This window comes from Arthrobacter halodurans (assembly GCF_041877255.1).
Taxonomy (GTDB): domain Bacteria; phylum Actinomycetota; class Actinomycetes; order Actinomycetales; family Micrococcaceae; genus Arthrobacter_N; species Arthrobacter_N halodurans.
The window spans coordinates 115,344-172,313 of sequence record NZ_JBHDLJ010000001.1 but is presented as its reverse complement, the minus strand read 5'-3'; the positions used below and the strand labels follow the sequence as shown (position 1 = coordinate 172,313).

Sequence of the window (56,970 nt, the reverse complement as noted above, 5' to 3'; positions counted from 1 at the left end):
CAGGCCGGCCTCGACGTGGACCACGGGGATGCCCCGGTAGAAGGCGGCGATCGCCCCGGCGGTCGAGGTGGTGGTGTCCCCCTGCACGATCACGGCCGCCGGCTTGGTCTCCTCGAACAGCTTGTCCAGGCCCTCGATGGTGCGGGTCAGGACGCCGTTGAGGGTCTGGTGGGGCTGCATGATGTTCAGGTCGACGTCGGGGACGATGCCGAAGAGCTCGTTCACCTGGTCGAGCATCTCCCGGTGCTGCCCGGTGACGACCGTGGTGCAGTCGAAGAGCTCGGACTCGATGATCTCGCGGACGATGGGGGCCATCTTGATGGCCTCCGGCCGCGTACCGAAGATGGGCACGACGAGTGGCCGATTGCTCACGGTGGGGTTCTCCCTTCAGAAAACAAAAACGAGCCTATCAAAGGGGTAGGCGCAACCCGGCCGGGCCGCGCCCGCGGCAGCCGCCGGGTTGCGCCTATAGTGGTCTGGAGTTTGTCACGGCGGATGGAAGGACTGCATGATGGCCGAGGTTGCCGACCCGCTTTTCCGGTTTCTGGTGGTCACCACGGGGTACCCCTCGCCGGACGACCTCTACGACCGGGGCTTCATCCACACGCGGGTGAAGTACTACCGGGCGCAGGGCCACGACGTGCGGGTCTTCGTGTCCGCGTGGCAGTCCGAGGACGTCGCCACCTACGAGTACGAGGGCGTCCCGGTCACCGTCGGCAACGACGACGCGCTGCGCGCGCAGGTGCGCGACGCCGGCGTCGTCCGCCTCCTCGTGCATAACCTGACACCGCGCATCCTCGACGTCCTGCGCGACGTCGCCGACCAGGCCTCCGCCGTCGTCTGGTTCCACGGCCACGGCGCCGAGGGGTGGCACCGCCGCTGGTACAACTACATCGGCGACGCCAAGACCCTGGAGAACTGGGTGTCCGGGCGCCACGACTACACCACCCGCGTGCGCGGCATGCTCCGTGAGGCGTTCGACGACGCGTCGCTGGATCTGGAGGCCGTGTTCGTGTCCCGGTGGTTCCGGGACCACGTCTTCGGTCCCGACATGGGCTTCCTGCCGTCCCGCTCCCGCGTCATCCACAACATGGTGGACACCGGGCACTTCGCGTACCGGCCCAAAAGCGCCGAGGATCGCCTCCGGATCCTGTTGCTGCGGCCGTTCACGTCGCCGAAGTACGCCAACGACCTGGCGGTCGAGGCGATCCTGCGCCTGCGCAACAGGCCGTGGTTCGGGGACCTCTCATTCACGATCGCCGGCGACGGCCCGCTGTGGGAGGAGCTCACCGCCGGGCTCGCCGACCTCCCCAACGTCACCCTGCGGCGCGGCTTCGTCCCGCAGTCCGAGATCCCGGCGCTGCACGCCGAGCACGGCGTTTTCCTGGTCCCCAGCCGCAACGACACCCAAGGCGTGTCGCGGGACGAGGCCATGGCCTCCGGCCTGGTCGCCGTCACCCACCGGGTGGACGCGATTCCCGAGTTCGTGACCGACGGGGTCGACGGGCTGCTGGCCCCAGTCGACAGCGCGGCGGGCATCGCCGACGCCATCGAGCGCCTGTACGAGTCGCCCGAGGAGTTCCTGGCCCTCAGCGAGGCCGGTGCGCGGCGGGTGCGCGCACAGAGCGCGCAGTCCGTCGTCGGCCCGGCCGAGCTCGAGCTCCTCCGGGGGCCGGGCGCCGTCTCCGTCGCCGCGGCCGCCGGGACCGACCACCACACCGCGGGGGAGTAGGAACACCATGGACATCGAAACACCGCAGGGCGACGCGGCACGCGCCGGCGCCGAGGCGACCGAGGTGGCCTGGGAACAGGCCTACCGCGAGCTCGAGGAACAGACCGCACGGATGCTGCGCGGCATCGGGGCGGTGATGGCGCGGCTGGAACGCCGCGCCGACGCCGGGGCCGACGACGCGGAGGGGTCCGCGGACACGCGGGACCTCGCGGCGGAGGCGGAGCGCCTCCGCCGCGACTCGGCCGAACGCGAGAAGAAGGTGGCGTGGCTCCGGTCGCGCCTGGGCCGGGCGATGGACCGCCAGGAGCGCCTCAAGAGCGAGAACCGGCGGCTCAAGAGCGCGCTGTCCCGCGAGCGGGAGCTGGTCGAGGAGCTCAGCGAGCAGCTGCTGATGGTCCAGAAGCTGCAAGGGTCCCGGCGCGCCGGTTCCTGACGCGCCGGATCCCGGCGCGCGGGCCCCGGCGCGCGGGCCCCGGCGCGCGGGCAAGGGCCCCGCGCCCCGGGACCTCCTGGCCGGGCCGCCTAGACCCGGGCCGCCGACTCCCGCGGGGCCCGGTCGTCCATCTCGCGCCAGAAGGCGCGGACGTCCGGATCCTGCCAGTCGTAATCGCCGTACATCCGGCCCAGGCGGGCGACGACGGCGGCCGCCTCGTCGTAGTCCTCGGCGGGGACGAATGCCAGCTTGCGCAGGTACCACTTCTTGAAGAAGAACTCGAGCCGCAGGCGACGGTAGTCCTCGATCAGGCCGACCTCCTCCATCCACGCCGCGCGGGCCTCCTCCAGGGGGAGGTACTTGCGGAAGTACCGGGGCGAGACGACGTTGACCACGGAGCCGCTCACGGCCGCGTAGTAGGCATACACGGGCTTGTTCACCGTGGCCACCTTGCGCGCGTAGAACAGCATCTGCTGGAAGAAGAACGTGTCCTGGCCGACGGCGCCGACCGGCTGCTCCAGGCCGAGCCCCTGGAGCCATTCCGTGCGGGCGGCGACGGCCTCGATGCTGATCGGGTTGAACTGCAGCCGCGCCAGCGTCCCGGCATCGGGGATCAGGAGGCCCTGTTTGCGGGGCATGACCTCCTTCAACCGACGGACGTTGCGCACCACGCCGCGCGTGTCGTCCCAGCGGACCATGTCCCCGACCACGAAGTCGGCGTCCGTGGACCGGAGCTTCTCGAGCATGACGGCATAGCCGTCCTCGACCATCTCGTCGTCGGGGTCCAGGTACGTGACGAACTCGGTGTCGGTGAGCTCCAGCCCCTTGTTGCGCGGGCGCGAGGCGCTGCCCGAGCCGCCCGGCGGGAAACGGAAGGAGGAGACGTTCGGGTAGCGCGCCTCGAGCTCGGCGATGGTCTCCGGGGTGGAGCCGTCCGTGGAGCCGTCGTCGACGAGGATCACGTGCATCTGCCCGAAGACCGAGCAGCGCAGCAGGCTGGCGAACGCCTTGTGGCGGAGGTGGTCGCCGTTGTTGTAGATCGGCACGATCACCGACAGGGTGAGCCCGGCGGGGCGGGGCGCGGCCTCGATGGAGGCCGCGGCGGGCACCGCCTCCGGGACCGTCTCGGGCGGGGCCATGGCGGCGGGGCCGACGCCGAAGGCGTCCAGTCCGTAGGTGGTCAGGCCGGCGCGGCCGACGGCGGCGAGGTCCAGCGTGGCGGGACCGCTGAGCGCCTCGACGAGCGCGGACCGCGCGCCGCCGGCCCCGCCTGCGGTCCACCATGCGGTGGCGTGCAGCGCCTGCCGGCCGTCTTCGAGGAAGCGGTGCGACACGGCGTCGGCCCCGGCCAGGGGAAGCATCGACTTCGCGACGACGTCGGCGTCCGCATAGGCGAAGGCCGCGGCCATGTCCTTGGCGTAGTGCACGCCGTACCGCAGGTCAGCGGAGAGCGGCAGGACGATGTCCGCCTCGAGGCGCGCGAGTCCGTCGGGGTCGACCACCTCCACGGGGCCCACCGACTGGGCGGCCATCGCGGAGCGCAGGGCGTCGTCGGCGTCGGGGGCCACCGCCACGATCCTGGGAGCCTCCGCGGTGACGTCGAACCCGGCGGCGCGCAGGATGTCGTTCATGCGCAGCTGGGCGTGGTCGTCGCTGAAGACCTTGCGGATGCCGTCGGCCTGTGCCCGGCGGAGGTCCTCGAAGGAGAGCGCATCGAGTGCGCCCGCGACGTCCATCGGGGAATTGGCGATGTGCACCTGCGGGTAGTCGCTGTTGATGCCCTTGCTGTAGGTGCTGAGGACGAGGGTGCCCGAGGCCTGCAGCTCCAGCGCGCGGTTAGCGAACATCGTCTGGCTCTCGGACACCGAGTTCAGGTTCACGGCGATGTCGCTGATGCGCTGCAGCTTCATGAGCTCGGCGTGCCCGCGGGCGCGGCCCGTGAAGGCGCGCAGCTCCGGGGGGTAGGCGTAGCGCGGATCGTTCCCGCCGAGGTCGGCGTGCCGGTCGACGATGCCGAGCCGGCGGCCGGCGGCCAGGATGCCGTCGAAGAGCGCGAGCCCCTCGGCCGTCCTCCGGGGATACTTCTGCGGCAGCCAGGACCCGGCGAAGTAGACGAGGTCGGAGCGGCCCGGCCGCGAACCGATCGGCGAGTGGTGCAGCGGGTTGACGCCGAACTTCAGGGGGGTCACGCGGGTGGCCCGCGGGCAATCGCGCACGTAGTCCTCGACCTTCTCCGCGGCGGAGGTGAGGATGACGTCGCACTCGCGGGCGATCGGCAGGAAGCGCTCGTAGTTGGGCGGGTCCTCCTTGGAGTAGAACACCACCGGCACGCCCCGGCGGCGGTAGGCGGGGATCAGGTCCTCCACGAGGCCGCGGCGGCGCCGCGTGCCGGCCGTCGCGACGCCGGACCACGAGGAGTCGTCGAGGCCGCGCCACGTCGACACGACCAGCAGAACGTCGATGTCGCCCAGGTGTTCGGCGTAGTTCTCCAGGGTGAGGGGAACGAGGTCGGCCAGCCCGTCGAAGCTCTGGTAGATGAACCGGTCGGCGACGATGCCGACGCGGCGGCCCGACGGCGTCCAGACGCGGCCGGAGCTCGTGGGCGGGAGCGCGTCGAGCTCGGGCGCCAGCGCGTCGAGGTACTCGTCGACGTTGCCCCCGGACAGGAGCCACTGGTTCGCGCTCGGCCGGGCGTAGGCCGCGAAGGACCCGGGGGAGCCGGCGCCCGCGGGCCCGCCGCGTGCCAGCAGCCCGTCCGCCCGCCGCGTCATCTCCCGGAGCTCGCGCTGCCGGCGCTCAATGAGCGGGAGCAGGGACTCGGCCGGCGAAGCGTTGGATGGCACTGGCGACATCACCTCTCGGGGCTACTTGGTTCCGCGCAGGAGCGGCAGGGTGCGGGCGATGCCGTTGCGCGACTTGCGCAGCAGCACGGTGGTGGCGTGGCGGGGCTGGCGGACCGCCCGCTTGGCCTTGCGCGCCGCGCGGCGCAGGGAGGAGGAGCCGCCGGCCGCGGGTCGCGCCGCGCGCCGCGCGTTGATTTCGGTCAACAGCACGCGTTCCCTCTCGTAGGAAGACTGGAGCTCCGTGATGAGGGAGCGCTGCGTCTCCAGGAGCTTCCAAATGATGTCTGATTGGTCATTCATCGTGATTCCTTCCCGCGGGGCATACGGCGGCGGCCGGGGCGGATGGCGCCGTCAAGTCCGACACAACTTTACCAGTGAAGGCGCGGCGGACCGGCGCCGGGGGCGCGCCCCGTCCCGGGGCACCGCGCGCCTGCGCGTAAGATGGATCAAGCCGACGGCGCGCTGGCCGAGGGCCGCGCCACCATCCGTCGCTCCACGGCAGCACCAGACACGCAGGACGGGGAACCACACGACCATGACCGAGCAGACTCCGTCGGGCGCCCCCGCCCGCGAGACGATCCGCGTGGCCGTCGACATCGATTCCCTCGTCCGCGTGGGCACCAGACCCGGACTCGGCGCGTACATCAAGTCGCTGTGGTCCTACCGGAACTTCATCTCCTACGACGCGTTCTCGCGCCTGCGCAGTTCGATCAGTTCCGACCGACTCGGACCGGTCTGGCTGGTTCTCACGCCGGTGCTGAACGGACTGACGTACTTCCTGATCTTCGGACTGCTGCTGCAGACGAGCCGGGGCATCGAGAACTTCGTCGGGTACCTGATCATCGGCGTGTTCGCCTTCCAGTACACCTCCAAGTCCGTCATGGGCGGCGCGAGGTCCATCGCGAACAACCGGAAGGTCGTCGAGGCGTTCACCTTCCCGCGGGCCAGCCTGCCGCTGGCCGCGGTCATCCGCGAGAGCTTTTCCTTCGCCCCGGCGCTGGCCGCCATGATCGTGCTGATCCTGGCCTTCCCCCCGGCGGAGCGGATCACCTGGCTCTGGCTGCTGGCGGCGCCGATCCTCTTCCTGCAGATGCTGCTCAATCTGGGGCTCGGGCTGCTCCTGGCCCGCCTGGTGGCCGGGACGCGGGACGTGCTCAATGTCCTGACCTTCGCGCTGCGCATCTGGATGTACGCCTCGGGCGTCTTCTACTCGTTCGACCGCTTCGTTAGCCACCCCACCGCGCTGGCAGTGCTCGAGGCCAACCCGCTCCATCAGGTCCTGACGATGCTCCGGCAGGTGCTGCTCTACGGGGAAGCGCCGGCCCTCGGCCAGTGGGGCGTCCTGGGCGGATGGGCCGTGGGCGCGCTCGTGGTCGGTTTCGTCGTGTTCTGGTCCGCCGAGGAGACCTACAGTAGGGAGTCGAAGTGACCGTCGTGTCCCGCGCGGCCGATGCCGCCGTTGCCGTCAAGGACCCCGCCGTCGTCCTCCGCGACGTCAGCATGGTCTACCGCGTGCGCGCGTCGAAGGGTCGCGGGGAAAAGGCCGCCGGCAAGGTGGTCGAGGTGCGCGCCCTCAATCCCCTGAGCCTGGTCGTCAGCCACGGCGAGTCCGTGGGCATCGTCGGCCGCAACGGGTCGGGGAAGAGCACGCTGACGAAGCTGATCGCCGGCAGCATCCTGCCCACCTCGGGCGAGGTGCGCGCCTCCAGCACCCCCGTTCTGCTCGGCGTCAACGCCGCGCTCGTCCCCGAGTTGTCCGGCCGCCAGAACGTGGTCCTGGGGTGCCTGGCGATGGGACTCGACGAGGCCCGGATCAACGAGAAGTTCGACTCGATCGTGAACCTGGCCGGCCTCGCGGATTCGATCAACCTGCCGATGCGGACCTACTCCTCCGGCATGTCGGCCCGCCTGCGCTTCGCGATCGCGGCCGCGGTCGACCCGGAGATCCTCATGATCGACGAGGCGCTGAACACCGGCGACGCCCAGTTCCGCGACAGGACCCGGCGGCGCATGGACGAGCTGCGCAGGAACGCCGGCTGCGTCTTCCTCATCAGCCATTCCCTGGGGACCATCCGGCAGATGACCAACCGTGCGCTGTGGATCGACGACGGCGACCTGCTGATGGACGGGGATCCCAACGAGGTCACGGCGGCGTACAAGCGCTTCACGTGGCTCCTCAGCAAGAACCGCCAGAAGGACGCCGCCGCGCACCGCCAGTCGTTCCTGGACCGGCTGCAGACCGTCGAGATCGTGGACACCTCCCGCCGCGGCTAGCCTCGGCGGCCCGTGCCGCTGCGGCGGCACCTCCCGCCCCGGCGGCACCCCCCGCCGCGGCGGGCGGGAGCGGGCGGGAACCGCGTCCCGCCGGCCGCGGGACTACGGCGTGCCGGCGTTTTCGTTCTCCGCCCGCGCCAGTCGCTCCCAGAACTCGTGGACCTCGGGCTCGGTCCATTCGTATTCCCCGTAGAAGCGCCCGATCTCGGCGACGACCGTGGCGGCCTCCAGCCACTGGTCGTCGGGGACCCGCTTGAGCTTCTTGAGGTACCAGTTCTTGAAGAAGGACTCGAGGCGCACGCGGCGGTAGGCCTCGAGGAGCCCGACCTCGCGCACCCAGCGGGCGCGGTCCTCCTCCAGGGGCAGGTACTTGCGGAAGTACTTCGGCGAAACGGCGTTCACGGTCGAATTGCTCACGGCGCTGTAGTAGGTGTGCACGTCGTGGTCCACGGCCAGGACGCGACGCGCATAGAAGATCATCTGCTGGAAGAAGTACGTGTCCTGTCCGACCGCCCCGACCGGCTGCTGGATGCCCAGCGAGCGCAGCCAATCGGTCCGGGCGACCAGCGCCTGGATACTCATGTGGCTGAAGCCGAACCGCTCCAGGGTGTCCGGCTGGGGCACGAGGTACCCGTCCTCCTCCGGCAGGAGGGCGGTGAGCGACTTGCCGCTGCTCACCCGCGAGAAGCCGGTGTTCCACCGGGTCATGTTGCCGATGGCGAAGTCCGCCGCGGTCTTGTCCTTCATCAGGTCCAGAAGCACCGCGTAGCCGTCGCTGACGCCTTCGTTGTCCGGATCGAGATACGTGACGAACTCCGTGGCGGCAAGCTCCAGGCCCTTGTTGCGCGGCCGGGACGCGCTGCCGGAGCCCCCGGCTGGGAAACGGTAGGCGCTCACGTTGCCGTAGGCGGCCTCGAGTTCGTCGAGGGTTTCCGCGGTCTTCGGGTCGGTGGAGCCGTCGTCGACCAGCAGGACATGCATCCGGTCGAAGACGCTGCTGCGCAGCAGCGACGCGAAGCACTTGTGCCGCAGGTGCTCGCCGTTGTTGTAGACGGGCACCACCACGGTGAGCTCGGCGGCGGGCGCCGGTGCGGGCGGTGTGGACTTCGCGCGCGCGTCCGCGATCGAGACGGAATCCCGGACGGCGGGCGCCACCGCGAACCCGTCCAGGCCGTAGATGCGACGCCCGGCGTGGCGGGTGAAGTCCAACGGCTCGGTCTCGCCCCGCACCCACCAGGCGCTGGCCTCGATCGGGCCGGGCCGGTCCAGGTAGCGGTGGGAGACCTCGTCGCCCGCGCGCAGGTCCCGCGTGTGCTTGGACACGATGCGCGCGTCCGCGTAGGTGAAGGCGGCCTGGTGGTCGCCCGCGTAGTCCGTCCCGTAGTGGTGGCCGTTGCCGACCGGAAGGACAATGTCCGCCGTCGGACGCTCGGTTCGGTACTCCTCGGTGCTGTACACGCGGACCGGTCCGGCGTTTTGCCGGGCCATGTCGGCGCGGAGCCGGTCGCCCGGCTCGTCGGCCACGGCGATTGTGGTCAGGCCGCGGTCCGGGGTCCCGATGCCGGCCGCGCGGAGGATGGTGTCCAGACGGTGCACGGCGTGGTCGTCGGTGAAGACCTTGCGGATCCCGTCGGCCTGCGCGCCACGCATCTGCTCGAACGTGAGGTGCTCCAGGGTGGCTCGCGTGTCCAGCGCCGAGTTGGCCAGGGTCACGTGCGGGTAGTGGCTGTTCAGGCCCATGCTGTAGGTGGACAGGACCATCGTGCCCGACGCCTGCAGTTCGAGCGCGCGGTTGGCGAACATGGTCTGGGACCCGGAGACGGAGTTCAGGTTGATGGCGACATCGGTGATCCGCTGCAGGCGCATCAGTTCGCCGTGGTCGCGCGCCGGCGCGGTGAAGGGCAGGTACTTGCGCGGCCAGGCGAAGCGCGGGTCGGGGTTGGCCGAGTTGCGGTCGATCAGGGCCAGGCGGCGCCCCGCGGCGATGATGCCGTCGAGCAGCCACGCGCCGTGCCGGTTCCGCGACGGGTACTTCGCAGCCATCCAGGATCCGGCGAAGAAGATCAGGTCGGTGGTGTTGCCCCGGGAGCCCAGCGGAGAGTGGTGCAGCGGGTTCACGCCGAACGGAAGTACGCCGTAGTGGGAGGCGTCCGGGCAGTCGTTCATGTACCGGGGGATCATCTCCTCCGCCGACGTGAAGACGATGTCGCAGTGCGCGGCGATCGGGAGGAACACGTCGTAGTTCGGCGGATCCTCCTTGGAGTGGAAGACCACGGGGACGCCGAGCTTCCGGAAGGCCGGGATCAGCTCCTCGATGAGGCGCCGGCGCCGTTGCGATCCCTCGGTCGCCAGGCCGCGCCAGGAGGTGTCGTTGTGGCCGCGCCACGTCGAGACGACCAGCAGGACGTCCAAGGTGGGCGCGAGCTCCGCGTAGTTCTCGAGCGTGACGGGCACCAGGTCCGCGAGCCCGTCCAGGCTCTGGACGTAGAAGCGGTCGGCGATGATGCCGATGCGCGCGGTCGAGGGCGCGTAGGCCGGGCCCAGCTCGCCGGGGGGCAGGGATTCGAGCAGCGGGGCGAGGCCGTCCAGCACGGCCTGCGCGGAACCGTCGCGGATCAGCGAACCGTAGGACCCGAGCCGCAGGGCCCGGTCCGGCAGCGGCGTCCGTACGGAGCCGTCGTCGCCCAGCAGCTCCGCGATGGCGCCCAGCTGGGCCCTGACTTCCAAGTGGCGGCCCACGAGCAGGGCCGAGTGCCGGGGGTCCGCCCACGGTTCGGAGGCGTGGGGTCCCTCGCCGCTTCCCGCGGAAGCAGCGGGCGTTGCGGCGGGGCGGCCGGGCTGGTCGGCAGCGGTCATGTTTTCGGTCACTTCTTTCCGACGGAGGTGCGCAGCGTGGTCAGTGCCTTCTTGGCCGTCCGTACCGGGTCCTTGGCGGTGCCGCGGACGATCCTCCGCAACCGGGCGCGGTTCCACGGGACCGGCGCGATGGTCGGCGCGGGATCGGCGCGCTCCGGCGCCCGGGGGGTCCGCTCCAGTTTCCGGATCAGGGCGCGCTCGCGCGAGTAGGCCGCGTCGAGATCCGACAGGAGCGAATGCTGGGTCTCCAGAAGCCTGGCGATGATGGCGGAATCGTCGTTCATGGTGGGGTCCCGTCAACTCGGAAGACGTCTGAACTCGGTGGGCGCGGACTGCGGCGCGAGCGCCGGAGACCAGTTCCACACTACCAAGACTGGCGGCGCAGCGGCGCCCCGCGGGCCCCCTGGAGGCGTGTGGGGGCGCGTGGGGCGGGTGGGGACTTCCTGTCGTGCCGACCGGCGCTCCCCGCGCTCAGGCGGCGGCGGCCGCGAGCACGCCGTCGGTGAACGGGGGCCAGGCCGCGGCGGCCCACGGACCGAAGTCGCGGTCGGTCAGCGCGGCGCAGGCCAGGCCGGCGGCGGGGTCCACCCACAGGAAGGTCCCGGACTGGCCGAAGTGCCCGAACGTCCCCGGGGAGCTGGCCGCCCCGGTCCAGTGCGGCGACTTGTGCGCGCGGATCTCGAAGCCGAGCCCCCAGTCGTTCTCAGCCTGCCGGCCGAAGCCCGGGAGGACGCCGGCGAGTCCGGGGAAGACGACGGCGGTGGCTTCGGCGAGGGTCTGCGGCGCCAGGAGCGCGGGCTCCTGCAACTCGGCGGCGAAGCGCGCGAGGTCGTCGGCCGTCGAGACGCAGCCGGCCGCCGGGGTCCCCTCGAGCGTCGTGGCGCGCATGCCCAGCGGCTGCAGCACGGCCTCGGCGAGGTACTGCGCGAAGGGGAAACCCGTGGCGGCCTCCAGCGTCTCGCCCAGCACCTCGAATCCCGCGTTGGAGTAGAGCCGGCGGGTGCCCGGTGCGCTGCGCACCGTGCGTTCGGCGAAGTCGTACCCGGACGCGTGCGCGAGCAGGTGGCGCACGGTCGACCCCTCCGGGCCCGCCGGCTGGTCCAGCTCCAGGGCGCCCTCCTCCACGGCGACGAGCACGGCGTAGGCGGCCAGGGGCTTCGTCACCGAGGCCAGCGGGAAGGGGCGCGCGGTGTCGCCGTGCGCCCCCAGGACGGAGCCGGCGGTGTCGACGAGCACCGCGGCCGCGTTGCCCACCGGCCACGCGTCGATGGCGGCGAGCGCCGCGGGGATCTTGGCGTTCATGCTGGTCCTCCCGAACCGTCGGACGGCAGGGTGCCGTAGTGGGCGGCGAGCCGCCGGAGCCCCTCGTCGAGGCCGACCTCCGGCCGCCAGTCGAGCGTGGCGCGGGTCTCGCGCTGGTCGAACCAATGCGCCGTGGAGAGCTGCTCCGCGAGGAAACGGGTCATCGGCGGCTCGTCGCGGACCCAGCCGCGTCGTCCCGCCGCGGTCCACGCGCGTTCGATGCCGGCGCCGGCCCCGCGCGCCAGCCAGCCCGGAACCGCCCAGGCGGGGGCGCGGACGCCGCCGGCGGCGCAGATGCCCGCGATCAGCTCGCCGACGGGACGCGGCTCGCCGTTGGTGACCACGAGCGGCCGACCGTGGGCCTGGTCCATCCGCTCCAGCGCGCGGACGATCGCGGAGGCCGCGTTGTCGATGTACGTGGTGTCGATGAGGGCGGCCCCCCGGTCCAGGAGCGGCAGCCGGCCCGCCCTCGCGCGGGCGAGGACGCGCTCCACGAGCTGCGTGTCGCCCGGTCCCCAGACCACGTGCGGCCGGATGGCGGCGACGCGGAAGCCGGGGGAGTCCTCGGCCAGGGCCAGCAGCTCCGCGGCCGCCTTGGAGCGTGCGTAGTTGCCCCGTGCCCGCCCCGGATCGGCGGGAGCGGCTCGCGCGCCCGCCAGCGACGCGCCGAAGTGGGCGACCGAGGGGGAGGAGACCTGGACGAAGTCGACGGCGCCCCCCGTGCGCGCCGCGGCCAGGAGGGTGCGCGTACCGTCGATGTTCGTGGACCGGAACTCGTCCCAGGCGCCCGCGAAGGAGACCTTGGCGGCGAGGTGCACGACGGCGTCGACGCCGTCGGCGGCGCGGGCGACGGCGTCCGCGTCGGTCAGGGAGCCGAGCACCGTGTCCACCGCGCCGGCGGCCGCGGGACGGCGCTGGAAGGTGCGGACCCGGTGCCCCCGCGCCGCGAGGAGGGTGGCCACGCGGCCGCCGAGCAGGCCGCTGGCGCCGGTGACGAGGACGGAGCGGCTCACGACCGTGGGTCCCGGTTCGGGGAGTGGACGCGGAAGCGGGCGTCGAAACGTCCGCCGCCGAGGACCCGCTCGGCCCAGCCGGAAAGCGCGGCGCGGTCGATCTTGGAGTTGTGCCGGACGTCTGTCGGGAGCTCCGGGACCACCAGGACGGCGGCGACCGCGACCCCGGTGGAGGCCGCGACGGCGGCGCGCACGCCGGCGGCCAGCGCCGCCTGCGCGGGAGCGGCCCGCCGGGCGCGGGGCACCGTCTCGAGGACGACCACGGGCAGTTGCGCCCCCGCGGGTCCCACGCCGACGACGGCCGCGCGTCCGGTGCCGGGAACCGTCTCGACCGCCTGCTCCGACGCCACGGGGGTGCGCACCCCACCGGACGTGGTCAGCGTGTGTGCCAGCCGGCCCTCGACCCAGAGCCGGCCCTCGGCGTCGAGGTGCCCCACGTCGCCCGTGCGGTGCCAGCCGGGCAGCGAGGCGGCGTGCCGCCCGGTGATCCACAGCCGGTCGTAGCGGTCCATCAGGTGCGGCGCCGACACCAGGATCTCGCCGCTGACGCCCGGCCGGGTGCTCGGCCGGCCCGTCGCGGCCCCGCCGGCGTCGAGCGGCGCAACCGCCACGCGCGCCCCGGGGACGGGACGGCCGACGCACACGCCGTTTCCCGCGCCCGCGGCGTCGGAGCCGGCCGCCGCGCGGATGCCCGCGAGGTCGATGTCGGCGACCGGAAGGGCCTCCGTCATCCCGTACGGGGTGTGCAGCCGCGCGGCGGGGACGAGCGCCTGCACCCGGGCCAGCAGCGGCTCGGAGAGCGGCGCGCCCGCGGACAGCAGCAGCGACACCCGCCCGAGCGCGGCGCGGGCCGGCTCGTCGAGGCCCGCGGCGGTGGCCAGGACGCTGGCCAGCGCGGCCGGCGAGGCGAAGACCACGCCGGCGTCGATGGCCGCCGCCGCGTCCGCGAGTGCCGCCGCCGTCAGGGTCTTCGGGGACGTCGCGTCCATGGCCGGGGTGACGGAGGTGGCTCCCAGGGCGGGGCCCAGCAGCGCGAACGGCGCGAAGCCGGCCACGAGCGCCGACCCCGGCAGGAGCCCGTAGGTCTCGCGCACCGCGTCCCGCATGGCGGCCAGCCGCCGGTGGGTGTACACGACGCCCTTGGCCGGTCCCGTGGAACCGGACGTGAAGAGCACCGCGGCGTCCGCGTCGGGATCGTGCGGCGTCTCGGGCGCCCGCAGGGAGCGCCCGGCGTCCAGCAACCCGGGGACGGTGTGCCGCACGCCGAGGGCGCGTCGGCGCGCGGCGCCAAGCTCGGCCGCCGCGATGCGTTCCCCGGGCCAGCCGAGCAGGCGGGCGCCCACGAGGGCGCGGTCGATGCCGATCAGGTAGCCGGGCCCGGCGCCGGCGACGGCGCGGCCGAGGCCGGCGGTGCCCAGCCCCGCGTCCGCGACCACGATCACGGCCCCCAGCCGTAGGCAGGCGTAGATCAGCGTGGTCAGCTCGATGCCCGGGGGGACCAGGAGGCTCACCCGGTCGCCGCGGCGGACCCCGATGGAGTCCAGGCCCGCGGCGAGGGCGTCGACGCGCTCGGCCAGCTCCGACCAGGAGAGGTTGCGCGTCCCGGTGTCGAGCATGTCCACGACGGCGGGCGAGACGTCGCCGCGGCGCGCGTCCAGCTCGGCGCCGAGCGGCCGGTAGGCCGCGTCTGCCCCGGTCGTGCGGGGCGCGGTCCCCTCCGTCTGCTTCGCCTCGGCGCCGGTCGTGGCGCCCTCCGGCCGCGCCGTTCCGGGTGCCGATTCCGTGCTGGGGATCCGGGCGGCCGCGGGTTCGGCGAGGGCGTCGCCGAGCCAGTCGAGCACGGGCCCGGCGATGTCCCGGTCCTCGGCGAGCAGGTGCCCGGCTCCCTCGAAGCGGTGCACATCTGCCCCGGGCAGCCGATCGATCAGATCGCGCAGGTAGCGGTCCGAGAAGACCGGGTCCTTCGGCCCCCACAGCAGGAGGGCCGGGACGTCGAGCCCGCGGATGCCCTCCGCCACCTCCTCCAGCGCCGGCCAGCTCGGATGGCCCGGCGCGGCCGGGATGTCGGCCACGAAGTTCCCGACGCCGGCCCGGCGCGCGGCCGTCGCGTAGGGGGCCAGGTAGGCGGCGCGGACGTCGTCGGCGAGGCGGGGCCTCGCCAGCGCGTGGGTCACGCGCAGGAAGGCGGCCGTCGAGGTGGTGCCCCATCCGTGCACCGCCGGGTGCAGCGCCAGCCGCAGCGCGGGCGGGAGGCCGAATCCGGCCGGGTGCACCGCGGTGTTCGTCAGCACGACCCCGGCGAGCGACCCGCGGTGGCGCAGTGCCCACCCCAGGGAGACCGCGCCGCCCCAGTCGTGGCCGACCGTCACCACGGGACCCTCCAGGCCCAGGGCGTCGGTGAGGTCGCCCAGATCGGTGATGCGGTCCCCGAGGCGCCGGAAGGCGCCGGTCCGCTCGGAAAAGCCCATGTCGAGCTGGTCGACGGCGACCACCCGCCAGGGCCGCTCGGCGTCGGAGGCCGCCGCGATCAGGTCGCGCCAGAGGTAGGACCAGGTCGGGTTCCCGTGCACGCACAGCAGGGTGCCCGCGGGGGCGACGCCCCGGGCGGCCAGCTCCGCCGCGTTGTCCAGCACGTGCCAGCGGTGGACGGATCCGGGGGCGGAGGCGCCGGCGGTGGAGGGCACGTCGAGGGTCCGCGGCCATGCGGCGCGCACGCCCGGCCAGGGGCCAGCTACCACACCAGCTCCATCATCGCGGTGTTGAGGCCGGAGCCGACTCCCATGCACAGGACCCGGTCGCCGGGCTTGAGCGTGCCGGACTCCTGCGCCAACGTCATGGGCAACGACGCCGGTCCGACGTTCCCCCACTTGGGGAACGTGATGGGCACCCGGTCGCGGACCAGGTCGACGGCCTTGATGATCGCGTTGGTGAAGGAGTTGGAGACCTGGTGGGTGACGTAGCGGTCCATGGAGCGCCACTCCCAGCCGTCCGCGTGTGCCTCGTGCCACGCGTCGACGACAAGCTCGAGGCCGTTGTCCAGCAGGCCCTTGGTGTCGGTGAACATGCCGGCCGGACCCCCGACGCACAGCTCGTGGTGCTCGGTGCCCGCGCGCGAGACGCCGCCGAGGATGCGGTGCGAACCCGGGTGGCGGTCCGCGGGGCCGATGACGGCGGCCGCCGCGCCGGACCCCAGGGTCAGCGTCGCGAATTCGCGCAGGTAGTCGTCGCGGGTCGAGTCCTCGCGGTTGAGCCGCCCGAAGGTCGTCTCCTGGGTGGGCTGCGCGTCCTCGCCGGCGACGATCAGCGCGTAGTCGATTTGGCCGGAGTCGATCATGTTGGCCGCCAGCGTCATGCCGTTGACGAACCCCAGGCACGCGTTGGCCAGATCGAAGTTCATGGCGGAGGACGGCAGGCCCAGTCCGTGGTGGATCTTCACGGCGACGGAGGGCTCGAGGTTGCGCCGCGTCACCGACGTGTTGATGAGCAGCCCGACCTGCCCGGGCTCGATGCCGGCCTCGGCCAGGGCCTTCGCCCCGGCCTCGATCGCCGCGTCGTCGAATCCGGTGCCGGCCGGCCACCAGCGCCGCTCGCTGACGCCGGCCACGCGCTCCAGCAGGCGGCGGGAGAGCCGCAGGCGGGTCAGGCTCGGGGCCAGCCGCCGGTCGAACTCGGCCGAGCTGACGACCACCGGCGCCTCCACGCTGGTGACGGCAAGGATGGCCGCGTTGTCGTGTCGAAAGGTCGCATTGCCGCTCAAGTTCCAGCCTTCGTCGCGTGGTTCACGTCCAGGACATGGGGTGAGCGGCCGTCGGATGCGGCGTGCCGGACCCCGAGGCGCACCGGCTTCCGTCGGTCCCCACACGTTAACTATGCACTCACCCCCGCGGTTCCCGCACATCCCGCGGCAGGTATGAATCACCCGCCGGCACCCGCCGGAGCCGCCCGGGGAGCGTGTCCGCGCGGTGCGGGGAGATAGATTGGAGGTGAACACGCCGTCACCCCGCCCCGCCCGGCGCCCCGAGATCCAGGAACCCCCACGTGCACCTGAAGTCGCTCACCGTCCGCGGATTCAAGTCCTTCGCGTCCGCGACGACCTTCGATTTCGAGCCGGGGGTGACCGCCGTCGTCGGCCCGAACGGTTCCGGCAAGTCCAACGTCGTGGACGCCCTTGCGTGGGTCATGGGCGAGCAGGGCGCGAAGACCCTGCGCGGGGGGAAGATGGAGGACGTCATCTTCGCGGGGACCTCCGGGAGGCCGCCGCTGGGGCGCGCGCAGGTCTCGCTCACCATCGACAACTCCGACGGCGCGCTGCCGATCGACTACGCGGAGGTGACGATCTCCCGCACGCTGTTCCGGTCCGGGGGCTCCGAATACGCGATCAACGGCGCCTCCTGCCGCCTTCTGGACATCCAGGAACTCCTCTCCGACTCGGGACTGGGCCGGGAGATGCACGTCATCGTGGGACAGGGGCAACTCGACCGCATCCTCCACGCCACGGCGGACGAACGCCGGGGATTCATCGAGGAGGCCGCGGGCATCCTCAAGCACCGGCGGCGCCGCGAGAAGACCGTGCGCAAGCTCGACGCGATGCAGGGCAACCTGACGCGCCTGCAGGACCTCACGGGGGAGATCCGCCGGCAGCTGACGCCGCTGGGACGGCAGGCGGAGGTGGCCCGCCGGGCGCAGCGGGTGCAGTTCGAGGTGCGCGACGCCCGGGCCCGCCTGCTGGCCGACGACCTCGCCGCGCTGCGCGCCGCCCTGGAACGCGAGATCGCGGACGAGGCGGCACTGCGGGGGCGCCAGCAGCGCGCGCAGGCCGGCCTGGACCTGGCGCGTTCCGACCTGGCGTCGCTGGAGGCCGAGGCCGCCCGGGCGACGCCCGCCGTGGGAGCCGCGCGGGACACCTGGTACCGGATCGGTTCCGCGGGCGAGCGGTTGCGGTCGCTCGGCGCGCTGGCCGAGGAGCGGTCGCGGCTGCTCGGATCGAGCGGGCCCGCCGCGTCCGACGCCGGGCGCGATCCAGGACGGCTGGAGGACCAGGCGGAGCGGCTCCGCGCCGAGCTCGCCGAGCTCGAGGACGACCTCGTGTCCCGCGCCGCGCGGCTCGACGCCGCGCTCGCCGCAAGGGCCGCGGCCGAGGCCGCGTCGGCGGGGGAGGAGGCCCGGCTGGCGGCGCTGCTCCGCGCGGCGGCGGACCGGCGCGAGGGGCTGGCGCGGCTGGCCGGCCAGGTCGGTGCCGCCCGGTCCCGCGTCGAGGCCGCCGAGGGCGAGCTGGGACGGCTCGGCCAGGCCCGCTCCGAAACCGAGGCCCGCCTCCGACGGGCGCGCGAGGAGTTCACGGAACTGGAGCGGCGCGCCGCCGGCGTCGAGGAGGGCGAGGAGGGTCTCGACGGCGACCACGAGGCGGCGCAGGCCGCTGTGGCGGCGCTGGCCGCCGAGCTGGCCGACGTGGGCGCGGAGGAACAGTCCGCCGACCGCGACCGCGGTGCCCTGCAGGCGCGCCTCGAGGCCCTCCGATCCGGCCTGGGCCGCCGGGACGCCACGGAGGACGTCCTGCGCGCCGCGCCGGAGGGCATCCGGGGGCGGGTGTCGGCCGAGCTCGGCGTCGCGCGGGGCTATGAGGCGGCGCTGGCCGCCGCCCTCGGACCGCACGCGGAGGCGCTGGCCGCCGAGGGCATCGCGCCGGCGCGCGCCGTGCTCGAATCCCTGCGCGAGGGCGACGGCGGCCGCGTGCACCTGATGCTCGCCGACGCCCCGGCGCCCACCCTGCCGCGGGCGGAGCCGCCCGCCCCGGCCGTCGCGGCGCTGGACCTGATCGACCCGCCGCCGGGGCTGGCGCACGCCCTGTCGCGGCTGCTGGGCCGCACCGCCGTCGCCGAGGACGCGGCCGCCGCGGCCGGCGTCGTCCGGCGGGATCCCGACTGGACGGTCGTCACGCGCGACGGCGACGTCTACTCGGCGGCGTCCGCAGCCGGCGGCGCCGGATCCGGTCCCTCGTCGCTGGAGCAGCGGGCCGCGGTCGACGAGACCGCGGCGCGGCTGGCGGCGGCGACGGAAACCCTCGGGCGGCTGCGCTCCCGGGCGGCCGAGCTGTCCCGGCGGGTCGAGGAGGCCCGTCGGCGGGCCGACGAGGCGCTGGAGCGCCTCCACGAGTCCGACGCCCGCATCTCGGCCGTCGCGGAGCGCCTGGGCAACCTGGGGTCGGAGGTGCGCCAGGCCGAGGGGGAGCGGGAGCGCCTCGCGGCGCGGGCCGCCTCCGCCGAGACGCTGATCGACCGCGAGCGGACCGCGCTGGGGGAGATCGCCGCGCGGCTCGAGGCCGCCAGCGGCCTCCCCGCCGAGGAGGAGCCGTCCACGGCCGACCGCGATCGGCTGGCCGCCGAGGCGGCGGCAGCCCGCCAGGCCGAGATGGAATCCCGCCTGTCGCTGCGCGGCGGGCAGGAACAGGCCTCGGCGCTCCGCGGCCGCGTGGAGTCGCTGCTCCGCGCCGCGGCCACCGAGCGGCGCGCGAGGGAGGCCGCGGAACGCCGCGCGGCCGCACGCGAACGGCAGGCCGCGACGGCGCGCGCGGTCGCGGAGGCCACCCGGCACGCCCTGGGTTTCCTGGCCGTGTCCCTGGAGAGGGCCGCCGCCGAGCGCGACGCGGCGGAGGCCGCGCGGGAGGGCGTGCAGGAGCGGCTGTCCCGCGTGCGCTCCTCGGTCGAGGCGCTCACCCGCGAGGTGGCGGTGCTGACGGACGGCGTGCACCGCGACGAGTTGGCCCGGGAACGCCAGGCCGCGCGCATCGAGGCGCTCGAGGTCCGGGCCGTGGAGGAGCTCGGCATGACCGCCGACCACCTGTTGGAGCACTACGGCCCGCACTGCCCGGTTCCGGCGCCCGACGCGGCGGAGGACAAGTGGGCGGCGTTGCGCCGGCCGGTCGACGACGACGGCCGCGCGCTGGCCGAGGGCGTCCCGTTCGTGCGCGCCGAGCAGGAGAAGCGGCTGCGGCGCGCCGAGCGCGACCTGGCCTCGCTGGGGAAGGTGAACCCGCTGGCGCTCGAGGAGTTCGCGGCGCTGGAGGAGCGGCACAGGTTCCTGGTGTCCCAGCTGGAGGACCTGAAGTCCAGCCGCAAGGACCTGCTGGACATCATCCGCGACGTCGACGAGCGCGTGCAGCGCGTCTTCGCCGAGGCCTTCGCGGACACCGCGGCCCAGTTCGAGCGCGTGTTCGCGCGGTTGTTCCCCGGAGGCGAGGGCCGGCTGGTGCTCACCGACCCGGACGACCTGCTCGCGACGGGCGTCGAGGTGGAGGCGCGGCCCGCGGGCAAGAGGATCAAGCGGCTGTCGCTGCTGTCCGGGGGTGAGCGCTCGCTGACGGCGGTGGCCCTGCTCGTGGCGATCTTCAAGGCGCGGCCCTCGCCTTTCTATGTCATGGACGAGGTCGAGGCGGCGCTGGACGACACGAACCTGGGACGCCTGCTGACGATCTTCGAGGAGCTGCGCGAGTCCAGCCAATTGATCGTCATCACGCACCAGAAGCGCACCATGGAGGTCGCCGACGCCCTCTACGGGGTGACGATGCGCGGGGACGGGGTCTCCACCGTCATCAGCCAGCGGCTCGAGCGCGGGCGCGCGGCGCGCTGAGGGGCGCCACCCCGTCCCTCCTACGGTTGCGGGGTCGCGCGCGGCACCCGGACCCACGCGGCCGCGCCCGCCAAGCCGACCAGTCCGGTGAGGGCGAACGCCCAACCGAAGCCCACCCGGTCGGCGATCACGCCCGCGGCGACCGGACCGAGGATGGCGCCGAGGTCGGTGGCCATCTGGAACGACGCGAGCACCTTGCCGCCGTTGCGGTCCTGGCCGACGACGTCGGCGACGGCCGCCTGCTGGGCGGGGTTCATGAAGCCGATCCCGGCGCCGGCGACGATGGACAGCGCGATGAACAGGGCCACGTTGTCGGTCAGGCCGATGCCCGCCATCGCCACGGAACCGACCGTCAGGCCGGCGATCACGGGCAGTCGGCGGCCGTGGGTGTCGGTGAACTTCCCGGCGACGGTGAGCGCCGCTCCGTTCCCGACCGCGAACAGCGCGAGGGAAAGTCCGGCCAGCGCCACCCCGTTGGCGAAGGCCTGGGCCGCGAACAGCGGCACCAGGGCCACACGCACGCCGTACGTGGAAAAGCCGTTCGCGAAGCCCGAGGCGATGGCAGCGCGGTAGACCGGCGACTCGCGCGCCTCGCGCACGTCCATGGACGGCCGGGCGTCGCGCTCGCGCCGCCTCCCGGACCGGATGCCCAGGAGCGAGAAGTACACGAACGCCGCCGCGACGATCAGCGCACCGCCGTAGATGAAGAAGGGCAACCGGTAGCCGAGGCCGGCGAGCAGGCCCCCGGCCACCGGACCGACGATGTTGCCGGTCAGGAACGCCCCCGCGTACAGCCCGGAGATCCTGCCGCGCATCTCCGGGGGCGCCAGGCGGGCGATGAGCGCCATGGCCGAGACGGTGAACATGGTCGAGCCCAGTCCGCCGAGCGCGCGGAAGACCAGGAGTTGCGTGTAGTCGACGGCGAAGCCGCACAAGATCGTCGACACGGCCACCGTCAACACCCCGCCCACGTACACGAAGGGCTCGCCGAGGCGGTCCGTCATGCGGCCGCTGACCGGCGCGAACAGCAGGCGGGTCAGCGCGAAGACGCTGACGATGAAGCCGGCCGCGGCGATGCCGACGTCGAAGCTGCGGGCGAACTGCGGAAGGATCGGCGCGATGAGCCCGAAGCCCATGGCGATGACGAACGCCGCCGCCACCAGGACCTTGATCTCACGCGGCACGCGCTGGGCCTGCGCGGCGGGGGCGGGGTGCTCGGGGATCGTCATGACCCGACGATTCTAGACGCCTTCACGCCGGCCGGGCGCCGGTGGCTAAGCTAGACGCGTGCCTACTGACCAGCTGATCCTCATTGTTGTCCTCGTCGCCGTGTTCCTGGTGGTCGGCGCCGGCGCGGCGTTCCTGCTGCGCGGGCGCAAGACGCCCCCGGGCACCTACACCACCACGCGGGACGCCAACGATCCCGCGCCCGGCGGCGTGGCCGTCGACGAGCGCCCCGGTGCCCCCGCCGGACCCCCCGCCCCCACCGCCGACGCCGGGGCGGGTCCCGACACGCTTGTCGAGGACGAGTCGCTGGGCCTCGAGGAGGTCCCGGTCGAGGTGCCAGCGCCCGTGCTGGGCCGGCTCGCCCGGCTGCGCGCGCGGCTGGTCCGGTCCAACAACGCCCTGGGCAAGGGGCTCCTGGCCCTGCTCTCCCGGGACGACATCGACGAGGACGTCTGGGACGAGATCGAGGAGACGCTGCTGCTGGCGGACCTCGGCACCGAACCGGCGCTCGAGCTCGTCGACGCGCTGCGCGAGCGCGTCAAGATCGAGGGGCACCGGGACCCCGAGCGGGTGCGGCTGCTCCTGCGCGAGGAGCTCCTCAAGCTCGTGGATCCCTCGATGGACCGCGAACTCGTCTCCCACCGCCAGGACGGCCGGCCGAGCATCGTCATGGTGGTCGGCGTCAACGGCGTGGGCAAGACCACGACGATCGGGAAGCTGGCACGCGTGTTCGTCGCCGAGGACAAGGACGTGCTCCTCGGCGCGGCCGACACCTTCCGCGCGGCCGCCGCGGAGCAGTTGTCCACCTGGGGCGCGCGCGTGGGCGTGCCCACCGTGAAGTCCGACGTCGACGGCGCCGACCCGGCCTCCGTCGCCTTCGAGGCCGTGCGGGCCGGCATCGAGCAGGAGGTCGACGTCGTGATGATCGACACCGCCGGGCGGCTGCAGAACAAGGTCGGCCTCATGGACGAGCTCGGCAAGATCAAGCGCGTCATCGAGAAGCAGGCGAGCGTCGACGAGGTCCTGCTGGTCCTCGACGCGACCACCGGCCAGAACGGGCTGAACCAGGCCAGGGTCTTCTCCGACGTCGTGAAGGTCACCGGCATCGTGCTGACCAAGCTGGACGGGACGGCCAAGGGTGGCATCGTCGTGGCGATCCAGCGGCAGCTCGGGGTGCCGGTGAAGCTCATCGGGCTCGGCGAGGGCCCGGACGACCTCGCACCGTTCGACCCGGAGGCGTTCGTCGACGCCCTCCTCGACTAGGAGACGCCGCGGGCCGGGTGCCCGAAACACCGCCGAAACATGGCGGCCACGTTGTTTTTACGTGGCCGCCATGTCCGTAACCGGACGGAAACGGAGACCGGCGCCCGGCGAAACACGGCACCGTCAATCTTGTGTCAAGGCGGGAGCGAACCCGCAACCAAGACACAGGAGGACGGACATGGATCTGACCGCAGGTCACGTCTGGATGATGGTCTGTGCGGCGCTCGTGCTGCTCATGACCCCGGGACTGGCATTCTTTTACGGCGGCATGACCCGCGCCAAGGGCGTGCTGAACATGATGATGATGAGCTTCGTGGCCATCGGCCTCGCCGGCGTCGTCTGGGTCCTCTGGGGCAACTCGATGGCCGGCGGCGGCGACAACATCGCCGGGCTGTTCGGCAATCCGATGACGCAGTTCGGCATGGAGTCGCTCATCGGCAGCGAGGACCTGATCGGCGCCGGCTACGGCGCCACCTTCGCCATCATCACGGTCGCGCTGATCTCCGGCTCCATCGCCGACCGCGCCAAGTTCGGCGCCTGGGCCCTGTTCGTCCCCATCTGGGTCACGCTGGTCTACGCGCCGCTGGCCTTCTGGGTCTGGGGCGGCGGACTGTTGAGCGAAGAGGGAGCCATCGGCAGCTGGGCGGGCGAGGCCATCGACTTCGCCGGCGGCACCGTGGTCCACATCAACGCCGGCATCGCCGGCCTGGTGCTCGCGCTCATCATCGGCCAGCGCAAGGGCTTCGGCCGCGACCCGGGGCAGCGCCCGCACAACATCCCCTTCGTCATGCTCGGAGCCGCCCTGCTGTGGTTCGGCTGGTTCGGCTTCAACGGCGGCGCCGCCGGCACCGCCGAGGAGGCCGGGCTGATCTGGATCAACACCCTCGCCGCCCCGGCGGCCGCGATGCTGGCCTGGATCCTCACCGAACGCGTCCGCGACGGCCGCCCGACCTCCCTCGGCGCCGCCTCCGGCGTCGTGGCCGGCCTGGTCGCCATCACCCCGGCCTGCGCCAACGTCTCGCCGGTCGGCGCCATCGGCCTCGGCCTCGTCGCCGGCGTCCTGTCGGCCCTCGCGGTCGGCCTGAAGTACCGGTGGGGCTACGACGACTCCCTCGACGTTGTCGGCGTGCACCTGGTCTCCGGCCTCGTCGGCACCCTGGCCCTGGGCTTCATCGCCCTCCCGATCGAGGGCGAGGGCGGCGGGCTGTTCTACGGCGGCGGCGCCGCACAGCTCGGAGCGCAGACCGTCGCGGCGCTCGTGGCCATGGTGTTCACCGGAATCATGACGCTGATCATCGGCCTGGCCATCCACAAGACCATGGGTCTGCGCATCGCCGAGGACGACGAGTCCACGGGCGTCGACCTGACCGCACACGCCGAGACGGCCTACGAGTTCGGCGGACTCGGCACCTCCGGCACGTTCGTGCCCCACCCGGCGACCTCCGGGCACCTGAAGACCCGCAACAAGGAAGAGGCCAACGCATGAAACTCGTGACCGCGATCGTCCGTCCGGACAAGCTCGACGCCATCCGCGGTGCGCTCGAGAGCTACGGAGTCCAGGGCCTGACCGTCAGCCAAGCCAGCGGCTACGGCCGCCAGCGCGGCCACACCGAGGTCTACCGCGGTGCCGAGTACACGGTGGACCTGCTGCCGAAGGTGCGCATCGAGGTGCTCGTCAGCGACGAGTGGGTCGGCGACATCGTCGACGTGCTCGTGGCCACCGCCAACACGGGCCGCGCCGGTGACGGCAAGGTGTGGGTCGTCTCCGTCGAGGAGACGGTGCGCGTCCGCACCGGCGAACGCGGCGACGCGGCGCTGTAGGACCGCGCCGCGGCGCGCCGCCGCAGGACAGGCCCCGGCCCGGGCATCGCGCCCGGGCCGGGCCTCAGTGCGTGCGCGTACCCTCCGGCAGGCCCCCGGTGGCCTCCGTCGGCGCGGTGCGGGAGGTCTCCCAAGACGCCGGGCCCGGGCTGCCCGCCGGGTACTCCTCCAGCGGCACCTCGCCGGACGCCCAGGCCGCCAGCACGGGATCGAGGATCCGCCAGCATTCCTCGGCGGTGTCCCCACGCACGGACAGGGTCGGGTCCCCGGAGAGCACGCCCCACAGCACCTCGCCGTACGGGAGCAGGTCGGGGGTGTTCAGCTCCGCGCTCAGGTCGACGCGGTCCAGCGTGAACATGTCGCCGGGGCCGTTCACGTCCATCTCCAGATCCAGGGTGTCCGGGCCGAAGCCGATGCGCAGGCGGGTCGGGGAGTCGCACCCGCGGAACCCGCCGGGCAGGTGGGCGACCGGCTTGAACGTCACGACGGCCTCCTTGCGCCGCCGGCCGAGCGCCTTGCCCGAGCGGAGGATGAACGGAACGCCCGACCACCGGGCGTTGTTGATCCGGACCTCGATCTCGGCCAGCGTCTCGGTGCCCCGTTCCGCGTCGACGCCAGGCTCGGCGGTGTAGTCGGGGACCCCGCGGTCGCGGCTGGTTCCGGCGGTGTAGCGGGCGCGGCGGGTGCTGGCGGCGAAGTCCCCGGGGACGGAGGCCGCGCGCAGGACCGAGCCGATGTGGTCGCGCAGGTCCCGCTCGCCGAGCGTGGCCGGGGCGTTCAGCGTGAGCAGCGCGAGGATCTGCAGGAGGTGCGACTGGATCATGTCGCGCAGGGCGCCCGCCCGGTCGTAGTAGCCCGCCCGGTTCTCCAGCGCGAGGTCCTCGTCGTACACGACCTCCATCTTCTCCACGTGCTCGTTGCTGAACAGCGGCTCGAGGAGCCGGTTGGCGAAGCGCAGCCCCAGGATGTTGAAGACGGTCGCCTTGCCCCGGAAGTGGTCCACCCGGTGGATGCTCTCCTCCGGCACCAGCGAGGTCAGCGTCCGGTTCAGCGCCCGGGCCGAGTCCGCTCCGGACCCGAAGGGCTTCTCCAACACCAGGCTGGTGCCGGCCGGGACCTCCTCCGGGCGGAGCGTCTCGCAGGCCTTCTGGCTCACGGCCGGCGGCAGGGCGAAGTACACGGCGACCGGGCCCTCCAGCTCGGCCAGCAGGGCCCCCAGCTCGCCCGGCGCGGTGACGTCCAGCGCCCGATAGGTCGTCCCGGCCGCGACGCGCTCCAGGTCGCGCGCGCCGTCTTCCGACGCGGTCCCCGTCGCCGCGGCGAACACCTCCCCGACCCGTCCGCGCCACGCGGCGTCGTCGAAGTCGGGCGAGCCCACGCCCGCCAGGGCGAGGTCGGGTACGCGTCCGGAGGCGATGAGGCGCGCCAGTCCGGGGAGCAGCAGGCGCCCGGTGAGGTCCCCGGAGGCGCCGAGGATGAGCAGGGTCTTGACGCGCGGCGTCTGGTGGTCGGTCACGTGAACCACCTTAGCCACGGATCCGGCCCCCGGGCCCGCCGGCGCTTGGTAACCTTGGCTGTTGAGTCCGGCGGGTCTTCCCGCAGTACCGCCAACCGAAAGAAGTGCACGGCACGTGTTCAATTCACTCTCCGACCGCCTGACAGCGACCTTCAAGTCCCTGCGCGGCAAGGGCCGGCTGTCCGAGGCCGACATCGACGGCACCGTCCGCGAGATCCGCCGCGCCCTCCTGGACGCGGACGTCGCCGTCCCGGTGGTCCGCGAGTTCGCGGCGCACGTCAAGGAGCGCGCGCTCGGCCTGGAGGTCAGCCAGTCGCTGAACCCCGGGCAGCAGGTCGTCAAGATCGTCAACGACGAGCTCGTGCGGATCCTCGGCGGCGAGACGCGCCGGCTGAACCTCGCCAAGACCCCGCCGACCGTGATCATGCTGGCGGGACTCCAGGGCGCGGGCAAGACAACCCTCGCCGGCAAGCTGGCCAAGTGGCTCAAGGCCCAGGGACACACGCCGCTGCTGGTGGCCTGCGACCTGCAGCGCCCGAACGCGGTCAAGCAGCTCCAGATCAACGGCCAGCGCGCCGGCGTGCCCGTCTACGCCCCCCACCCCGGCGTCAGCTCGGAGTTCGAGTCCGCGACCGGTGACCCGGTCGCCGTCGCCCGCGACGGCGTCGCGGAGGCCCGCGCCAAGCTGCACGACGTCGTCATCGTCGACACGGCCGGGCGTCTCGGCGTGGACGAGGAGATGATGCGCCAGGCCGCGGACATCCGCGCTGCCGTCAACCCGGACGAGGTCCTCTTCGTCATCGACGCGATGATCGGCCAGGACGCCGTCAACACGGCCCAGGCGTTCAACGACGGGGTCAACTTCACCGGCGTCGTGCTCTCCAAGCTCGACGGCGACGCGCGCGGCGGCGCCGCGCTGTCCGTCGCGTCGATCACCGGCAAGCCGGTCATGTTCGCGTCCACCGGCGAGACGCTGGACGACTTCGAGGTGTTCCACCCGGACCGCATGGCCTCGCGCATCCTCGACATGGGCGACATCCTCACGCTCATCGAGCAGGCTGAGAAGTCCTGGGACAAGGGCGAGGCCGAGCGGATGGCGAAGAAGTTCGCCGACCGCGAGGACTTCACCCTCGAGGACTTCCTCGCGCAGATGCAGCAGATCAAGAAGATGGGCTCGCTCAAGAAGATGCTCACGATGATGCCCGGCGCGCAGGTCTCGCGCCAGCAGCTGGAGCAGTTCGACGAGCGCCAGATCGACCGCATCGAGGCCATCGTGCGCTCCATGACCATGCACGAGCGCCTGGCGCCGAAGATCATCAACGGATCGCGCCGCGCCCGCATCGCCAAGGGCTCGGGTGTGCACGTCTCCGAGGTGAACCAGATGCTGGAGCGTTTCGGAGAGGCCCAGAAGATGATGAAGCGCATGGCCGCGGGGGGCGGCATGCCCGGCATGCCGGGCGCCCCGGGCCGCGGCAAGAAGGCCTCCGCCAAGGGCGGAGGCAAGAAGAAGCAGCAGAAGTTCGGCAACCCCGCCAAGGCGGCCCAGGCCGCGGCCGAGGCGCAGAACCGGAAGTCCGCCGCGCCCAGCGGCGCCGCCTTCGGGCAGCAGGGCCAGGCGCAGGACTTCGACCCGGCGAACCTGAACCTGCCCAAGGGCTTCGAGAAGTTCCTGGGCAAGTAGGGCGCCCGTGGCGAGCCAGCTCGGCCCCGCCGGCCCCGCCAGCCCCGCCGGCGTCCCCGGATGGCACCGGCTGGACGTCGCCGTCCTGATGCGCCGACGCGACGGGGCCGTGCTGGTGGTCGCGTCCCCGGACGGATGGGCCCTGCCCGGCGGGCCGGTTCCGACCGGATCGTCCCCGCGGGGGGCCGCCAGCCAGACGCTGCTGCGCCTGGCGCTGGAGCCCTCCCTGGGCCGCCTGCTGGTGCAGGACTTCCGGAGCGCGGACGACGGCGGGACGCAGGTCCTGGTCTACGACGCCGGTGCGTGGTCCACGGACCTCGACGGCTTCACGGCCGACGGGGGATCCGTCCGGGCGGCCTTCTGCCCCGTGGCGGATCTGGCGGCGAGGCTGGGGGCCGCCGGGGCGGAGCGGGCCGCAGCCGGCCTCGCCGCGCTGGAGCTGGGGTTCCTCGCGGAGCTCGAGGACGGCCTGGACGCCACCCCCGGCGCGGTTCCCGGCAACGGGGCGCCGCCCCGGCGCATGATGCCCGACCTGCCGGTTTCCTCCCCCGTGCTCGCGGCGCGCTGAGAGTCCGGCGTCCCCGGTGACCGCGGCGCGCCGGGTTCCGGGCTCGCCGGGTGTGCGCTCGTGGCCCGCGGGCACCGCGCCACGCCGGGGGTTTCGCGGCCGGGGACAACCTCTGGCATAATGGCTGGGTACTCGACCGGCGCGGCCCCTCTCTCCGCGTGCGCGTCTTGTCCCTTGAACCCGCGCAGTATGGCCCGCCCCACGGGCGCAGAACCATGGGTTCGCCCTTTGTTGAGAAACAGGAGTGACCACTACAGTGGCCGTTAAGATTCGACTCAAGCGCTTCGGCAAGATGCGCTCCCCGTTCTACCGCATCGTCATCATGGACTCCCGCGCCAAGCGCGACGGCCGTGCCATCGAGGAGATCGGCAAGTACCACCCGACCGAGGAGCCCTCGTTCATCGAGGTCAACTCCGAGCGGGCCCAGTACTGGCTGTCCGTCGGCGCCCAGCCGACCGAGCAGGTCGCCGCGATCCTCAAGATCACCGGCGACTGGCAGAAGTTCAAGGGCATCGAGGGCCAGGAGGGCACCCTGCGCACCAAGGCGCCCAAGGAAGCCTTCGTCGCCCCCGAGAAGGCTTCCGTGATCCTCCCCGAGGCCATCACGAAGAAGTCCGAGAAGACCGAGGCCCCGGCCGAGGACTCCGACTCCGAGACCGCCGAGGCCAAGTAGCGGTGCTCGCCGAGGCCCTGGACCACCTGGTGCGCGGCATCGTCGACTCCCCGGAGGACGTCGCCGTCGCGCTGAAGGACAACCGCCGCGGGGAAACCCTCGAGGTGCGCGTCCACCCGGACGATCTGGGCCGGGTCATCGGCCGGCAGGGCCGCACCGCGAAGTCCCTGCGCACCGTGGTCGCCGCCCTGTCCGGCGGCGAGCCGGTCCGAGTCGACGTCGTCGACACGGACCGCCGCCGCTGACCGGTCGCAGAGCCCCGGCAGCGCCGCACTCGTGCATCGCACGTCGGCCCCGCACCGTTCACGGTGCGGGGCCGACGCCTTTAAGCCGCGCCGCCTGCCCGGCGGCAACTAGCATTTACACCACACGCCCCACGAAGGAGTCACCATGCGCCTCCAGGTCGCACGCATCGGCAAGCCCCACGGCATCCGCGGGGAGGTCACCGTCCAGGTCATGACCGACTCGCCCGGCGACCGCTTCACGCCCGGCGCGGTCCTCGAGGTGGAGCCCTCCGGGCACGGCACCCTGACCGTCGAGTCCGCGCGCTGGAACAAGGACATCCTCCTGCTGGCGTTCGCCGAGGTGTTGGACCGGAACGCCGCCGAGACCCTGCGTGGCGCGCAGCTGTTCGTCGAAACCGACGAGGCCGAGGACGACGGCGAGGAGGACGCCTGGTACGAGCACGAGCTCGAGGGCCTCGAGGTCCGGGTCGCCGGCGAGGCCGTCGGCAAGGTGACCGGCCTGCGCACGCTCACCGCCCAGGACCTGCTGATCGTGCGGACCGGCGAGGGCGACGAGGTCCTCGTGCCCTTCGTGGAGGCCATCGTGCCCGTCGTCGACGTGGCCGGCGGCTTCGTCGAGCTCACCCCGCCCCCGGGGCTCTTCGAGCTCAACCGCGACGACGCCGGGACGGGGGACGGTCGCTAGCCGTGCGCATCGACGTCGTCACCATCTTCCCCGAGTACCTGGCTGCCCTGGACCTGTCGCTGATCGGCAAGGCGCGCCGCGACGGACTGCTGGACCTGCGCGTGCGCGACCTGCGCGAGCACGCCACCGACCGCCACCGGACCGTCGACGACACCCCCTATGGCGGCGGGGCCGGGATGGTCATGAAGCCCGAGCCGTGGGGAGCCGCGCTCTCCGCCGTCTCCGCCTCGGCCGCCCCCTCGGGCCGGCGCCCGCTGCTGATTGTGCCCTCGCCCGCCGGGGCGGTGTTCGACCAGGCCATGGCCCGCGAGCTGGCCGAGCGGGAGCACCTGGTGTTCGCCTGCGGCCGCTACGAGGGCATCGACGAGCGGGTGCTCGAGTGGGCCGCCGAGGACTTCGAGGTGCGTCCGGTCAGCCTCGGCGACTACGTGCTCAACGGTGGCGAGGTCGCCGTGCTGGCCATGGTGGAGGCCGTGGGCCGCCTGGTCCCCGGGGTCGTCGGCAACCCCGAGTCGCTGGTCGAGGAGTCGCACTCGGACGGCCTGCTGGAATACCCGGTCTACACGAAGCCGGCCTCGTGGCAGGGGCGCGAGGTTCCCGAGGTGCTGCTCGGGGGAAACCACGGGAAGGTCGCCCGGTTCCGGCGCAACGAGCAGCTGCGGCGCACCGCCGCGCGCCGCCCGGACCTGATCCTTGCCCTGGACCCGTCGACGCTGAACCGTCACGACCGCGACACCCTCTGGCACGCCGGTTTCCGGATCGACGGCGGGCGGATCGTTCCGCGCGAGGATTAGCCCGGCCGCCGCTCGTGTGGCAGAATATGGACTTGCGCCTACTGGGCTCTCTCCTGCCGCAGGGGGAGACCGCCAACAGTCAGGCCGACCGGCGTCCGATTCCGGACCAGCCGGTTCATCAACTTCGGTCGACGCGGCATCCGGGCGCCTTACGGGCCCGGCCGCGCGACCGCGTTAACGGTGGGTGACCTGCGGCGTCCACCCAAGGAGTAGCTGTTATGCAGATCCTCGATTCGGTCAACGCGGCCTCGCTGCGCAACGACGTCCCCGCGTTCCGCGCGGGCGACACCCTCAAGGTGCACGTCAACATCGTCGAAGGCAAGAACTCCCGCATCCAGGTGTTCCAGGGCTTCGTCCTGGGCCGCCAGGGCTCGGGCGTCGGCGAGACGTTCACGGTCCGCAAGGTCTCCTTCGGCGTCGGCGTGGAGCGCACCTTCCCGGTGCACTCCCCGATCATCGACAAGATCGAGGTCCTGGCCCGCGGCGACGTGCGCCGCGCCAAGCTGTACTACATGCGCGATCGCCACGGCAAGGCCGCGAAGATCAAGGAAAAGCGCGACTTCGGCAACGCCAAGTAGCCTGATCCCCTCCGACGGCGCCGGCCCGGTTCCGTCCGCGATCGTGACGACTGACCCCGGCTCCGACGACCCGTCGACGGAGCGCACGAAGCGCCGGTCCCCTGTCGGGGGCTGGCGCTTCGTCGTCGGCGCGCTCGCGGCCGCGGCCGTGCTCGCCATCGTGCTCCGCGCGACCCTGGTGGACTTCTACTACGTCGGGAGCGGTTCCATGCGTCCGACGCTCGTCGAGGGCGACGGACTGCTCGTGGACCGGACCGCCGGCGACGCGGCGGAGATCGCGCGCGGCGACGTCGTCGTGTTCGACGGCCGAGGCTCCCTGCTCCCGTACGGCGAGGCCGGGGCCATCGACCCGTTCCTGAGGGCGCTGCGGCTGTCGGGGGACGACACCCTGTTCGTCAAGCGCGTTATCGCGGTCGGCGGAGACCGCCTAAGCTGTTGTGACGGTGGCGGCTCGCTGGTGCTCAACGGGACGCCGCTCGCGGAACCGTATCTCGCGCCGGGCGCGCCGGCCAGCGCGCAGGACTTCGCCATCGAGGTCCCGAGGGGTCGGCTCTGGCTGATGGGCGACCACCGGGTGGCGTCCGAGGACTCCCGCTCCCTGCTCGGTGCGCCCGGGGGAGGCATGATCCCGGTGGACCGCGTGGTCGGCACCGTGGAGCGCGTCGTCTGGCCCCCGGAGAGATCCGGATCCCTGAACCCGAAAGGCACACCGTGACCGAAGAAGCGTCCGGACGGCACGCGGACGACGGCGCCGGACGACCACGGCATCCCGCCTGGGGCTGGATCAAGGAGATCCTCGTCGTCGTCGGAATCGCCCTGGTCCTCTCCTTCGTCATCAAGACGTTCTTCTTCCGCGCCTTCTACATCCCCTCCGGCTCGATGGAGCCGACCCTGCAGATCGACGACCGCATCTTCGTCAACCTCATGGTGCCGGGCCCGTTCGACCTGGAGCGCGGCGACGTCGTCGTGTTCCGGGACGACCTGGGATGGCTGGGCGACGCCGAGCCGGCCGTAACGAGCCCGCTGGCCGGGGCGCTGGCGTTCGTCGGGCTGGCGCCCGACGGCGCCGAGCAGCATCTGGTCAAGCGCGTCGTCGGGCTCCCCGGCGACACCGTGGAGTGCTGCGCCGAGGACGGGCGCTTGCTCGTCAACGGGGTGGCCGTCAGCGAGCCCTACGTCTGGCCCGGGGCGGCGCCGTCGGACGAGGAGTTCCAGGTGGAGGTGCCTGCGGGCAAGCTGTGGGTGCTCGGCGACCACCGCAACGCGTCGGCCGACTCCCGCTTCCACCGCGACGAGCAGGGCGGCTTCGTGGATGTGGAGCAGGTCGAGGGCAAGGCTGCGGTCATCGCGTGGCCGCTGGACCGCGCCGGCACCGTCGACGACCACCACGGGGCGTTCGCCGACGTTCCGGCCGGGAACTCCGGCGCGGCGACGCCGGAGCGCTAGCCGTGGGACACGCCGGAGGGCGGGCGCGGGGCGCGGAGGCAGGGGAGGCGTCCGCGACGCCGGACGCGGCGCGCGCCGCCGCCCGGACCCCGCGGCGCCCGGACCCCGCGGCCGAGCCCACGCTGGAGGCCGAGCGACGGCTTGCCGCGGGCGGGCACCGGCTCGTCGGCGGATGCGACGAGGTCGGCCGTGGCGCCCTCGCAGGGCCCGTCAGCGTCGGCCTCGTGGTCGTCGACCCGCTGTTGGCCGCACCCCTGCCGGGCGTCCGCGACAGCAAGCTCCTCTCCGCCGGCCAGCGCGAGGCCCTCGCACCCCGCATCCGGGCCTGGGCCGCCGCGTGGGGCGTCGGGCACGCTTCCGCCACGGAGATCGATACCCTCGGCCTGGTCCCCGCCCTCCGACTGGCCGGGGTACGTGCCTGGGCCGCCGCGTCCGCGACCGCGCGCCCCGACATCGTGCTGTTGGACGGCAACCTCGACTGGCTGGGCCGCCGCGAGCGGACGCTTTTCGACGCGGCCGCCAGCGACGCGGCCGGTGGCATCGACGTGCCCGTCGCGCTGCGCGTCAAGGCCGACCTGCATTGCCTCTCCGTCGCGGCCGCGAGCGTGCTCGCCAAGGTCGAGCGGGACGCGCTCATGGCCGTCTACGACGGGGAGTTCCCCGGCTTCGGCTGGGCGCGGAACAAGGGCTACGGCACCGCCGCCCACCGCCATGCGATCGCCGAGCGGGGGCCCAGCGGCCACCACCGCGTCAGCTGGCGGCTCACCGCCGCCGATCAGGCACAATAGAACCCGATACCAGGAGGAACGATGAGTGCCGAAGACCTCGAGAACTACGAGACCGACATGGAGCTACAGCTCTACCGGGAGTACCGCGATGTGGTGAACCTCTTCAGCTACGTCGTGGAGACCGAGCGGCGCTTCTACCTGGCCAACCACGTGGACCTGCAGGCGCGCTCGGCCGACGGCGAGATCTATTTCGACGTCACGTTGCAGGACGCCTGGGTCTGGGATGTCTACCGGACCGCGCGCTTTGTGAAGAACGTTCGGATCATCACCTTCAAGGACGTGAACGTCGAGGAACTGGCCAAGTCGGAGGACCTGACCATTCCGAAGGACGCCGGAATGGGCGCGTAGGGCGGAGGCGGGCGCAACCCGCGTTCCCCCTCCACAGCCGCGACGCGCGGCCGGCCATCCACACTGGCCCCGGACACCGCTCCGGGGCCTTTCGTTTGCCGCGAGACTGGTCGCGGAGGTGCCGACATGGGACACAATCAGGCGCTGGGGCGCCGCGGCGAGGACCTGGCCGCCGATTATCTGCGCGGGCTCGGGATGGCCGTGCTGGAGCGCAACTGGCGCTGCGCCGACGGGGAGCTGGACATTGTCGCGGAGGATGCCGGCTCGGTGGTCGGCATCGAGGTCAAGACGCGCAGCGGACTGGGATTCGGTCACCCCGCCGAAGCGGTGGGGCCCGCCAAGCTGCGGCGGCTGTTCCGGCTGACCCGCGCGTGGTGCTCCGAGCACGGGAGGCGCTGGTCCACCGCCCGGGTCGACGTCGTCGCGGTGCTGGTCGCGCCGGACGGCTCCGCCGGCATCGAGCACTACCGGGAGGTCGGGCCGTGAGCCTCGGACGCGCCGCGGGGGTCGCCCTGATCGGGCTGAACGGGAGCATCGTGGACGTCGAGGCCGACATCGGGGGAGGCCTGCCGGGCTTCGTGCTGCTCGGGTTGCCGGACGCCTCGCTCGCCGAGTCGAGGGACCGCATCCGCTCCGCCGCACGGAACTCGGGGGTGCCGCTCAGCCCCCGCCGCATCACGGTCAACCTGGTGCCGGCCTCGCTGCCCAAGCGCGGCTCGTCCTTCGACCTGGCCATCGTCGTCGCCGCACTGGCCGCCGCCGGCGACATCTCCAGCCCCCCGGGCGTGGTGTTCATCGCGGAGCTGGGCCTGGACGGGTGCCTGCGCCCGGTCTCCGGGGTGCTCCCGTCGGTGATGGCCTGCGTTGCCGCCGGCCGCCCCCGGGTGGTCGTCGCGGCGGAGAACCACGCCGAGGCGTCGTTAGTTCCCGGGGCGGACATCACCAGCCACCGGCACCTTGCCGAGGTCCTGGGCCGGTTCGGCGCCGATCCACACTCCCTGCGGCAACCCGCGGCGGCGCGGCGCGCGGAGACGGCGAACGGCCGCCCGTCCACGGGCGGGGCAACGCCGGGCCGGGCCGCGCCCGACCGGACTGCGTCGGACCGGGCCGCGTTGGACCGGAGCGCGCCGGACATGGCCGACATCGTGGGCCAGCTCGAGGCCCGCTACGCACTGGAGGTGGCTGCCGCCGGGGGACACCACCTGCTGCTGATGGGTCCACCCGGCGCCGGCAAGACCATGCTCGCCGAACGCCTGCCCGGCATCCTCCCGGACCTGACGGACACCGAGGCGATGGAGACCACGGCGGTCCACTCGTTGGGTGGCGGGCAGCGGGGCCTGGACCGGCTCCTCCGGCGGCCGCCGTTCGAGAGCCCCCACCACAGCGCCAGCATGGTGGCCCTCATCGGCGGGGGATCCGGCCTGCCGCGGCCAGGTGCCGCCTCGCGGGCCCACCGCGGCGTGCTGTTCCTCGACGAGGCGCCCGAGTTCGCCGCCAAGGCGCTCGACAGCCTGCGCCAACCCCTGGAGTCCGGCCGTCTGACGCTGCACCGTGCGGCCGGCGCCGCGACCTATCCGGCCCGCTTCCAGCTGGTCCTGGCCGCGAATCCTTGCCCCTGCGGACTCTCCACGGGCAAGGGGATCGACTGCACCTGCACGCCCATGCAGCGACGCCGTTACCTCGACCGGCTCTCGGGTCCGCTGCTGGACCGGATCGACCTGCAGATCGGCGTGCCGCGCGTCGCCGCGGTCCAGCTACGCGGCGGGGTCCGGGCGGAGGACTCTGCCGCCGTGGGGGCACGCGTCGCCGCCGCCCGGGAACTCCAGCGGGCCCGCCTCGACCCCCTGGGGTTGAGCCGCAACGCGGACCTTCCCGGGACGCTCCTCCGTGGCGAGCTCGCGCTGCCGCCCGCGGTCACCGCGGGCGCCGACCGTGAACTCGATCGCGGCCGGCTCACGGCCAGGGGTTACGACCGCGTCCTGCGCATCGCCTGGACGGTCGGCGATCTGGCCCGCCACGATCGGCCGTCCGCGGGCGACGTCGACGTGGCACTTCAGCTGAGACAGCACGCCAAGGGAGAGACACCATGAACAACGGTGAGAGGAACCGCTGGGCACGGGCCGGGCTGTCCCGTCTGATGGAGCCCAACGACCTTACGGCGCTCGCGCTCGTGGCGGTGGCCGGGGCGGAAGAGGCCTTCCGGCTCGTGACGGGCCACACGGGGCCGGCCCCCGCGGCGGAGCAACAGGCTGTCGCGGAACTGCTGGCCGACGGCTCGGCCTCGAAGGCGGAGCATCGCCTCGACGCCGGACTCCAGCGCTGGCGCCCCCGCGCCGCGGACTGCGCCCCGGCCCGCGATCTCGAAACCATGCGCCGGCTCGGCGGCGGCCTCCTCGTTCCGGAGGATCCCGGCTGGCCGGAGCAGTTCGACGCCCTTGGTCTGTCCGCGCCGCTGTGCCTCTGGTGGCGCGGGCGGACGGGGCCGGAATCGCTGCCGGGGTTTCGGGACCTGATGGCTGTCGTCGGTAGCCGCGACGCCACGGAATACGGCCGGCACGTCACGGCCGAACTGGCAGCGAGCGTGGTGGCGTCCGGCGTCACGGTCGTGTCCGGCGGTGCCTACGGGATCGACGCGCGCGCGCACGAGACGGCGCTGTCGGTCGGATCGCGGGACCTGGGCGCCTCCGGGCCGGCGACTCCGGGCGCGCCCGACGAGTGCCTGGCACCCCGCACGATCGCGGTGATGGCGGGGGGACTGGACCGCTTCTACCCGGCGGGCAACGAGGAGTTGCTGCGGCGTGTCGCGGCCGACGGGGCGCTCATCGCCGAGGTGGCCCCCGGGACGGCGCCGACGCGCTGGCGGTTCCTGCAGCGCAATCGGCTGATCGCAGCTCTATGCGCCGCCACCGTCGTGGTGGAGGCCCGCTGGCGCTCCGGTGCGCTGACGACCGCCCGCCGCGCCGCCGAGATGGGGCGGGAGGTTGGCGCCGTCCCCGGGTCGGTCTTCTCCGCGAACTCCGCCGGGTGCCACCGGCTCCTGCGCGAGGGCTCCGCGGTGGCGGTGACGGATGCCGCCGAGGCGCTGGAATTGCTGGGTGAGAGCCGGGCGCACGCCGAACAGGCCACGTCGGGCGCGGCCGCCCGCGAGCACGCGTCGACGAGGCCGCACGACGGACTGGATATCCAGGACCTTCTGCTCCTGGATGCGCTGCCGGTGAGGACGGCCAGCACCCCCGACAAGCTGGCGACCGTGGCGGGACTCGGCATCGGCGCGGTTCTCGGCGGGCTCTCGCGGCTGGAGGACCGGGGGCTGGCCCGCAGGGTGGGCCAGGGCTGGCAGCGCGGCGGCAACTGAACGGGGTGTCCGTTTGCCGTGCCCGCACCCGGGGGGCACAGTGGAGCCATGGATGAACACGAACGCGAGCCCGGACGGGAGACGCGCCAGCCGGACGGCGCCGAGCTGCCGCACGCGTTCGCCGAGGCGCTGGCAGCGTTCGGGCGCCACCTGTCGCTGGAGCGCGCCCGCAGCGAGCACACCGTGCGGGCCTATCTGGGCGACGTCTCGTCCCTCTTGGCGGCGGCGGCCCGACGCGGCGCCGGGGACCTGCGCGACGTCGATCTGACGCTGCTGCGGCTCTGGCTGGGCGAGCAGCGAGCCGAGGGCCGGGCACGGTCAACCCTCGCGCGCAAGTCCGCCTCCGCGCGCACGTTCATGGGCTGGGCGCGTCGGGAGGGACTCGTCGACGTCGACCCGTCCGCACGACTCCAGTCCCCGCGCGGCGGGAAGAGCCTGCCCCACGTCCTGCAGCAGGGGCAGATGCGGCGGCTCCTCGACGACCGGGGTCCGGCGGCGACGGCGCCGCCCGCCGGAACGGCCGACGACGGACGCGGCCGGGCCCCCACCGCCCTGGAGGCCGCGGTCCGCGACCGCGACACGGCGCTTCTCGAGCTTCTCTACGCCAGCGGCATCCGCGTGGGGGAACTGACGGCCCTCGACCTCGGCGACGTTGACCACGACAGGAGGACACTGCGTGTCCTCGGCAAGGGGAACAAGGAGCGCACCGTTCCCTTCGGGCAGCCGGCACTGAACGCTGTGAGCGACTGGTTGCGGCGCGGTCGGCCGCAGCTGGTGAACGAAGCCAGCGGCACAGCCCTGTTCCTCGGCAAGCGCGGGGCGCGCATCGGACAGCGCCAGGTGCGCGAGACGGTCTCTCAGGCGCTCGCGGCCCTCGGCGACACCTCGGCACGGAGCCCCCACGCCCTTCGGCACTCGGCGGCGACGCACCTGCTGGACGGCGGCGCCGACCTCCGCGCCGTCCAGGAGCTCCTGGGGCACAATTCGCTGGCGACCACCCAGCTCTATACGCACGTGTCCGTGGATCGCCTCAGGTCCAGTTACCAGCAGGCGCACCCGCGTGCCTGAGGCACGATTCCCGGCGCTGACCTGACAAGACGCCCGACACGCCGATGATCCGCATATCGCGCCGAAGTGGCGGTTGGGCCGTCGATCGTGTTCAATGAACCTTGTGAACGGCGCCATCTGCCGGGATTCTGCCGTGGACGTTGGGGAAGACGTACCAAGAGCAACCGGAGGATGGCATGTCTGTAACCATGACCAGGGGCGTACTGTTCGTACACTCGGCCCCTGGAGCGTTGTGCCCTCACATCGAGTGGGCCATCGGCTCGGTCGTCGATCAGCGCACCGAGCTCACGTGGGCCGCCCAATCGGCCGCGCCCGGAATGTATCGCGCCGAAATCGGCTGGACCGGCCCGCAGGGCATCGGCGCACAGCTGGCCTCCTCCCTCCGCGGCTGGGCCCACCTCCGCTACGAGGTGACCGAGGAACCGAGCCCCGGCGTCGACGGCAGCCGCTGGTCGCACACCCCCGAGCTGGGCATCTTCCATGCCACCACCGACAGCGCCGGGAACATCATGGTCGGCGAGGACCGCATCCGCTACGCCTACGAGCAGGGCGGCGGCGATCCCTCGTTGGTGTACCAGGAACTCTCCCTTGCTCTCGGAGAGGCCTGGGACGAGGAGCTGGAGCCCTTCCGGCACGCGTCCGAGGGGGCCGCGGTCCGCTGGCTGCACCAGGTCGGCTGACCCCGTCCGCGGAAACCCGACATACCAGGCGATTTAGCACCCAAGGGAATCATCCCCGCATTTTGGGTGCCCACGGCCCGCCTTCACCCTCGGACTGCCAGGCGCCGGGACGTGCGGAACGTGGCCGGCACGTGGGGAACGGCCACGGGAAGCGTGTGACGGCCCCGGAACGTGTGTGACGGACCCGGCACGGGCGTGACGGACCCGGGACGTGCGGAACGTAGCCGGGACGTGTGCGACGGCGCCGCGCGGGGCCCGCCGCGTGGCCCGGCCGGATGGGCGCCGCGTCGCCGGCTACCCGGGCAGTGAGCCGAAGAGCCCCCGATCCTGACGGAACGGGGGCTCTTCGCACGGGCGTCCGGCGATGCCGGGGAACCGCGGCCTAGAGGCTGCGGATCGCGACCACGGCGTTGTGCCCGCCGAAGCCGAACGAGTTGTTCAGCGCCACGATGGAGCCGCCGGGCAGCTGGCGCGGCGTTCCCGTGACAACGTCCAGCGGAATCTCCGGGTCCTGGTTCTCCAGGTTGATGGTGACGGGGGCGAGCCGCTCGTGGACGGCGAGCACGGCCAGCACGGATTCCACGGCGCCGGAGGCCCCGAGCAGGTGTCCCATCTGGGACTTGGTCGCGGAGACCGGCACGTTGTCCAAGTGGGCGCCCAGCGCGGTCTTCAGCGCGGTGTACTCCGGCTTGTCGCCCACCGGGGTCGACGTCGCGTGGGCGTTGACGTGGACGACGTCCTCGGGCTGGATGCGGCCGTCGAACATGGCGGCCTTCAGCGCGCGGGTCGCCCCGAGCCCCTCGGGGTCCGGGGCCGTGATGTGGTAGGCGTCGGCCGTGACGGATGTCCCGGCGAGCTCTGCGTAGATGCGGGCGCCGCGCGCCAGCGCGTGCTCCTCGGCCTCGAGGACCAGGGCCCCGGCGCCCTCGCCCATCACGAAGCCGTCCCGGCCCGTGTCGTAGGGCCGCGAGGCGTGCTCGGGGTCGTCGTTGCGGCGGGAGAGCGCCTGCATGGCGGCAAAGGCGGCGATCGGCATCGGGTGGATGGCTGCCTCCGCGCCGCCGCACATGACGACGTCGGCCTTCCCGTTGCGGATGAGCTCGAGGCCCACGTGCAGGGCCTCGGTGCCGGAGGCGCAGGCCGAGACGGGGGTGTGCGCGCCGGCGCGCGCGCCCAGGTCCAGGCTCACCGCGGCGGCGGGCCCGTTGGGCATGAGCATGGGGACGGTCATCGGCAGGACGCGGCGGGGCCCCTTCGCCTTCAGCGTGTCCCAGGCGTCGAGCAGCGTCCAGACGCCGCCGATGCCGGTCGCGAACGCGACGGCGAAACGGTCGTGGTCGACCTCGGTGATGCCGGTGTCGCGCCACGCCTCGCGGGCGGCGACGACCGCGAACTGGGTGGACGGGTCCATGCGCTTCATCTCGACGCGGGACAGGACGTCGGCGGCGGGCGTGGATGCCCGCGCGGCGAAGTGCACCGGCAGCTGGTACTCCTCGACCCAGTCGTCGGTCAGCGTGTGGGCACCGGAAACGCCCTTCAGGGCGTTGGCCCAGAGGGTGGGCACGTCTCCGCCGATCGGCGTCGTGGCGCCGAGGCCGGTGATTACAACTTTGCGGGCCATCGGAAAACTCTCTGTACGGGGTCGAAGGTGAGCCGCCGCGGGAAACGGCGGCCCCGGTGGGGGCGGCCCGCTGGGGACCGCCCCGACGACCCCTGGGGGCCGTTGCGCCCCGCGGGGCGCTTGGTGCTGGGGGCTGCTAGGCCTTGGCGCCGGCGATGAAGTTGACGGCGTCGCCAACGGTCTTGAGGTTCTTGACCTCTTCGTCCGGGATCTTCACGTCGAACTTCTCCTCGGCGTTGACCACGATGGTCATCATCGAGATGGAGTCGATGTCGAGGTCGTCGGTGAAGGACTTGTCCATTTCGACGGACTCCGTCGCCAGACCGGTTTCCTCGTTGACGATCTCGGCCAGTCCGGCCAAGATCTCTTCGTTGCTAGCCATAGTGGCTCCCTTTCTCTTGTGCCGGGGCGGTCCCGACGCATTGTTCGTCCGCCGAAGCGGCGTGGATCTTTCGAGGTCCCTGTCCAGCCTAGGGCAGGACGACCACCTGCGCGCCGAAGACGAGTCCGGCGCCGAAGCCGATCTGCAGGGCCAGTCCTCCCGACAGCTCCGGCTGCTCGCGCAGGAGGCGGTGCATGGCCAGGGGGACGGACGCCGCGGACGTGTTGCCCGAGTCCGCGATGTCGCGGGCCACGGCGACGGTCGGCGGCAGCTTGAGCTGCTTGACCATCTCGTCGATGATGCGCATGTTCGCCTGGTGGGGCACGAACGCGACGAGGTCCTCCGCCGTGACGCCGGCGGCGTCGAGCGCCTGCTGGGCCACCTTGGCCATCTCCCACACGGCCCAGCGGAACACCGTCTGGCCGTCCTGGCGCAGGGTCGGCCACAGCTTGGCCTCGGACCCGCCGACCAAGGCGGTTCCCTCGGGCTCCTCCTCGGCCTGGATGGCCATGTCGCGCAGGTCGATCATGGAGTGGGTCATGCCGATGGCGCCCCACTTGCTGCCGTCCGAGCCCCACACGGACGGACCGATTCCGGGCGTGTCCGAGGGGCCGATCACGACGGCTCCCGCGCCGTCGCCGAGCAGGAAGGAGATCGTGCGCTCGTGTCGGTCGATGATGTCGGAGAGCTTCTCGGCCCCCACGACGAGCACGTAGTCGGCGGCGCCGGACTTCACGAGCGCGTCGCCCTGGGCCACGCCGTAGCAGTAGCCCGCGCAGGCGGCGGAGATGTCGAAGGCCGGGGCCGGGGTCGCGCCGATCCGCTCGCAGAGCTCGGTGGCGGCCGACGGCGTGGCGTAGGGGGAGGTCACGGTGCTCACGATGACGGCGCCCAGCTGGGAGGCGTCGATGCCGGCGACGGCGAGAGCCTCCCGGGCGGCGATCTCGGCCATGTCGACGACCGACGTGTCCTTGCCCGCCCGGTGGCGCGTCACGATGCCCGTGCGCTGGCGGATCCACTCGTCGGAGGAGTCGATCCACTGGCAGACGTCCTCGTTGGTGACGACGACGTCGGGGCGCGCGGCGCCGACCCCGAGGATCCGGGTGTATTCGCGCAGCGGCGCCTGGCTTAGGGTGGCGGTCATCTCAGGAAGTTTCCTCTCCGGCGGGGGACGCGGTGTGTTCCGCGACGAAGGCGCGCGCGGCGTCCAGGTCGTCGGGGGACTTCAGGGCCAGCGTGGCGACGCCGCGAAGCCCTCGTTTGGCCAGGCCCGTGAGGGTTCCGGCGGGGGGCAGCTCGAGGAGCCCGGTGACGCCGAGGGCGGCGAGGCGTTCCATGCACAGGTCCCAGCGGACCGGGCGGGAGACCTGCGCGACGAGGCTGGCGACGTTCGCCGCGCCGGTGGCCACGGGTGCGCCGTCGTAGTTGCTCAGGAGGACGGGTCCGGGCTCCGCGGGCCGGAGCGAGGGGACCAGCGCCTCGAGCGCCCCGACGGCCGGGGCCATGTGTGCGGTGTGGAAGGCGCCGGCGACCTTGAGCGGGATGACCCGCGCCTTGGCCGGGGGAGCGGCGGCGAAGGCCGCGATGTCCTCGTTCGTCCCGGCGGCCACGATCTGGCCGCCGCCGTTGTTGTTCGCGGCGGTGAGGCCGGCGGACTCGATGGCGGACAGGACCTCCGCCGGGTCGCCGCCGAGGACGGCGGCCATTCCGGTGGGCGTCGCGGCGGCGGCCTCGGCCATCGCGTTGGCCCGTTCGCGGACGAACGCCATCGCGTCGCCCTCGGTGAGGGCGCCGGCCAGGGCGGAGGCGGTGATCTCGCCGACCGAGTGCCCGGCGAGCACGGAGCCCGCCGGAACCGGCGCGCCGCCGAACAGCGCCCGCGCGGCGACGAGTCCCGCGGCCACGATCAGGGGCTGGGCCACGGCGGTGTCCTTGATGGTGTCCTCGTCGGACACGGTGCCGTGCCGCACGAGGTCGCGCCCGGTCAGGCGCGAGAGCTCGCTCAGGTGGTCGGCCGCGCCGGGCACGTCGAGCCAGGGCGCGAGAAAGCCGGGGGTCTGGGAGCCCTGTCCTGGGCACACGATTGCTAGCACTGTTCCAGCTTTCCAAACATCGCCTCGCGCCCGTCTGTTTCGGGGCACCAAGGACCCGGCATCGGGTTGTAGGTATCCTACAAGGAGTCTGCCCCGTCGAGCCGGCCCACGACGAGCGCCGTCTGCAGCACGAACGCCTCGCGGGGGATCAGCGGGTCCCAGCCGGCCACGTCGCAGACGCGCTTGAGGCGGTACCGGACGGTGTTGGCGTGGACGAAGAGCTCGCGCGCCGTGCCCTCCAGCGAGTGCCCCAGCGCGAGGTAGCTGGAGAGCGTCTCCACGAGCCCGTTGCCGGCGCGCAGCAGCGGGGTGTAGATGTGGCGGACCAGGGCCGCGCGCGCGGCGGCGTCGCCGTTCATGACCCGCTCGGGCCACAGGTCCTCGGAGGACACGGGGCGCGGGGCCAGCGGCCAGGCGCGCGCCGCGGCGATGCCGGCGAAGGCGGCGTGGGCGGAGTCCGCGGCCTCCTTGAGGCTGGACGCCTGGGGCCCGTAGACCACCGGTCCCGCCCCGAAGTACTCGCTGAGGCGGGCGAAGCCGGCCTCGGCCCCCTCCACGCCGCCGAGCATGAGGATCAGCCGGTCCCCCTGGATGCCAACGAGGCAGTCCTGCGCGTGCCGCAGGCCTGCGCGGCGGAGGTCGCCGACGAAGCCCGCGGTGGCGACCTCCGGGGCGGTGCCGACCATGACGTGGATGCCGGTCTGGGACTTCCAGCCCACCGCGGCCACGCGGGAGCGCAGGGCGTCGGGGCTCTCCCCGCGCAGGACCGCGTCCACGACCAGCGCCTCGAGCCGGCTGTCCCAGGCGCCGCGGGACTCGGCGGCCCGGGCGTAGACGTCGGCCGCGGCGAACGCGACCTCGCGCGAGTAGCGCAGGACCGCCTCGCGCAGCTGCACCTGCTCGGACTCCGGGGCGAGGTCCGGGACCTGGCTCTCGACGACCTCGACGATCGTGCGGATGAGCTGCAGCGCCTTCTGCAGGCTGATGGAGCGCGTCAGTTCGGTGGGCGCCGCGCCGAACACGTCGGTGAGGACCCACTGCGGGGAGGTGGGGCGCTCGTACCACGAGACGAACGAGGCGATGCCCTTCTGGGCCACGAGCCCGAGGGCGGCGCGCTCTTCGGGGCGGAGACCGCGGTACCAGGGCAGCGACTGGTCAAGGTGCTTCAGTGCCACCGTGGAGAGCACCCCCAGATGCGACTTGAGCCGCTTGAGGGTCTCCGGGCTGGCCTTGGGCTGCCGCACCGGGCGGATGCGGGGCGTTGCGGCGCCCGACCGTTCTTCGCTCATGCGTCGAGGATACGCAACCCGGGCCGCGGGCTCCATTTTGTGCGAACGCTACAAAAAGAACGACGGCGGCCCGCCGGCCCGGCGCGTGTCGCGCGGGCGTGGCGGGCCGCCGTCGTGCGGCGCCGCGGGTGCCGGGTTAGGCGTCCCCTCCGGCGTTGCCGGTGGTGCCGGCGTTGACGTCGTCCAGCCGGTACTTCGCGAACGCCTTGGCCGCGGCGTCGGCGTCGACCTCGCCGCGGCGCCCGAGCAGCTCGAGGGCCTTGACGACGACGCTGTGCGCGTCGATCTTGAAGAAGCGGCGGGCTGCGGCGCGGGTGTCGGAGAACCCGAACCCGTCGGCGCCGAGCGTCGCGAACTCGTTCGGCACGAACTGGCGGATCTGGTCCGGCACGGCCTTCATGTAGTCCGTGACCGCCACGATCGGACCGGTGGCGCCGGCCAGCTGCTCCGTGACGAACGGGGTCCGGGCCTCGGAGCCGGGGTTGAGGAAGGCCTCCTCCTCGGCGGCCAGCCCGTCGCGCCGGAGCTCCGTCCAGCTGGTGACGGACCAGACGTCGGCGGAGACGCCCCACTCGTCGGCGAGGATCCGCTGGGCGTCCAGGGCCCAGGGAACGGCCACGCCGGAGGCGAGCAGCTGCGTGCGCGGGCCGTCGACCTTGGCCGGGGCCGCTAGGTAGATGCCCTTGAGCAGCCCGTCCACGTCGAGCTCCTCCGGCTCCGCCGGCTGGGTGATCGGCTCGTTGTACACGGTGAGGTAGTACATGACGTTCGGGTCGGCGTGCTTCCCGCCGTACATGCGCTCGAGGCCGGCGCGCATGATGTGCCCGATCTCGTAGCCGTACGCCGGGTCGTAGGTGACGACGGCCGGGTTGGTGCTGGCCAGGAGGGGCGAGTGCCCGTCCGCGTGCTGCAGGCCCTCGCCGGTGAGCGTGGTGCGCCCTGCCGTCGCTCCGATGATGAAGCCGCGCGTCATCTGGTCGGCGGCGGCCCAGAAGGAGTCGCCGGTCCGCTGGAAGCCGAACATCGAGTAGAAGACGTAGACCGGGATGAGCGGCTCGCCGTGCGTCGCGTAGGACGTGCCGGCGGCCGTGAATGCGGCCACCGCGCCCGCCTCGTTGATGCCCGGGTGGATCAGCTGGCCGCTGATCGACTCCTTGTATGCCAGGACCAGGTCGCGGTCCACGGACAGGTAGTTCTGCCCCTTCGGGTTGTAGATCTTCGCCGTCGGGAAGAAGGAGTCCATGCCGAAGGTCCGTGCCTCGTCCGGGATGATCGGCACGACGCGCTTGCCGAACTCCTTGTCGCGCATGAGGTCCTTCAGCAGGCGCACGAAGGCCATGGTGGTGGCCGCCTGCTGCTTGCCGGAGCCGCGCTTGGCGACCTCGTAGGCCTTGTCGCCGGGCAGCTGCACCTCGTCGTGGCGCGTGCGCCGCTCCGGGACCGACCCGCCGAGCTCGGCGCGGCGCTCCATCATGTACTGGATCTCGGGGGAGTCCTTGCCCGGGTGGTAGTAGGGCGGGAGGTACGGGTCCGCCTCGAGCTGCTCGTCCGTGATCGGGATGCGCAGGTGGTCGCGGAAGGCCTTGAGGTCCTCCAGCGTGAGCTTCTTCATCTGGTGGGTGGCGTTGCGCCCCTCGAAGTGCGGGCCCAGGCCGTAGCCCTTGACGGTCTTGGCCAGGATGACGGTCGGCTTGCCCTGGAATTCGGTGGCGGCCTTGTAGGCGGCGTAGACCTTGTTGTAGTCATGGCCGCCGCGCTTGAGGTTCCAGATCTGCTCGTCCGTGAGGTCGGCGACCATCTCCTTGGTCTCGGGGGACTTGCCGAAGAAGTGCTCGCGGACGAAACCGCCGGACTCCGCCTTGTAGGTCTGGTAGTCGCCGTCCGGGGTCTGGTTCATGATCTCCACGAGGGCGCCGTGCTCGTCCTTCTCCAGGAGCTCGTCCCACTCGCGTCCCCAGACGACCTTGATGACGTTCCAGCCGGCGCCGCGGAAGAACGCCTCCAGCTCCTGCATGATCTTGCCGTTGCCGCGGACCGGGCCGTCCAGGCGCTGCAGGTTGCAGTTGATGACGAAGTTCAGGTTGTCGAGCTTCTCGTTGGCCGCGAGCTGCAACAGCCCGCGCGACTCAGGCTCGTCCATCTCGCCGTCGCCGAGGAACGCCCACACCTGCTGGTCGGACGTGTCCTTCAGGCCGCGGTTGTGCAGGTACCGGTTGGACTGCGCCTGGTAGATCGCGTTCATCGGGCCGATGCCCATGGACACCGTCGGGAACTCCCAGAAGTCCTGCATGTTGCGCGGGTGCGGGTACGACGGCAGCGCGTGGCCGGCCTTGGACTTCTCCTGGCGGAAGCCGTCGAGGTCGGCTTCGCTGAGCCGGCCCTCCATGAAGGCGCGCGCGTACATGCCGGGGGAGGCGTGGCCCTGGAAGAAGACCTGGTCGCCGCCGCCGGGGTGGTCCTTGCCGCGGAAGAAGTGGTTGAAGCCGACCTCGTAGAGCGTCGCCGCGCCCGCGTACGTCGAGATGTGGCCGCCGACGCCGATGTCCGGATGCTGGCCGCGGTGAACCATGACGGCCGCATTCCAGCGCATCCAGGCGCGGTAGCGGCGTTCGATCTCTTCCTTGCCCGGGAACGCCGGCTCCTGGTCCACCGGGATGGTGTTCACGTAGTCCGTGGTGGTGACCATCGGCACGCCGACGCTCTTGGCGCCGGCCCGCTGCAGGAGGGAGCGGACGATGAACTGGGCGCGCTCGGTGCCCTGCGTCTCCACCAGGTCATCGAAGGACTCGATCCATTCGGCGGTCTCTTCGGGGTCGCGGTCCGGCAGCTGGCTGGTCAAGCCGCTACGGATGTGGGAAATGTGAAAGTCTTCGGCCACGTCCAACTTCTCCTCGTTACGGGTTACAGCGTGGGGAATGCGGCGCGTCCCACCGTGCGGGAGAAACGTCGCGGCGGCTCGGCCGCCCGGTTGCGCACCGCCGTCGGATAGTCGGCGGGGCCTTCCCGCCACTCTAGTGCGCGAGCGGCCGCGATGCGTAGCCGGGCGGCGCGCACGGGCCGCAGCGCCGCGGCCACACCTATTCGTCACACCGCGCCCGCGCGTAGCACCGCGGCACCGGATCGACCCGATCCAGTGCCGCTGGGCACGTTTGGCGGCGTGTCAGGGGCCCCTCGCTTGATGGAGCGGGCTTAAAGGTGTTGGCTGGTGGTGACGCCAACCACTAGTAGGAGGAGAAACGTGAGCGACGCCGGAGCGGCTAACACCGCGGCTGTGGGCAAGATGGGCTTCAAGGACGGAGACCTGATCCAGGAGCTGGGGTATGACGACGACGTCGATTACGAGCTGCGCGACGCGTTGGAGGAGACGACGGGCGGCGAGCTGCTGACCGAGGAGGACCACGACGTGGTCGACTCGGTCCTGCTGTGGTGGCGCGACGGCGACGGCGACCTGGTCGACGCGCTCGTCGACTCGCTGACGACGCTCGGCGAAGGGGGGGTCGTGTGGCTGCTGACCCCCAAGTCGGGCCGCGACGGCTACGTCCGTCCGTCCGAGATCCTGGAGTCGGCGCCCACCGCCGGCCTGCACGTGACCACAAGCGAGGGCGTCTCCCAGGACTGGGCCGCCTCCCGGCTGGTCCCGCGCCGCAAGAACTAGGCGGAACGCGCATGCCCGGCGAACGGGGCGCGGCTCCGGGCTCCGGTCCCGAGGCCCGGCCACGCGGGCCGGGGGTCGGGGATCCCGTGCCGGCCTTCGCGCTGGTGAACCAGTATGGCGAGACGGTCACGGAAACGACGCCGGGGTCCGATCCGTTTTTCCTGGTTTTCTACCCGTTCGCGTTCTCGCGCGTCTGCACCTCGGAACTCTCGGAGCTGGAGGCGGCGCGCGGGGACTTCGCCACCCGCGGCGTCCGGGTCTATGGCGTCTCCGTCGACCACAAGTTCGCGCTCCGCGCCTACGCGCAGGAGCTCGGCCTCGGATTCGAGCTCTTGGCCGACTTCTGGCCCCACGGGGCCGCGGCACGGTCCTTTGGCTGCTTCGACGACGCCCACGGACGCGCCGCGCGCGCGACCTTCCTCGTGGCGGATGGCCACATCGCAGCCCGCTTCGACAGCGCCGTCGGCGCTTCCCGGCCCCTCACGGCGTACCGCCTGGCGGTGGAAGCGCTGCCCCGGGACTGATCCCGGGCACATGGCCTTCCCGACGTCGGCCGCGGATCCCGTCCCGTCCGACGGCGGATTCCGTCTCCGTCGGCGGAACACCCCCCCGACGGCGCACCCGCACCGAGGGCGGTCCCCGAGCCGCCCTCGGGGCGCCGCGACCCGCTCCCGGCGGTTTCTTGCCCGGCCACCGGCCGATTGGCGCGGCCCCCAGCCGCCCGGTAGTGTGGGGTGCCGCACGGGTCTTTAGCTCAGCTGGTAGAGCGCCACGTTTACACCGTGGATGTCATCGGTTCGATCCCGGTAGGACCCACCACATCGGCCCCGCGTTACCCTGCCACAGCGGCGGGGGACCGCGGGGCCTTGTCGTGTGGCGGCCCGCACGCCGCGGTCCCCGACACCGGCACGCCGGCGCGCACTCGGTCCCCGACGCCGGCACGCCCGCGGCCCCGCAGGTCCGGGACGGCGAAGATGACGCGGCCCGTTGGCCGCGTCCAGCGCGGCGGTACTAGGCTGGGTGGCGAACCGCGCCCGGACCGGGCCTTCCACCCACCGCTTCCTGGAGGAACTGCCACCATGCCCGCACAGATCGGCGTCACAGGCCTGGCCGTAATGGGCGCGAACCTCGCCCGCAACTTCGCCCGCAACGGGTACACCGTGGCCCTGCACAACCGCTCGGTCGAGAAGACCGACGCGCTGCTCGCCGCGCACGGCGGCGAGGGCGACTTCGTCCGCACCGAGACGCTCGCGGAGCTGGTGGACGCCCTCGAGGTGCCCCGTCGCGTGCTGATCATGGTCAAGGCCGGCACCCCGGTCGACTCCGTGATCGAGCAGCTCGTGCCGCTGCTCGAGGAGGGCGACATCGTCATCGACGCCGGCAACTCGCACTACGAGGACACGCGCCGCCGTGAGGCGGCCCTCGCCGAGAAGGGCCTGCACTTCGTGGGCATCGGCGTGTCCGGCGGCGAGGAGGGCGCGCTCCTGGGGCCCTCGATCATGCCCGGCGGGTCGCGCGAGTCCTACGACGCGCTCGGGCCGCTGCTCGAGAAGATCTCCGCGAAGGTCGACGGCGAGCCCTGCTGCGCCTGGATCGGCACCGACGGCGCGGGTCACTTCGTGAAGATGGTGCACAACGGCATCGAATACGCCGACATGCAGGTCATCGGCGAGGCCTACGACCTCCTGCGCTCCGGCGCCGGGATCGGACCCGCCGAGCAGGCGGGGATCTTCGAGGAGTGGAACAAGGGCGAGCTGGCCTCCTTCCTCATCGAGATCACGGCCGAGGTCCTGGCCCACGTCGACGCCAAGACCGGCGCACCGTTCGTCGACGTCATCGTCGACTCCGCGGGGCAGAAGGGCACCGGCCGCTGGACCGTGGTCTCAGCGCTGGAGCTGGGCTCCCCGGTCTCCGCGATCGCCGAGTCCGTCTTCGCCCGGGGCCTGTCCTCGCAGCGCGACCAGCGGTCCCGCGCGCAGGGCGCGCTGGCCGGGGGCGAGGCCGAGGTCCAGCTGCCCGTGGAGTTCGTCGAGGACGTCCGCCAGGCGCTCTATGCGTCGAAGCTGGTCAGCTACGCGCAGGGCCTGGACATGCTCACGTCCGCCGCCGCGGAATACGGCTGGGACCTCAAGCTGGACGAGATCGCGTCGCTCTGGCGCGGGGGCTGCATCATCCGCGCCGAACTGCTCAAGGAGATCACCGGCGCCTACGCGGCGGGGGAGCGCCCGGCGAACCTGCTCCTCGCGCCGGCGTTCCGGGACGCCATCGCGGCGGCGCTTCCGGCCTGGCGGAGGGTCGTGTCCACCGCCGTGCAGCTGGGCATCCCGGTCCCGGTCTTCTCGGCGTCGCTGGCCTACTACGACGGCCTGCGCCGCGACCGCCTGCCCGCCGCGCTGACCCAGGGGCTGCGCGACCTGTTCGGCGCCCACACGTACGGCCGCGTCGACGCCGAGGGGACCTTCCACACGCTCTGGAGCGGCGACAAGTCCGAGGTCGCAGCGGTCGACACGCACTGACCGCGGGGGAGACGCCCGCGCGCGGAAGCGGCCCCGCACCCCGGTGGACGGGGTGCGGGGCCGCTTCCGCGCGCCATGGCTCCCGGGGCTGGACCGACGGGACCGGGCGCCCGGGCCGTCAACCGTGCCGGGCTCCTAGATCCACATGGCGGGGTCGATGTACTCGGCGGGATCCACCGCCGGCTTGTGCTCCTCGGGCCGGCGCGGCCGGTTCGTGGCCGGCATGCCCGTGATGATCGAGTCCGCGGGCGCGTCCTTGACCACCACGGCGTTTGCCCCGATCGCCGAATCCGCGCCGATGGTGATCGGCCCCAGCACCTTGGCCCCCGCGCCGATGACCACGCGGTCGCCGATGGTGGGGTGCCGCTTGACCTTCGCCAGCGACCGGCCGCCCAGCGTAACCCCGTGGTAGATCATGACGTCGTCGCCGATCTCGGCGGTCTCGCCGATCACCACGCCCATGCCGTGGTCAATGAACAGGCGCTGGCCGATCGTCGCCCCGGGGTGGATCTCGATGCCCGTGAGGAACCGCGCGAACTGCGAGAGCAGACGCGCCGGCATGCGCAGCCGGGGGTTGGCCCACCAGCGGTGCGTCAGCCGGTGGATCCAGATCGCGTGCAGTCCGGAGTACGCCAGGATGTTCTCGACGTCGCCGCGCGCCGCCGGGTCGTGGGCTCGGGCCCCGTTGAGGTCGTCGCGGAGACGGGAAAGGAAAGTCACACCATGCCTTTGGTCGGTCGGGGGCGGGGAATCAGCCGCGGATGTCGTCGTAGAGCAGGGTCGAGATGTAGCGCTCGCCGAAGTCGCAGACGATGGCGACGATGAGCTTGCCGGCGTTCTCCGGGCGCTTGGCCAGCTCCAGGGCGGCCCACACGATGGCGCCCGAGCTGATGCCGCCCAGGATGCCCTCCTGGGTGCCCAGGGCCCGGGCCGTGGCGACCGAGTCCTCCGTGCTGACGTCGAAGACCTCGTCGTACACGGTCGTGTCCAGGATCTCGGGCACGAAGTTCGCACCGAGGCCCTGGATCTTGTGCGGTCCCGGGTTGCCGCCGGTGAGGATGGGGGAGTCCTTGGGCTCGACGGCGACGATCTGCACCGAGGGCTTGAGTTCCTTGAGGAGGTTGCCGGCGCCCGTGACGGTGCCTCCGGTCCCGACGCCCGCGACGAAGATGTCGACCGCGCCGTCCGTGTCGTCCCAGACCTCCTGGCCGGTGGTCAGGCGGTGGACGCGCGGGTTGGCCTCGTTGGCGAACTGCTGGGCCCAGATCGAGTTCTCGGTGTTCGCGACGATCTCCTTGGCCCGCTCCACCGCGCCGCGCATGCCCTCGGAGCCGGGCGTCAGGACGATTTCCGCGCCGTACGCGCGCAGCATGACCCGGCGCTCGGTGGACATGGTCTCCGGCATCGTCAGGATGACCTTGTAGCCGCGCGCCGCGCCGACCATCGCCAGGGCGATGCCCGTGTTGCCGGACGTGCCCTCGACGATCGTCCCGCCGGGCTTCAGGGCGCCGGCCCGCTCGGCGGCGTCGACGATGGCGACGCCGATGCGGTCCTTGACGCTATTGGCCGGGTTGTAGAACTCGAGCTTCACCGCCACCGTCGCGGGGAGTCCCTCGGCGAGCCGGTTGAGCCGCACGAGGGGCGTGCGCCCCACGATCTCGGTGACGTCGTTGTAGATCCTGCCCATGGAAAGTACCTGCTTTCTTCGCGTGCGCGTGTGTCTTCGGGTCAAACACTAGTCAACGGCCGCCGCCGGCTCAGTCGACCAGCCACTGCGAGTAATATTTTCGGGCCTTCGCGAGCTTCGGGTTGATGATCACCTGGCAGTAGCCCTCCCACGGATTGCGGGCGTAGAAGTCCTGGTGGACCTCCTCCGCCTCGTGGAAACGCGGGGCGCGGGTCACCTCGGTGACGATGGGCGCCGACCAGTTGTCCTGGTTCCGCTCGATCGCGGTACGGAAGAGCTGCTCCTGCTCGCCGTCCACGTAGAACATGGCGGAGCGGTACTGGGTGCCGACGTCGTAGCCCTGGCGGTTCGGCGTCGTCGGGTCGTGCGTGGCGAAGAAGATGTCCAGGACGACGTCCTCGGGGACGGCGACCGGGTCGAACGTGACGGCCACGGCCTCCGCATGGCCGGTGGTTCCCGCGCAGACCTCGCGGTAGGCCGGGTCCGGGGTGTGCCCGCCGATGTAGCCGGAGACGACGTCGGTCACCCCGCGGATCTTGCGGTAGACGGCGTCCAGGCACCAGAAGCAGCCACCGGCCAGGATGAAGGTCCGGGTGGCCTGCGGGATGGCGGCGGGCTCGGTCGTGGGGTTCTCGGCTGTTCTCGTCACGTTCTGTTCAATGCATCGGGGCGCCCAAAGATTCCCGGGTCCGCCCGACCGGCCCGGTTCCCCGCCGCGGGGGTTCCGCGGACTACGGTGGACACATGCACAAGGAACAGGACGGGGCGGCCGCGGATCGGCCGCGCGGTGGCGCCCCCGCGGCTGACGGCACGCCCACGCTCGGGCAGGTGCTGCTGGCGATCGAGGAGCTGTGGCCGGCCTCGCTGGCCGAGGACTGGGACGCGGTCGGGCTCGTCGCCGGGCGCCCCGGAAACCCGGTCCGGCGGATCGTCTTCGCCGTGGACCCCACGGTCGAGGTCGTGCGGGACGCGGTGTCCCGCGGCGCGGACCTGCTGATCACGCACCACCCCCTGCTTCTGCGACCGGTCCACGGGGTCGCCGCGACCTCGGCCAAGGGCGAGGCCGTCCACTCGCTGATCGAGGGCGGCTGCGCCCTGGTTGCCGCCCACACCAACGCCGACTCCGCCGTCGGCGGGGTGTCCGACGTCCTGGCCGACATCCTGGGCCTGACCGACGTCGAACCGCTGGCGCCCTCGGGCGCGGGCCTTCCCGAAGAGGGGATCGGCAGGATCGGGCTGCTGCCGCATTCGCAGACGCTCGGGGACTTCGCCGCGCGCGTCTTCGGCGCCCTCCCCGCCGTCGCCGGCGGCGTGCGGGTGGCCGGCGACCCGGCCGGCCTGGTGCGCCGTGTCGCCGTGTGCGGCGGAGCGGGGGACAGCCTGCTGGGCGCCGTCCGGAACGCCGGTGCCGACGTCTACGTAACGGCGGACCTGCGGCACCACCCGGCCTCCGAGGCACGTGAGGCGTCCGAGGACGGTCGCCCGTACCTCGTCGACGTCTCGCACTTCGCGAGTGAGTGGCTGTGGCTGCCCGCCGCCGCCGAGGCGCTGGGCAACGTCCTGCGGGACCAGGACTTCGACGTCGAGATCGCCGTCAGCGGCATCAACACGGATCCCTGGGACTTCGTCCTCACGCCGGGGCGTTAGGGGCGGGCTCGGGGGAGGGGCTCGGGAGACGGGACAGTGGCGCGGGTCCGGCCACCGGCCATCCCTCCGTCGGCCGCACCGCCGCCAATCGTCCCGCCGCCGGTGCTGAGGCCCTCGACCGCACCGGCCCTCGACCGCACCGGCCGTCGACCGCTCCGGCGCGGCGGCACTAGGCTGGGACTCCAGCGCACCCCACCGGCCCGGCAGCGGGACGCACCAAGCATCGGAGGCACACATGGCCAAGGCGCCGCAAAGCGAGCAGCACAAGCTGCTAGCGCTCCAGTCGTTCGACTCGAAGCTGACGAAGCTCCAGCGGCGTGCCGCGGAACTGGCCAACGATCCCGCCGTCGCGGCCGCCCTGGCCGCCAGGAACGCGGCGGACGCGGTCCGGGACGGCATCGCCGCCGAGATGGAGGAGGCCAAGCGGGCCGTCGCCGCCTCCGAGCACGAGGTCGAGCGGGTCCAGATGAAGCTCGACAAGGACCGGCAGCGCATCGACCTGGGCAAGGGCACGGCACGGGACATGATGGCCCTGCAGCACGAGATCGATTCCCTCACCCCGCGCAAGGCCGAGCTCGAGGACGCGGAGCTCGAGCTGATGGAGGCCTTCGAGGCCGTCGCGGAGCGCCACGCGGTGTCGGCGGCGGCGGCCGAGCGGGCCGCGGCCGGACTCGCGGAAGCCGAGGGTGCCCGGGACGCGGAGCTGGAGACGCTGTCCCGGGAGCGGGAGTCCGTCACCGCGCAGCGGGCCGAGCTGGTCTCGTCGATCGATCCCGGGCTCGTGGCGATCTACGAAAAGCGACTGGCCCAGCATGGGGTGGGCGCCGCCCGGCTCTTCCACGGGACATCCGAGGGGTCCGGCATGCAGCTGGCGCCCGGGGACCTCGCGGAGATCAAGGCGGCAGCCGAGGACGACGTCGTCTTCTGCCCCGACTCCGGCTGCATCCTGGTCCGCTCCGACGAGTGGAACTCGGCGGCCTGAGCGCCATGGCACCCCAAGGGACCGGGCGCCTCCACCATGTCGAGCTGTGGGTCGAGGACCTGGAGCAGTCCGCCCGCACGTTGGGTTGGATGTTCGAGCAGCTCGGCTACGTCCCGGGCGACGCCTGGCCCACCGGCCGGAGCTGGCGCGGCGCGGGCGAGTATCTGGTCGTCGAGGCCGGCCCCGACGTCGAGCCCGGGACGCACGCCAGGAAGCGTCCGGGACTGAACCACCTGGCCTTCCACGCGGGGGTGCGCGAGGACGTCGAGCGGCTGGCGCGGGCGGCGCAACAGCAAGGCTGGCGGCTGATGTTCGCCGACCGGCATCCGTTCGCCGGGGGCCCGGAGCACTTCGCGGCCTACCTCGAGGACGCCGCGGGCTTCGAGATCGAACTGGTCGCGGGCGAGTGAGCCGCCGGCGCAGGCCGGCGGGCCGCCGCGCGGTTAGGCGTGGTCCTCCGGCAGCACGATGTTGAGCTGGTGTGCCTTGCGCGGCGTGCCCGGCAGCAGTTCCGCCTCCCACTTCTCGCGGGCCACCCTGAGCAGCGCCTCCGGGGAGGTCGGGGGATTGCCCCGGCGCGTCAGCAGGTGCCGGGCCAGCTCGCCGCGCGTGTGCTTGGCGAAGTGCGACACGACCTTGAGCTGGCCGTCGCGCCGCTGGAAGACGTTGACCGCGACGGCCTGCCCCGGGTCCGGGTGCCACGCCGCCGCGTAGGTGCTGGAACGGCAGTCGATCACCAGATGGCCGTCGGCGCGCGGCCCGAGGTGGGCGTCCAGGCGGGGGCGCCACCAGGCGGCGAGCCGTCCCGTTTCCGGAAGCGCCACGGACATCGAGAGCCGGTAGGCGGGAATGCGGTCGGCGAATCCCACGGCCCCCCACAGGGCGGACACCACGACGACGGAGTCGTCCGCCTTGCGGCGCTGGGTCGGGGTCATGCCCGCATAGCCGAGCGCCTCGTACAGGACCCCGGTGTAGACGCTGTGCGCCGCGACCGCCGGTTGGAGGCGCAGCCGGCGGTTACGGGCCACGTCCCCCGCCAGCGATTCGCCCACCCCGAGCACCGCGTGCGCATCCGGCCGGGCCGAGGCCGCGGCCAGGGCGTCCAGGACGTGTTCGCGGTCCGGGGCGAGCTCCGGGAAGCTCAGCTCCTCGAGCACAAAGGGTTCGCCGGTCGCGGCCGCGTGTTTGCCTTCGGACGGTGGCAGGAGAATCAGCACGTCCAGAAGCCTAGCGGTCCCGTCCGGCTCCCGCCGAAAGGCCGGTCACGGCGGGTGCCCGCCGACGGTAGACTGATGCCCGGATGGGTCGGCCGGACGGCCGCGTGTCGCTTCGGCGGCCCGAGGAACGTCCGGGCTCCACAGAACAGGGTGGTGGGTAACGCCCACTCGGGGTAACCCGCAGGCCAGTGCCACAGAAAACAGACCGCCCGCTCGCGCGGGTCAGGGTGAAACGGTGGTGTAAGAGACCACCAGCGGCCCAGGTGACTGGGCCGGCTAGGTAAACCCCACCCGGAGCAAGGTCAGACAGGTTGCGATCGAGGGCTGTTCGCCCGAGCAACCGGGTAGACCGCTCGAGGCCAGCGGCAACGCTGGCCCTAGATGGATGGCCGTCGCCGGTCCGCGGGTAACCGGGGCCGGTACAAAACCCGGCGTACAGGCCGACCCGTCCACCACCCCCACGCCCCGGGACGGGCGCCTCGCGGCGGCGGGCGTGCCGCGGAGGGTCCCGCGACCTTCGCCGGTCGGCTCCCTGAACCGGCATGTCAGCGTCCTCTTGCTTCCCCGGCGCATCGTGTCAACATTCCGTCAATCGTTACCATGGCGTGATCTCCGGGGGCGGCCGAGCGCATAGTCTGAGCACATTAACGTCATTTGGCCTTGGGGGGATCCATGACACACGAGTTTGCGCCGTCTCGGCGTTCGACCACCAGCACCACAGCGCGCTCGCGGGCCCGCGGAACCGGGGATGCCCCGACGACCGGGGACCGCGCCGCTGCCGGCACCGCAGGACAGCCCAGCGCGCACGGAACCGCGGCGAAGTCGTGAGGGCGCTCAGCCGGGCTGGCTTCCTCGCCGCCGTCGTTGCCGGCGCGGTCCCGGCGGCCGTCGCGGTGCCCCTCGGCGGCGCCGCGCCCGCCGCCGCCGCGCCCGGGGCCGTCTCCGTGCATGCCGCCGGGACTGTTCCCGCACCAGCGGCCGAGGTGTCTCCGTTGCGGCGGCACGGCACCTACGCGCACGGGACCTTCCTGTCCGGCGTGCCGGGACCGGTGTTCCGCGGCGGGGT

52 protein-coding genes, 1 tRNA gene and 1 other RNA gene (2 of these 54 running past the window's edge) are annotated in these 56,970 nt (G+C 72.6%); 33 read left to right on the top strand and 21 right to left on the bottom strand.

What is annotated here, in order from left to right:
• Nucleotides 1-372: the 5' end (the start) of a non-hydrolyzing UDP-N-acetylglucosamine 2-epimerase gene (gene wecB / locus ACETWP_RS00800; protein WP_373970284.1), read on the bottom strand. 789 nt of this gene lie to the left of the window's left edge; the window shows 372 of its 1,161 coding nt (coding positions 1-372); it begins with the start codon at nt 370-372; its stop codon lies off the left edge, out of view.
• 139 nt (nt 373-511) lie between these two features.
• Here wecB and ACETWP_RS00795 point away from each other — a divergent pair, with 139 nt between their 5' ends.
• A complete protein-coding gene (locus ACETWP_RS00795; RefSeq protein ID WP_373970283.1) occupies nt 512-1,732 on the top strand; it encodes a glycosyltransferase family 4 protein in 1,221 nt (406 codons plus the stop codon).
• Between the two features lie 7 nt (nt 1,733-1,739).
• Nucleotides 1,740-2,165 carry a hypothetical protein gene (locus tag ACETWP_RS00790; protein ID WP_373970282.1) on the top strand — a complete coding sequence of 142 codons (426 nt, stop codon included), beginning with the start codon at nt 1,740-1,742 and terminating at the stop codon, nt 2,163-2,165.
• An 89-nt stretch (nt 2,166-2,254) separates the two neighbouring features.
• Here ACETWP_RS00790 and ACETWP_RS00785 read toward each other — a convergent pair whose 3' ends face one another.
• Together ACETWP_RS00785 and ACETWP_RS00780 are read right to left on the bottom strand one after the other, a co-directional pair.
• Complete coding sequence (locus ACETWP_RS00785; protein WP_373970281.1) at nt 2,255-5,008, bottom strand: glycosyltransferase; 2,754 nt, start codon at nt 5,006-5,008, stop codon at nt 2,255-2,257.
• A 21-nt stretch (nt 5,009-5,029) separates the two neighbouring features.
• The gene (locus ACETWP_RS00780) at nt 5,030-5,308 is read right to left on the bottom strand and encodes a hypothetical protein (RefSeq protein WP_373970280.1); all 279 of its coding nucleotides are present in this window, start codon (nt 5,306-5,308) and stop codon (nt 5,030-5,032) included.
• Between the two features lie 235 nt (nt 5,309-5,543).
• Here ACETWP_RS00780 and ACETWP_RS00775 point away from each other — a divergent pair, with 235 nt between their 5' ends.
• Entirely contained in the window at nt 5,544-6,437 is an 894-nt protein-coding gene (locus ACETWP_RS00775; protein ID WP_373970279.1) for an ABC transporter permease, read from the top strand.
• Complete coding sequence (locus ACETWP_RS00770) at nt 6,434-7,282, top strand: ABC transporter ATP-binding protein (protein ID WP_373970278.1); 849 nt, start codon at nt 6,434-6,436, stop codon at nt 7,280-7,282. Before ACETWP_RS00775 ends, ACETWP_RS00770 begins: the two co-directional genes overlap by 4 nt.
• Nucleotides 7,283-7,384: 102 nt before the next feature.
• On the opposite strand, the gene ACETWP_RS00765 is transcribed toward ACETWP_RS00770, so the two are convergent.
• The 6 genes from ACETWP_RS00765 to ACETWP_RS00740 all read right to left on the bottom strand — a co-directional run bounded on the left by ACETWP_RS00765 (nt 7,385) and on the right by ACETWP_RS00740 (nt 16,210).
• A complete protein-coding gene (locus tag ACETWP_RS00765) occupies nt 7,385-10,138 on the bottom strand; it encodes a glycosyltransferase (RefSeq protein ID WP_373970277.1) in 2,754 nt (917 codons plus the stop codon).
• An 8-nt stretch (nt 10,139-10,146) separates the two neighbouring features.
• Entirely contained in the window at nt 10,147-10,422 is a 276-nt protein-coding gene (locus ACETWP_RS00760; protein WP_373970276.1) for a hypothetical protein, read from the bottom strand.
• 187 nt (nt 10,423-10,609) lie between these two features.
• The gene (locus ACETWP_RS00755; protein ID WP_373970275.1) at nt 10,610-11,440 is read right to left on the bottom strand and encodes a serine hydrolase domain-containing protein; all 831 of its coding nucleotides are present in this window, start codon (nt 11,438-11,440) and stop codon (nt 10,610-10,612) included.
• Entirely contained in the window at nt 11,437-12,453 is a 1,017-nt protein-coding gene (locus ACETWP_RS00750; protein WP_373970274.1) for an NAD-dependent epimerase/dehydratase family protein, read from the bottom strand. The genes ACETWP_RS00755 and ACETWP_RS00750 overlap by 4 nt, the downstream gene beginning before the upstream one ends.
• Complete coding sequence (locus ACETWP_RS00745) at nt 12,450-15,191, bottom strand: alpha/beta fold hydrolase (protein ID WP_373970273.1); 2,742 nt, start codon at nt 15,189-15,191, stop codon at nt 12,450-12,452. Before ACETWP_RS00745 ends, ACETWP_RS00750 begins: the two co-directional genes overlap by 4 nt.
• Nucleotides 15,185-16,210, bottom strand: coding sequence for a 3-oxoacyl-ACP synthase III (locus ACETWP_RS00740; protein WP_373970272.1), 1,026 nt, complete (start codon nt 16,208-16,210; stop codon nt 15,185-15,187). The genes ACETWP_RS00745 and ACETWP_RS00740 overlap by 7 nt, the downstream gene beginning before the upstream one ends.
• 281 nt (nt 16,211-16,491) lie before the next feature.
• On the opposite strand from ACETWP_RS00740, the gene smc reads away from it, so the two are divergent.
• The gene (smc, locus tag ACETWP_RS00735) at nt 16,492-20,079 is read left to right on the top strand and encodes a chromosome segregation protein SMC (RefSeq protein WP_373970271.1); all 3,588 of its coding nucleotides are present in this window, start codon (nt 16,492-16,494) and stop codon (nt 20,077-20,079) included.
• Nucleotides 20,080-20,099: 20 nt separating this feature from the next.
• On the opposite strand, the gene ACETWP_RS00730 is transcribed toward smc, so the two are convergent.
• Nucleotides 20,100-21,308, bottom strand: coding sequence for an MFS transporter (locus ACETWP_RS00730; RefSeq protein WP_373970270.1), 1,209 nt, complete (start codon nt 21,306-21,308; stop codon nt 20,100-20,102).
• Between the two features lie 58 nt (nt 21,309-21,366).
• On the opposite strand from ACETWP_RS00730, the gene ftsY reads away from it, so the two are divergent.
• The 3 genes from ftsY to ACETWP_RS00715 all read left to right on the top strand — a co-directional run bounded on the left by ftsY (nt 21,367) and on the right by ACETWP_RS00715 (nt 24,390).
• Nucleotides 21,367-22,569, top strand: a complete 1,203-nt coding sequence (gene ftsY, locus ACETWP_RS00725; protein ID WP_373970269.1) for a signal recognition particle-docking protein FtsY — start codon at nt 21,367-21,369, stop codon at nt 22,567-22,569.
• Nucleotides 22,570-22,747: 178 nt separating this feature from the next.
• Nucleotides 22,748-24,055 (top strand): ammonium transporter, encoded by a 1,308-nt coding sequence (locus tag ACETWP_RS00720; RefSeq protein ID WP_373970268.1) that lies wholly within the window; start codon nt 22,748-22,750, stop codon nt 24,053-24,055.
• Nucleotides 24,052-24,390, top strand: a complete 339-nt coding sequence (locus ACETWP_RS00715) for a P-II family nitrogen regulator (protein WP_373970267.1) — start codon at nt 24,052-24,054, stop codon at nt 24,388-24,390. Before ACETWP_RS00720 ends, ACETWP_RS00715 begins: the two co-directional genes overlap by 4 nt.
• A gap of 64 nt (nt 24,391-24,454) precedes the next feature.
• Here the strand turns inward: ACETWP_RS00715 and ACETWP_RS00710 are convergent, their stop codons facing one another.
• Complete coding sequence (locus ACETWP_RS00710; protein WP_373970266.1) at nt 24,455-25,906, bottom strand: glucose-6-phosphate dehydrogenase; 1,452 nt, start codon at nt 25,904-25,906, stop codon at nt 24,455-24,457.
• 115 nt (nt 25,907-26,021) lie between these two features.
• Here ACETWP_RS00710 and ffh point away from each other — a divergent pair, with 115 nt between their 5' ends.
• The 16 genes from ffh to ACETWP_RS00630 all read left to right on the top strand — a co-directional run bounded on the left by ffh (nt 26,022) and on the right by ACETWP_RS00630 (nt 38,815).
• The gene (ffh, locus tag ACETWP_RS00705; protein WP_373970265.1) at nt 26,022-27,587 is read left to right on the top strand and encodes a signal recognition particle protein; all 1,566 of its coding nucleotides are present in this window, start codon (nt 26,022-26,024) and stop codon (nt 27,585-27,587) included.
• A 7-nt stretch (nt 27,588-27,594) separates the two neighbouring features.
• Nucleotides 27,595-28,155: an NUDIX hydrolase gene (locus tag ACETWP_RS00700; RefSeq protein WP_373970264.1), complete on the top strand. Its 561-nt coding sequence runs from the start codon at nt 27,595-27,597 to the stop codon at nt 28,153-28,155.
• A gap of 256 nt (nt 28,156-28,411) precedes the next feature.
• On the top strand, nt 28,412-28,828 hold the full coding sequence (gene rpsP, locus ACETWP_RS00695; RefSeq protein WP_373970572.1) for a 30S ribosomal protein S16: 417 nt from the start codon (nt 28,412-28,414) through the stop codon (nt 28,826-28,828).
• 2 nt (nt 28,829-28,830) lie between these two features.
• Nucleotides 28,831-29,073 (top strand): RNA-binding protein, encoded by a 243-nt coding sequence (locus ACETWP_RS00690; protein WP_373970263.1) that lies wholly within the window; start codon nt 28,831-28,833, stop codon nt 29,071-29,073.
• A 145-nt stretch (nt 29,074-29,218) separates the two neighbouring features.
• Nucleotides 29,219-29,758: a ribosome maturation factor RimM gene (gene rimM, locus ACETWP_RS00685; protein ID WP_373970262.1), complete on the top strand. Its 540-nt coding sequence runs from the start codon at nt 29,219-29,221 to the stop codon at nt 29,756-29,758.
• 2 nt (nt 29,759-29,760) lie between these two features.
• On the top strand, nt 29,761-30,552 hold the full coding sequence (trmD, locus tag ACETWP_RS00680; RefSeq protein ID WP_373970261.1) for a tRNA (guanosine(37)-N1)-methyltransferase TrmD: 792 nt from the start codon (nt 29,761-29,763) through the stop codon (nt 30,550-30,552).
• A gap of 218 nt (nt 30,553-30,770) precedes the next feature.
• Nucleotides 30,771-31,130, top strand: a complete 360-nt coding sequence (gene rplS, locus ACETWP_RS00675; protein WP_373970260.1) for a 50S ribosomal protein L19 — start codon at nt 30,771-30,773, stop codon at nt 31,128-31,130.
• Between the two features lie 43 nt (nt 31,131-31,173).
• Entirely contained in the window at nt 31,174-31,845 is a 672-nt protein-coding gene (lepB, locus tag ACETWP_RS00670; protein WP_373970259.1) for a signal peptidase I, read from the top strand.
• Nucleotides 31,842-32,576: a signal peptidase I gene (gene lepB / locus ACETWP_RS00665; protein ID WP_373970258.1), complete on the top strand. Its 735-nt coding sequence runs from the start codon at nt 31,842-31,844 to the stop codon at nt 32,574-32,576. The genes lepB (ACETWP_RS00670) and lepB (ACETWP_RS00665) overlap by 4 nt, the downstream gene beginning before the upstream one ends.
• Before the next feature lie 2 nt (nt 32,577-32,578).
• Entirely contained in the window at nt 32,579-33,364 is a 786-nt protein-coding gene (rnhB, locus tag ACETWP_RS00660; protein ID WP_373970257.1) for a ribonuclease HII, read from the top strand.
• Between the two features lie 21 nt (nt 33,365-33,385).
• On the top strand, nt 33,386-33,712 hold the full coding sequence (locus tag ACETWP_RS00655; RefSeq protein ID WP_373970256.1) for a DUF2469 domain-containing protein: 327 nt from the start codon (nt 33,386-33,388) through the stop codon (nt 33,710-33,712).
• Between the two features lie 126 nt (nt 33,713-33,838).
• Nucleotides 33,839-34,198, top strand: a complete 360-nt coding sequence (locus tag ACETWP_RS00650) for a YraN family protein (RefSeq protein WP_373970255.1) — start codon at nt 33,839-33,841, stop codon at nt 34,196-34,198.
• Nucleotides 34,195-35,802: a YifB family Mg chelatase-like AAA ATPase gene (locus tag ACETWP_RS00645; protein ID WP_373970254.1), complete on the top strand. Its 1,608-nt coding sequence runs from the start codon at nt 34,195-34,197 to the stop codon at nt 35,800-35,802. The genes ACETWP_RS00650 and ACETWP_RS00645 overlap by 4 nt, the downstream gene beginning before the upstream one ends.
• Nucleotides 35,799-37,067: a DNA-processing protein DprA gene (locus tag ACETWP_RS00640; protein WP_373970253.1), complete on the top strand. Its 1,269-nt coding sequence runs from the start codon at nt 35,799-35,801 to the stop codon at nt 37,065-37,067. The genes ACETWP_RS00645 and ACETWP_RS00640 overlap by 4 nt, the downstream gene beginning before the upstream one ends.
• Nucleotides 37,068-37,115: 48 nt before the next feature.
• On the top strand, nt 37,116-38,135 hold the full coding sequence (locus ACETWP_RS00635) for a tyrosine recombinase XerC (RefSeq protein ID WP_373970252.1): 1,020 nt from the start codon (nt 37,116-37,118) through the stop codon (nt 38,133-38,135).
• A gap of 176 nt (nt 38,136-38,311) precedes the next feature.
• Nucleotides 38,312-38,815 (top strand): DUF3145 domain-containing protein, encoded by a 504-nt coding sequence (locus tag ACETWP_RS00630; protein ID WP_373970251.1) that lies wholly within the window; start codon nt 38,312-38,314, stop codon nt 38,813-38,815.
• 382 nt (nt 38,816-39,197) lie between these two features.
• Here the strand turns inward: ACETWP_RS00630 and fabF are convergent, their stop codons facing one another.
• The 6 genes from fabF to aceE form a co-directional block, all read right to left on the bottom strand.
• Nucleotides 39,198-40,436, bottom strand: coding sequence for a beta-ketoacyl-ACP synthase II (gene fabF / locus ACETWP_RS00625; protein WP_373970250.1), 1,239 nt, complete (start codon nt 40,434-40,436; stop codon nt 39,198-39,200).
• A 136-nt stretch (nt 40,437-40,572) separates the two neighbouring features.
• Nucleotides 40,573-40,818, bottom strand: a complete 246-nt coding sequence (locus ACETWP_RS00620) for an acyl carrier protein (protein ID WP_373970249.1) — start codon at nt 40,816-40,818, stop codon at nt 40,573-40,575.
• A gap of 88 nt (nt 40,819-40,906) precedes the next feature.
• Complete coding sequence (locus ACETWP_RS00615) at nt 40,907-41,962, bottom strand: beta-ketoacyl-ACP synthase III (RefSeq protein ID WP_373970248.1); 1,056 nt, start codon at nt 41,960-41,962, stop codon at nt 40,907-40,909.
• Nucleotide 41,963: 1 nt separating this feature from the next.
• Nucleotides 41,964-42,911 carry an ACP S-malonyltransferase gene (locus ACETWP_RS00610; protein ID WP_373970247.1) on the bottom strand — a complete coding sequence of 316 codons (948 nt, stop codon included), beginning with the start codon at nt 42,909-42,911 and terminating at the stop codon, nt 41,964-41,966.
• A 77-nt stretch (nt 42,912-42,988) separates the two neighbouring features.
• Nucleotides 42,989-44,200 (bottom strand): PucR family transcriptional regulator, encoded by a 1,212-nt coding sequence (locus ACETWP_RS00605; protein WP_373970246.1) that lies wholly within the window; start codon nt 44,198-44,200, stop codon nt 42,989-42,991.
• Nucleotides 44,201-44,336: 136 nt separating this feature from the next.
• Nucleotides 44,337-47,078 (bottom strand): pyruvate dehydrogenase (acetyl-transferring), homodimeric type, encoded by a 2,742-nt coding sequence (gene aceE / locus ACETWP_RS00600; protein ID WP_373970245.1) that lies wholly within the window; start codon nt 47,076-47,078, stop codon nt 44,337-44,339.
• 360 nt (nt 47,079-47,438) lie between these two features.
• Here aceE and ACETWP_RS00595 point away from each other — a divergent pair, with 360 nt between their 5' ends.
• The 4 genes from ACETWP_RS00595 to gnd all read left to right on the top strand — a co-directional run bounded on the left by ACETWP_RS00595 (nt 47,439) and on the right by gnd (nt 50,371).
• A complete protein-coding gene (locus ACETWP_RS00595) occupies nt 47,439-47,855 on the top strand; it encodes a DUF3052 domain-containing protein (protein ID WP_373970244.1) in 417 nt (138 codons plus the stop codon).
• 11 nt (nt 47,856-47,866) lie between these two features.
• Entirely contained in the window at nt 47,867-48,379 is a 513-nt protein-coding gene (locus ACETWP_RS00590) for a redoxin domain-containing protein (RefSeq protein ID WP_373970243.1), read from the top strand.
• 219 nt (nt 48,380-48,598) lie between these two features.
• A tRNA-Val gene (locus tag ACETWP_RS00585) sits at nt 48,599-48,674 on the top strand.
• A 260-nt stretch (nt 48,675-48,934) separates the two neighbouring features.
• A complete protein-coding gene (gene gnd / locus ACETWP_RS00580; RefSeq protein WP_373970242.1) occupies nt 48,935-50,371 on the top strand; it encodes an NADP-dependent phosphogluconate dehydrogenase in 1,437 nt (478 codons plus the stop codon).
• A 135-nt stretch (nt 50,372-50,506) separates the two neighbouring features.
• Here the strand turns inward: gnd and epsC are convergent, their stop codons facing one another.
• From epsC to msrA, 3 genes are all read right to left on the bottom strand, one after another.
• Entirely contained in the window at nt 50,507-51,091 is a 585-nt protein-coding gene (gene epsC, locus ACETWP_RS00575; protein ID WP_373970241.1) for a serine O-acetyltransferase EpsC, read from the bottom strand.
• Nucleotides 51,092-51,122: 31 nt separating this feature from the next.
• Nucleotides 51,123-52,058: a cysteine synthase A gene (cysK, locus tag ACETWP_RS00570; protein WP_373970240.1), complete on the bottom strand. Its 936-nt coding sequence runs from the start codon at nt 52,056-52,058 to the stop codon at nt 51,123-51,125.
• 70 nt (nt 52,059-52,128) lie between these two features.
• The gene (gene msrA / locus ACETWP_RS00565) at nt 52,129-52,707 is read right to left on the bottom strand and encodes a peptide-methionine (S)-S-oxide reductase MsrA (RefSeq protein WP_373970239.1); all 579 of its coding nucleotides are present in this window, start codon (nt 52,705-52,707) and stop codon (nt 52,129-52,131) included.
• A 95-nt stretch (nt 52,708-52,802) separates the two neighbouring features.
• Here msrA and ACETWP_RS00560 point away from each other — a divergent pair, with 95 nt between their 5' ends.
• The 3 genes from ACETWP_RS00560 (at nt 52,803) to ACETWP_RS00550 (ending at nt 55,097) form a co-directional block, all read left to right on the top strand.
• Nucleotides 52,803-53,705: a Nif3-like dinuclear metal center hexameric protein gene (locus ACETWP_RS00560; RefSeq protein WP_373970238.1), complete on the top strand. Its 903-nt coding sequence runs from the start codon at nt 52,803-52,805 to the stop codon at nt 53,703-53,705.
• 235 nt (nt 53,706-53,940) lie between these two features.
• Nucleotides 53,941-54,687: a zinc ribbon domain-containing protein gene (locus ACETWP_RS00555; RefSeq protein WP_373970237.1), complete on the top strand. Its 747-nt coding sequence runs from the start codon at nt 53,941-53,943 to the stop codon at nt 54,685-54,687.
• Nucleotides 54,688-54,692: 5 nt separating this feature from the next.
• Nucleotides 54,693-55,097 (top strand): VOC family protein, encoded by a 405-nt coding sequence (locus ACETWP_RS00550; RefSeq protein WP_373970236.1) that lies wholly within the window; start codon nt 54,693-54,695, stop codon nt 55,095-55,097.
• Between the two features lie 33 nt (nt 55,098-55,130).
• Here ACETWP_RS00550 and ACETWP_RS00545 read toward each other — a convergent pair whose 3' ends face one another.
• Nucleotides 55,131-55,904 carry a YaaA family protein gene (locus ACETWP_RS00545; protein WP_373970235.1) on the bottom strand — a complete coding sequence of 258 codons (774 nt, stop codon included), beginning with the start codon at nt 55,902-55,904 and terminating at the stop codon, nt 55,131-55,133.
• Between the two features lie 84 nt (nt 55,905-55,988).
• Here ACETWP_RS00545 and rnpB point away from each other — a divergent pair.
• Nucleotides 55,989-56,356, top strand: an RNA gene (gene rnpB / locus ACETWP_RS00540) — RNase P RNA component class A.
• A 372-nt stretch (nt 56,357-56,728) separates the two neighbouring features.
• On the top strand, nt 56,729-56,970 hold the 5' portion of the coding sequence (locus ACETWP_RS00535; RefSeq protein ID WP_373970234.1) for a hypothetical protein. Its footprint extends 352 nt past the window's final position; the window shows 242 of its 594 coding nt (coding positions 1-242); its start codon is at nt 56,729-56,731; its stop codon lies off the right edge, out of view.

Coding starts and splice junctions, on each gene's coding strand:
- rplS (WP_373970260.1), top strand. CDS start 30,771: ATGCAGATCCTCGATTCGGTCAACGCGGCCTCGCTGCGCAACGACGTC.
- ACETWP_RS00765 (WP_373970277.1), bottom strand. CDS start 10,138: ATGACCGCTGCCGACCAGCCCGGCCGCCCCGCCGCAACGCCCGCTGCT.
- ACETWP_RS00620 (WP_373970249.1), bottom strand. CDS start 40,818: ATGGCTAGCAACGAAGAGATCTTGGCCGGACTGGCCGAGATCGTCAAC.
- ACETWP_RS00780 (WP_373970280.1), bottom strand. CDS start 5,308: ATGAATGACCAATCAGACATCATTTGGAAGCTCCTGGAGACGCAGCGC.
- ACETWP_RS00560 (WP_373970238.1), top strand. CDS start 52,803: ATGCACAAGGAACAGGACGGGGCGGCCGCGGATCGGCCGCGCGGTGGC.
- ACETWP_RS00715 (WP_373970267.1), top strand. CDS start 24,052: ATGAAACTCGTGACCGCGATCGTCCGTCCGGACAAGCTCGACGCCATC.
- ACETWP_RS00590 (WP_373970243.1), top strand. CDS start 47,867: ATGCCCGGCGAACGGGGCGCGGCTCCGGGCTCCGGTCCCGAGGCCCGG.
- ACETWP_RS00775 (WP_373970279.1), top strand. CDS start 5,544: ATGACCGAGCAGACTCCGTCGGGCGCCCCCGCCCGCGAGACGATCCGC.
- ACETWP_RS00795 (WP_373970283.1), top strand. CDS start 512: ATGGCCGAGGTTGCCGACCCGCTTTTCCGGTTTCTGGTGGTCACCACG.
- ACETWP_RS00555 (WP_373970237.1), top strand. CDS start 53,941: ATGGCCAAGGCGCCGCAAAGCGAGCAGCACAAGCTGCTAGCGCTCCAG.
- ACETWP_RS00630 (WP_373970251.1), top strand. CDS start 38,312: ATGTCTGTAACCATGACCAGGGGCGTACTGTTCGTACACTCGGCCCCT.
- ACETWP_RS00755 (WP_373970275.1), bottom strand. CDS start 11,440: ATGAACGCCAAGATCCCCGCGGCGCTCGCCGCCATCGACGCGTGGCCG.
- rimM (WP_373970262.1), top strand. CDS start 29,219: ATGCGCCTCCAGGTCGCACGCATCGGCAAGCCCCACGGCATCCGCGGG.
- ACETWP_RS00790 (WP_373970282.1), top strand. CDS start 1,740: ATGGACATCGAAACACCGCAGGGCGACGCGGCACGCGCCGGCGCCGAG.
- gnd (WP_373970242.1), top strand. CDS start 48,935: ATGCCCGCACAGATCGGCGTCACAGGCCTGGCCGTAATGGGCGCGAAC.
- ACETWP_RS00640 (WP_373970253.1), top strand. CDS start 35,799: ATGAACAACGGTGAGAGGAACCGCTGGGCACGGGCCGGGCTGTCCCGT.
- ACETWP_RS00650 (WP_373970255.1), top strand. CDS start 33,839: ATGGGACACAATCAGGCGCTGGGGCGCCGCGGCGAGGACCTGGCCGCC.
- ACETWP_RS00655 (WP_373970256.1), top strand. CDS start 33,386: ATGAGTGCCGAAGACCTCGAGAACTACGAGACCGACATGGAGCTACAG.
- fabF (WP_373970250.1), bottom strand. CDS start 40,436: ATGGCCCGCAAAGTTGTAATCACCGGCCTCGGCGCCACGACGCCGATC.
- ACETWP_RS00635 (WP_373970252.1), top strand. CDS start 37,116: ATGGATGAACACGAACGCGAGCCCGGACGGGAGACGCGCCAGCCGGAC.
- cysK (WP_373970240.1), bottom strand. CDS start 52,058: ATGGGCAGGATCTACAACGACGTCACCGAGATCGTGGGGCGCACGCCC.
- ACETWP_RS00760 (WP_373970276.1), bottom strand. CDS start 10,422: ATGAACGACGATTCCGCCATCATCGCCAGGCTTCTGGAGACCCAGCAT.
- ACETWP_RS00720 (WP_373970268.1), top strand. CDS start 22,748: ATGGATCTGACCGCAGGTCACGTCTGGATGATGGTCTGTGCGGCGCTC.
- ACETWP_RS00730 (WP_373970270.1), bottom strand. CDS start 21,308: ATGACGATCCCCGAGCACCCCGCCCCCGCCGCGCAGGCCCAGCGCGTG.
- ACETWP_RS00605 (WP_373970246.1), bottom strand. CDS start 44,200: ATGAGCGAAGAACGGTCGGGCGCCGCAACGCCCCGCATCCGCCCGGTG.
- ACETWP_RS00615 (WP_373970248.1), bottom strand. CDS start 41,962: ATGACCGCCACCCTAAGCCAGGCGCCGCTGCGCGAATACACCCGGATC.
- ACETWP_RS00550 (WP_373970236.1), top strand. CDS start 54,693: ATGGCACCCCAAGGGACCGGGCGCCTCCACCATGTCGAGCTGTGGGTC.